We start from the raw sequence: 42561 nt of genomic DNA, 5'->3' as shown, positions 1-42561 counted from the left end.
TTCAGACTTCTAATTAAGGTTTTATATAGGTTTTTCTCTTCAATCCTGTCTTTTCTGTAGTCATTCCAATTATTAATGGAAAGAGCAATCAAAATCCCAATTACCACAAGCACAATCTCCCCAATAGCATACCTCATGTATTTTAGTGGCTTGTTATCGTCGGCTAGTTTCTTGCGAATACGTCTAAAGAAATTTATCATAGTCTTAGTCTTAATGCCCTCCCGCCGGCTGGCCCATTCACTAAAAACATTCACTGAATGTTTTTTTAACGCTCTGTCCTCTAAAAAAATTAATCATTCTTTCTGGATTAGAAACAAATCGATTTGTTCAAGGAGTCTTTCTATATTCTGCTGATACTCCCACAGGAATTGACTATGGGATTCAAGGTTCCGCTGCATCCCAAAAAGGTCTCCGAAAAGTACCTGATCGGTTTTAAAATCCTGGTCATCCGCTGAAGCGAATTCACTTTCCACTCTGAAGAACTTACGGATGTTCTCACGATTCATGAGTTTGGGGGTAATATTGTCCACGAAATTACGGGTAAGTTCTTTAACCCGTTCCTGTGTACCTTCCAGCAAACTTCTATGGGCATAGTAGGCAGAGAGCATGTTCCGTAAGGTATCCGTAGAAATAATGCCTATGTTTTCCGAAGACAACATGTTGTCAAAAGCGACACGGTTTTGTGTGAAGACACTGAATTGTGCCAGCAATGGCATATTACTGTTTATTGCCAGCATAGCCTCCCCGTCAGATTTTGCAAGTAGGATGGTATTCAGGCAGGCACCTATGGTGGAGTCCTTTTTACGATTGAAATCCAGGGAATACTTAATATTAGCAAAATCATCCTGCAGATTGGTCCGTATTTCATGAAGATACACATGCTCCTTTTTACGCAGAATTCGTTCTTCATTCCAAGTATTGATCTGTAAAGCAATCAAAATACCAACTACCACCAGTACAATCTCCCCAATAGCATAACGGGCATATTTCAGCGGCTTGTTGTCATCAGCAAGTTTCTTGCGTATGCGTCTGAAAAAATTAATCATTTCATTATTCCTTATTACTATTAGTTAGAAATATTATTCGATTTAACGCTTTTCTAATTTTATCTTCTTCATCCTCTACAACATTTAACAAAGATCTCGCATCTCCACTTCGATCAATAATTAAATTTTCAAATTCTATCGAATTCATAAAAGATAAATCTACCCGTTCATCATTAATACCTTCAATATAAGGCCGGGGTATTTTTTTTGCCAAATATGGAATTATAGTTTGCCGGGTATAATTTATTGCTTGCCCCTCTCTTTCGAAATAGTCAGCTATCAAATCATCCCATTGAATTAGTAAAGATCGAAGTTCCGTATTTGTAATAATTTCAAATGACGAGGTATTGATTAAAGCTGAAATAGATCCCATCGATAGATCGGCCGTAGGGAGGTTTCGAATCTGACTCAATGCTCTTGATAAAGAGTCTTTATCTATTTCACTTAGGATTATAGGTAGTGATTTTAATAAATAGTTGCACTGTTCTCGAATGTGAACATAAGCTCTGACAGTGCTTTCCAACTCTTCTTTATTGAATTTGAATTCAGTATTAATTTCTTTAAGCAATAGACTTTCCCTGGCGGAGGTGATTCTATTTTGATTCCAGTTATTGATCTGCAAAGCAATTAAAATACCTATAACCACTAACAAAATTTCCCCAATAGCATACCTCATGTATTTCAAAGGCTTGTTGTCATCAGCCAGTTTTTTGCGTATGCGTCTAAAGAAGTTGATCATGGGAAGGAAGTAGTTGGTTGTTCTTCCTAAGGTAAGGAATAATTAAATATTGTTAATTCGTTTTGGTTGAAATCGTAAGACTCCTTATATAAAACAAACAATATTCATTTTTCTATATCCCATTTCACCAAACACACATTAAATTAACATAAACAGGCTTAAATACTTTAAACCAATTATAAATCCTTGATACTGCTTGTCTATAGCATTAAAAATATAGCGGCCTTAGGACAAAAAATTATCCTTTTTTTCTATTTCTATTTCTATCTTGTGAAATAATCTTTAACTTGTTACCTTATTAATCAATTAAACCTAGATAGAATGAAGTTATTAGATAGCGAAATAGACCATTATTGGGTTCACTTTCAAGCCGGCGGAGCTGAAAAGAATCGTGTTTACCCGCGTGCCCTCATAAAATGTTATAATCATGATGATTTTGTTGTACAGATAAACTTCTATCCGGATAATAAAAGCGTACCTGAAAATAGCTACGACAAAAGGAATAAATTGGTGTACTTGCGCTACCCTATGTCAATGTATCCGAATATTATAGACATTTTAAGAAATGAAAAACCAATTTATTTCAGTTATTCCATAAACTTGAATATGGGTTACATCAGAACCGGAAAAGAGCCTATAGGAGAGGGAGATAATGATGCTGATTTCCAATAAAACTGATTTAAGGCATTTCACTTTTCAATTAATATCGGAGCATTGGAATGAATTTACAAAGACAGTGATATCCTCAATAGAAATTCATTAATTCCAATTCAATAGTGTCCTAAAAATGTATTAACCCGCCGGGATTTCCCGGCGGGTTTTTTTTAGTTTAAAACTAAATCACTTTCTACAAATATTCCCTGGGATTCCAGCCAGGTGTCGTTAATCGACAAAACGCACCCCTTATCCTATTCACAAGGTATTACAATTCGAAGTGTTTTTGAGCTAAGAGCTCATTTTGGTACAATTCAACCGGATTATCTTCAAATACGACTAAAATTCATGAATAAAAGTAAACGAGGTATGAGCTTTGCCGTCTAACTAACAACCACAAATCTTAGTTTATGAAAACAATACTACTTATTAAAGAAATATATAAAGAAGGTTTCAGGAACCTTGGCAATATTATTGTCAAGAAATATTTTAAAGCCTTTGCATGGTTTAGTTTTATCATGTTCTTTATAGTGCTATACGCGCTCATTTACAGGATATCAACCGGCTTTGCCTTTGATTAGTCTGTTTATAAAGTTTCCTCACCTATTAATGAATCATCATAAAGTCTTTTGATAAAGGCTTCAAACTGATGTATATAGTAAGGTCAACTATAATTAGCTATGAAGCCTTTTTTAAATTTAAATAAATACCTGGTTGAGAATTTTGGTAGACCAGGTAGATTATTGGCAAAATATCCGGCAGTACTCTTTGCCTGTTTGTGTTTTGTAATTTCGATTGTCATTCTGGTAATATATTCCTTCTAATCCTCCATTCTATTTTTTATTCCTGTCAATTACAACAGGCCCCTCAGGTTCTATAGTATGTAATTGTGGAGCTGCTTTCACTAGTAGCTTCCATCTATTATTAGTAATTAGGGTGAATACCAGGTGCCGTTAGTCGTTATGTTCTGTCTTTTTAGCCAAAGGAAGTAAAATTTCCATTCTCCATAATCTGCGATATTTTCCGTTCATAGGTATAAAATACGCATCTTATCAAATTAATGTGTTTTTAATCTATGATTTGAAATAGAAATTAATAAAATATGGAATTTGGCAGCATAATAATTTTTTAATATTTGGGATATGAAAACAGCTTTACTTATTAAAGAAATCTATTTAGAAGGTTTCAGGAATTTGGGAAATATTATTGTTAAGAAGTATTTTAAGGCCTTTGCCTGGTTTAGTTTTATAATGTATGCCATGGTCCTTTATGCCTTTATTTTTAGGGTGTTCACGGGATTCGCATTTGACTAATTATTAACTTAAAATAAAAGCCTATGGCTCATAGACATAAAGGATTCAGTATAATCGACTTTTTTGTGGCAGCCGGATGTCTGTTTATTTCTGTGATAATGTTTATGATAATAACAGCAGCGGGAGTCCAATAAAGAAGTCTAAAGTAACCACTTGGTTCTTAAGAACTCCGGTGGACTAAATAACCAACCTAAAATAATAATTAATCCCTGTAAGGTTTACACTTACAGAGATTTTTTGTTGCTACTCCCCACCCGTTCCTTAGAATCTCCAATTCCAGGGTTGCTGTTTAAAAATTGTGCATTTTATCTGGGAATTCTGTTCCCTTGGCTAAAAGAATGGCAAAAAACTAAACTTAGAACGGCTTTTGAAGTCTTATAAGTGAATTCTAAAATTAGTATTATGAAAACGATAGAATTACTTAGGGAGATTTATTTAGAAGGATTCAGGGATTTAGGAATCCTTATTGTTCGAAACTATTTTAAACTTTTTGCATGGTTTAGCTTTGCTATGTTTTTGATTGCACTCTATGCATTTATCTTTAGAGTATCTACGGGATTTGCATTCGACTAATATGAAATGCCCGGCTGCGAAAGTGATTTTTTTTCTTTTGACGTTTTACAAATAGAGGAATTAAACCGTGGGTTTAACTGCAATACCTGGATTTATATCTGCTTTTGCACCACTATTCAGCTTCAGTAGAAGCGTTAGAAGAATTCCATAAATAAAGTTGGAAATCCCCACTTCAAAGCCGTGGCCTAGCCTAACATAGGCAGGCATGAGTTCACTTGGCGGTATCAAAGGGGCTATGCCACCAAGGATCGCAAAAGTCAGGCCTATTAATATAGCCTTTTTTACCACCGAAATGTTCAGAGTCTGAAGCATTAATAGCGCTATACCAATAAATATAAATCCTCGTATAAATAGTTGCGTATTGATCAAAATATCAAAAGACGGGATTTTACCTTCATAAAACTGAAGCAATTGTGGGTATACAATGGTTAAAACAAATCCGGCAATAATATAAAGAAGGAGATATAAAATATCGGCTACAAGGATTCGCCAGAACCAGCCTATAAGAGACCTTTTCGAAAAAATCACCGCTTCCTTCACTATTTTATTTCTGAATATATAAACATAGAGGGGGGCGAATGTTACCGATATAAAAAGCCCTCTTATTATTTCCAGTGCAGTTTCCTGGCGGGAACTGACATTAAAAATATAGGCCTCTATTAGAAGATTAAAATGACCAATCAGGAAATAGATTAGAAAAACCGAAATACTTAACCGTATTCCACCCAGACTGGATGACATTATATAATATCCCAGTAGCAGGGCAACCATATAGTTGGGAAGGATGCCCCAAAAGAAATTATCAAAGCCTATGGTTTGGCCAAGTAGCATATTGAAGAGCATGTAGAGCACTGTGAGCAGCAGTGCTCCAAAAATTGATTTCACGAACAAGGTAGTTTTCATTTTTCTATTTTTTTTAAGGTTGAAATCGTTTTTACGCACCATTTTAAGGTAGTTGCGTAGGAGGCTATGCCATGTTCAAAAGCCAATCTGGCATTCAAAGGCAGGGTATTATATTCGCTTTTATGGTATTCTTTAAGCGATTTAATATATTTTTTCAGTACGTCTTGAAAAGAGCTTAGAAATTCTAGTTGTACTTCTCTTTTCAGTAAGTTTTCCATAAAAGCAAATCGAAGTAGGAGGTCATTCAGGTTTTTGGCTATATCCGTTACTTCTATAGGTTTTAGAAGCCATTCTTTAAGAATGGATTCCCCTTTTGTTGTGCAACGAAACATGCTTTTTTTGGCGTCGCCTTTAACCGAGTTTACCACCAGTCCCAGTTCTTGCAATCTTTTAAGAGCCGGATAAATGACTCCCGGGCTACTGCTATAATTCCCTAAAGCGGTAGTGTCAAATGCCTTTCGGATGCCATAGCCTGTTTGTGGCTGTTCGTGGACTAAGCCGAGAATGGCATAATCCAGGGATGTAGGTTTTCTTGTTGTTTTCATAATGATACGAATCGTACTATAAAAATAATACGTTTCGTATTAAATACCAAGTAATTTTAAAAAAAATTATTCTTTTTAAAATAATTCATAATTAATATGGAAAAAATCCATAAAAAAGGAAATAATCCATAACTTAGCGGTCCTTTTAGATAGTTATGCAAAAAACCATTCTTCATCTGGATCTGGATACCTTTTTTGTATCCGTAGAGCGGCTCATTAATTCCGAGTTGCAAAACAAACCCCTGCTGGTAGGTGGTACCAGCGATAGGGGAGTCGTAGCTGCCTGCAGCTACGAGACCCGGGGTTTTGGCATACATTCCGGGATGCCCATGAAAATGGCGCGGGAACTTTGCCCTGAAGCCGTTGTCATCCGCGGTAACGCAGGCACCTATAGCAAGCACTCCGATTTGGTTACCGAAATTATTAAAGAGCAGGTCCCCGTTTTTGAGAAATCGAGCATAGATGAGTTCTACGCAGACCTCTCCGGGATGGACCGCTTTTTTGGCTGCTACCACTACGCTTCTGAATTGCGGAAAATGATCATTAAAGAAACCGGGCTACCTATTTCCTTCGGGCTTTCTGTAAACAAAGTAGTCTCTAAAGTAGCTACTAATGAGGCCAAGCCCAACAACCAGTTGAAAGTAGATTTTGGCTATGAAAAACCCTTTCTGGCCCCGCTCTCTATCAAAAAGATCCCTATGGTGGGCGACAAAACCTACCAGACACTCAGAAATTTGGGACTCAGAAAAGTAAAAACCGTACAGGAAATGCCTATAGATCTTATGCGACGCGTACTGGGGGCTAACGGCGCTGTCATCTGGAAACGGGCCAATGGGGTAGACAACTCCCCCGTGATCCCTTTTTGCGACCGTAAGTCCATTTCTACAGAACGCACCTTTGACCGCGATACCATAGATGTTAGTAAACTAAAAGGCATCCTTATAGCCATGACAGAGAACCTGGCCTACCAGCTCCGCAGGGGGGAAAAGCTTACCGCCTGCATTGCCGTCAAGATCAGGTATTCAGATTTTAATACTTATTCCAAACAAGTCCGGATTCCCTACACCAGTGCAGACCATATTCTTATCCCCAAAATCCTGGAGCTGTTCAGAGTCCTTTATAACAGGCGCTTGCTGGTAAGACTTATAGGTATCCGCTTTAGCCATCTGGTGCCGGGTAATTACCAGATCAACCTGTTTGAAGATACCGAAGAAGCCCTGAGCCTCTATGCCGCAATGGATAACATACGGGAGCGCTTTGGTGATAAAAGCGTGCTAAGAGCCTCCGGCCTTGGTGCTAAAACTATTGGCAGAATGCACAACCCCTTCAATGGCCAACCGCCTATAGTGCTGGCACATAGAAAGCAATAAACTCCGCCTCCGCTCTTGCGAGCTACGGTGGATGAAGAAACACTAAGATGAAACAAAAAACATTATAAAAAACTTTCTTTTTCCGCGAATAGATTGTGGAAGCTTCGATTGGCACACACAAATGGCACTGTCATTTGTGGCGAAGTTTCACAATCGGTTTCAGCCAAAGTCTGAAAATTCATACGGAAAAGCGCCCTTTTCTTTGTTTCATTTCTTTTGGGCGAACAAAAGAAATGAAAGACTAAAAATAACAACATCCGCTTCTGCTTATACAAACTACGGTGGATATAGAAATAATACAACTTATGTACCTTAACTGCCACAGCTACTACAGCCTCCGATACGGGACTTTTTCCGAAGTAGCCCTCTTAGAACTCGCCCGGGAAAACCAGGTGACTCAACTGGTACTTACAGATATCAACAATACCTCTGCAGGCCTGAACTTTGTCCGTAAAGCTGCGGAATACGACATAAAACCTATTTTGGGGATCGATTTCAGAAACGGGGCAGACCAATGCTTTGTAGGCATTGCCAAAAACAATGAAGGCTACCAGGAACTAAACAGCTTCCTCTCAACCCACCTTCACAAGGAAAAAGATATCCCCCAAAGAGCCCCGAAGTTTAAACACGCCTACGTAATCTACCCCTTTGAAAAGGTGCTCCTCAATGACCAAAGCGATTTCCGGGAGCATGAGTTTATAGGAATTTCAATAAGGGACCTAAGAAGGCTGCCCTTCTCCAGCTTGGTGGAAAAAAAACACAAGCTGCTGGTGCTGCAACCCGTTACCTTTAGGAATAAGCGCGACTTTAATGCGCACCGATTGCTGCGGGCCATAGATAAGAACGTGCTGTTAAGCAAGCTCTCCAAGGAAGAAGAGGCCAGCGAAGAGGAAAAAATGTTTCCTATTCAAAACCTGGCCGCGGCCTTTGCAGAGTTCCCCTTTATTCTTGAAAATACAGAATGGCTGATGAATTCCTGCAGCATCCATTTTGATTTTTCCAAAAACCGCACTCCCCAGAACCTGCAGACTTATCTGGGCAGCAGGGAAGAGGACGAAAAATTGCTCCAGCAATTATGCCACGACGGCCTCCCTTACCGCTATCCCGTAGTGGACAAGCCTATCCGGGAGCGACTCCAAAAGGAGTTGGGCCTCATTAAAGAAAAGAACTTTGTCTCCTATTTTTTAATCAATTGGGACATTGTTTCCAAGGCTCGTGAAAAAGGGTTTTTTTATGTGGGACGCGGCAGTGGCGCCAACAGCATTGTGGCCTATTTGCTTCGTATTACCGATGTAGACCCCATAGAGCTCGACCTGTATTTTGAGCGCTTTATTAACCTCTACCGGGCCAACCCGCCCGATTTTGATATCGATTTTTCATGGAGAGACCGGGAAGAGATTACCCAGTATATTTTTGACCGTTTTGATCATGTTACCCTTTTAGGCACCTATGTCACCTTTAAACATAAGGGCATTGTACGCGAGCTAGGGAAAGTCTTTGGCTTGCCAAAGGCAGAGATTGATGTTCTAAGCGATGGACACTATCAGCTATCGCAATTAGATGAGGTATCCCTGCTGGTATTAAAATACGGACAGTTAATAAAAGGCTTTCCCAACTACCTGAGCATCCATGCAGGGGGGATCTTAATTACCCAAAGGCCTATCCACTATTTTTCGGCTACGCATTTGCCGCCAAAGGGCTTTGCCACGGTTATGTTTGATATGGTCATTGCCGAAGACGTAGGCCTCTATAAATTTGATATTTTGGGCCAGCGCGGCCTGGCAAAGATCAAGGAAACCCTGCAGATCCTGCAACTTAATAACCCAGAGGAGTTTCAAAAGATTGACATCCATAATATCAAAAGATTTAAGGAAGATGCCCGTATTAACCAGTTGATAAAAACCGCCCAGTGCATGGGGTGTTTTTACGTAGAATCTCCCGCCATGCGGATGCTCCTAAAAAAGTTGGAGGTAGATAATTATTTGGGTCTGGTGGCGGCGAGTTCCATTATCCGTCCCGGGGTGGCCAAGAGCGGGATGATGCGCGAATACATCCTGCGGCATCGCGAAGAGGGCAGGGCAGAGGAGAAGGGTCACCCGGTAATGCTTAATATTATGCCTGAGACTTATGGCATTATGGTCTACCAGGAAGACGTAATAAAAGTAGCTCACTATTTTGCCGGACTTACCCTTGGTGAGGCCGATGTGCTAAGAAGGGGCATGAGTGGAAAATTTCGTTCCCGGGAGGAGTTCCAAAAGGTACAGGACAAGTTTATGGACAACTGCCGCAAAAAAGGTTATGAAGAAGGGCTGATCTCCGAGATCTGGCACCAGGTAGCCAGTTTTGCCGGTTATGCTTTTGCCAAAGGGCACTCTGCTTCCTATGCCGTGGAGAGTTACCAGACCCTGTTTTTAAGGGCCTATTACCCTCTGGAATACCTGGTAGCGGTGCTTAACAATGGGGGTGGTTTTTACCGTTCCGAGTTTTATGTACACGAGGCCCGGATGATGGGTGCGAGCATACATGCGCCCTGTATAAACAAAAGTTTTGCGGTAAACTGTATTTATGGTACAGACATTTATTTGGGTTATATGTATCTGAAAGAACTGGAGAGTCGGGTGATGGAGCGTATTCTTAAGGAGCGGCAGTTGCATGGGGTCTTTACTTCTTTGGAAGATTTTTTAGACCGGGTACCTATTTCCATAGAGCAGCTGAGTATCCTTATTCGCATTAACGCGTTTAGGTTTACAAAAATTAATAAGCACAAACTCTTGTGGGAGGCGCATTTGTTTCTTTCCAAAGGCACTATAGTTGATCATCCAAAATTGTTCCCGCCTACCCACCAAAAATTTAAGATCCCACGCCTTCATACCACAGACCTGGAGATGGCCTTTACCCAATTAGAGCTACTGGGGTTTTGTCTGTGCTCCCCTTTTCATTTGTTAAAGGAGCCCCCTAAAAACGAAAATGGCAGTAGGGATTTGGAGCGGCATTTAAACAGGAATATAGATATCTATGGCTATCTGGTTACCGTAAAGAATACGAATACGCATACGGGTAAGCGCATGCATTTTGCCACCTGTGTAGACCAGCATGGAGAGGTGTTTGATACGGTGCTTTTCCCTCCGGTGGCGGCCAAATACTTTTTTAGGGGCAAGGGTATTTATAGATTTTATGGCAGGGTAGTAAGTGAGTTTGGTTTTTTAAGTATAGAGACCATAAAGATGCAAAAGCAGGAGGTGATCCAGGACCCCAGGTATGCCGATATGAAGACCGCTAATAAAAGACGGTTGACAGCACCCAAAAAATAGAGATAGCATTTTTTGAGGATAGGAAATATTATGTAATTTTAAAAAAAACTAGGGATGCTTAATAAAATTACTCCTTTCAGATATATCTATGCAGTAGCGGTAATCTTTACCCTAATAAATGCTGTTTTCTTTATTGGTTCGGGGGTTGCCAAAAGTATAAAGGGCTATAAAGGATTTTTCAGATCAGATTTTTTAGTAACCGAAGGTCATCATCCGGGATTACATTTACTGGAGGCATTGGATGCCTTTATGATCTCTTTGGTATTTATGATTTTTGGTTTGGGAATAGCCCGGCTGTTTATTTTTGATAAGACTGAAGGGAAGACAATACCTAAATGGCTCAATGTTTATAGTTTGGAAGAGCTAAAAGTGCTGTTATGGCGTACCATTTTGTTTGCCCTGGTCACTTTTTCCGTCACGGACTTTTTAAAGGATAACGCTCTTACCTGGGAGGACCTTATACTTCCACTAATAATTCTAATCCTTGCGGCGTCTTTGTTTTTAGTTCATAAACGGGAATAGTAAGGCCATTAACCCCGGTGGTAGATTCAAAAAAAGTGAAACAATAAGGTATCCTATTTTAGATCCAATAAATGATTTTAACTATAAATCAAAAAGACCAAAAAATAGCTGAAACCATCCGCTCCGTTTTTCAGGCCTCTTATACTATAGAAGCCAAACTTTTAAAAGCTACAGATTTTCCACCATTAAAAAGAAGGTTAGAGGAATTTATTGAAAGCAGGAACGCATTTTACGGCTATTACATGGAAGATACTTTAGCTGGGGTGGTGGAGGTAAAAGCAGAAGAAAGCAACACCCATATCCAAAGCCTGGTAGTGCACCCCAACTTTTTCAGGAATGGTATAGGGAGTGCTCTGGTGCAATTTGTACTTGAGAATTACCCCACCAATACTTTTACTGTAGAAACTGGCCTGGCCAATGAACCAGCCAAAGATTTGTACTATGGTTTTCATTTTAGAAAAGTAAGGGAATATGATACTACTCACGGGATCCGCAAAATAGCTTTTTTGTTGCGAAGAGCTTAATTTTTTTGTGGTTTGTACTTAAAAGCATAAAGTTTAACTGTAACATTTTTAGGGAGTTGCTATCTTTTATAAAAACAATAACCTATGGAAACCAAAAAACCCCTTCCTTTTTTTAAAAGACTGAACCTCTTACTCATCCTTACCAGTTTGACCTTTGCCACCAGCTGGCTCCCTTTTATCCGTGGAATTGCCGACGGGGAATCTTACCATTGGGGAACCAGCCTCTTTGGAAATGTCTTTTACGGCAAGGGCACGGGGGGTGACTTTTATTATGTAGCAATAAATGTATTTTTATGTCTGCTGCTTATGTACTTTTTTTACTGGATAAAAAACAGGAAAGTATTCTATTCTTTATTGGTATTGTGGTATGGCAGTATGATTGGAAACTCGTTTTTTGAGGTCTTTGCAGGAGACGGGTATATGTTTCATGGTGACACCCTTAATGTTCATTTAGATCTTTCCTTTATTATCATTCCATTTATGATTGTTTTGGGTGCTTTGGTGGTAAAGGTGATCCTGGAAGACCTTAATCATAGTTTTGTAGCTAAGGGAACTAAAAAAAATAAATTCTGGGCAATACTTTTATTGGCACCTATCCCGGTGCAGATAGTACTCTTTTATATGGGCGAATCTCATGGTATTACAGATAAGATAGGGGTAATCATAGCCTTGTTACAAGTAGCCCTGGCCTGGACAGCCTTTAAGGGGTATAATATTATAGAAGAGGACTAAGTCTTTGTATAATGGTTCTGATTTTAGTTGGTTTAGTTATCGGAATTATCTTTTCTCAGGTCTGGGTACAATACCCGTTCGTTTTCCCCATTCTAGCCACATCGCTGCCATTTTATTAACCAATTCGGGGTGCGTGGCAGCTAAATCATGTATTTCTGTACGGTCTTTTTCCATATCAAACAGTTCCCAATTTGCTAATTCCAACTCATCTGTTTTATCCCAGATATAAGAGTTCTTTTTACGTGCTTTGGAAATCAATTTCCACTTGTCCATACGAATCGCCCGGTTACCTTCGTGTTCCCAATAAATGGCATCTCTTTCCAGGTCTCTTCCTTCTATAATGGGCACTAAACTTTTGCCCTCCATAGGCCTAATTATATTTCCATTATAGTTTACGGGATATGCCTTGCCACCCAGGTCAACACAGGTGGCCATAATATCTATTAAATGGGTTGGGGTTTTTCTTAATTCCCAGCCTTTTTTAATTTTTGCCGGCCAATGAACAATTAAAGGAGTAGCAATCCCTCCTTCATGTACCCAATGTTTGTACTCCCTAAACGGAGTATTGCTGGCATTTGCCCAGTTGAGGCCATAGGCCGTGTACCCGTCCGCAGGACCCGGCCAACCCTCTTTCATTATTTTTACAGACTTCCCGTTCCGGCTGGTAAAAGGAATCATCTCGGTTTGTACTTCATCCGGAGCCAGAGCCACCACCTCTTTTTCATCCGGTCTATTATTTATCCAATCCAGTTCTTCAGCACAGGCGCCGTTGTCCTGCAAATAAAAAATTATTGTATTCTCCAGTTGCCCTTTGGCCTTAAGTGCATCCACTACCTGGCCAATACCTTCATCCATAAGCGTTGTCATAGCTGCATAGGTTTCCATATTGGCAAGTTCCCACTCTTTATCAGGGAGTTCATCAGACCAGGCTTGTACAAAAGAATCCCGGGCAGTTAATTCCCAATCTTCATCGGCCAACCCCATTTTTTTCATCCGTTCAAAACGAGCCTCTCGCATTTCATCCCAACCCTTATCATACTGACCTTTGTATTTGGAGATAGCATCTGCCGGAGCCTGCATTGGCCAATGTGCAGCAGTATACGATAAATAAAGAAAAAAAGGATTCTCCCCCTTATGATCTTCAATACTTTTTACCGCATAATCCGTAAAGTCTGTGGTGCTATAAAAACCCTCCCTCGGCGGAACATATTCATTGTCTTCTGCTAAAGAACGAGGGTCGTAATGACTGCCTGCTCCTGATATGATACCAAAAAACTTATCAAAACCCCTTTGCCTGGGCCAATTACTTTTATCCGGATTATCAATAACGTATGGTGTAATATGCCATTTACCAGACATATAGGTGGAATATCCGGCTCCTTTCAGAGCCTCCGCGATGGTTACTGCATTACTACTTAAATCTCCCCTGAATGGAGGCGTTCCTCTATCATACACCATATGTCCTATCCCTGCCTGTTGAGGATACAAGCCTGTAAGTAAAGAGGCACGGCTGGGACAACAACGAGCCCCGTTATAAAATTGGGTAAACCGCAAACCATTTTTGGCCAGTTCGTCCAGCCTTGGGGTATTTATTTCCCCGCCATAACAACCAATATCGGAATACCCCATATCATCTCCCAGTATGAGGATAATATTTGGAGGAAGTTCCTTTTTGGGCAATTCCTTTGGCGATTCACAGCTTTGAAAAATGATTAGAAAAACTGGTAGTAAGAGAAAGACTGTCCTTTTCATTGGGCAGGAGTTTCATTTATCCAAACTGCCATTTCACCATTTCCACGATGCGCCCAGGCATAATAGGGGATGGCGGTGAGGGTAGGACTTTCAATTTTACCAAGGCCACCGAGTAAATCTGTTTCAAAAGAATAGGTGAATTTTTCATCTGCTGGTAACAGGATATTCAGGACACCTTTGGGGTTATCTACTTCCTCGGCGCAATAGACTATTGGTCCTCGTTCTAAGGCCATTTTACCTTTGTTGGCCACTACAAGATCATGACTTGCTACTTTGCGGACAGGCATTTCAAATGAGATGTTTATTTTATCGTTCTGCTGCCAGTGGTGTTTCTCAAGAGTTATATAGCCATTTTCCAGTACCGGTTCCACATTTTCACCATTTACCGTCAGGTGTATTGAAGGGGTTTGATTGTCTGTATATTTATAAAGGTCACCATCCATGACTTCATTTCGCACCCATCCCGGAACCCTTAATTTAAAATTGGCAGCTATTGTTTCACTATTCAACACTTCCAGTTCAATCTTACCATCCCGGGGATAATTTGTGGTCTGAATAAGCTGCAGCATTTGATCTCCCATGGGAATCTCGGCCTTATTACCCATATACAGGTTTACATATACTTCTTTCCCTTTGGTAGCGTAGATATAGCCTGGAAGCGAAGGTAAAATACGGACAACGTTTACCGGACAGCATGAACAATCAAACCATGGGGATCTGCCACAGACCCCCTGGTTAAATTTTGTAAACCCATCGGCTTCCAGAGGGTTTGGATAGAAGAAGGTATTGCCTTCAAAAGAAACTCCGGCAAGAAAGCCATTATAAAGGGTTCTCTCAAAAACGTCCATATATTTTACCTTACCGCTTTTAAGGAACATGCGTTCATTCCACAGCATTAATGCAATGGCTGCACAGGTTTCGGTATAAGCCGTCGCATTTGGAAGCTCATAATCAGGACCAAAGCCTTCATACTTGGGTTCGGCGCCAATGCCCCCGGTAATGTAAATCTTTTGGTGTACAATATCATTCCAAATTTTATCAAGTGCTTCATCATAAGCGGTTTCACCTGTCAGGGCTGCCAGATCAGTAGCTGCAGCGTAGAAATATCCGGCCCTTACGGCATGCCCAACTGCCTCTTCCTGTTCTGCAAGCGGCATATGATCTTGTTGATATTTTCCGGCATATTTCCCCTCCGTAGTATTATGTCCCTCGGCATTGCCGCGCTCATCTATAAAAAACTTGGCGAGATCCAAATATCTTTTTTCTCCTGTTACACGATAGAGTTTCACTAACCCAAGTTCTATTTCCTGATGTCCGGGCACGCCCATGTTTTTCCCGGGTCCGAATACCTCATCCACGAGGTCCGCATTTTTAAGGGCCACGTCGAGCAGGGTTCTTTCTCCTGTTGCCTGATAATGCGCCACGGCGGCTTCATACAGATGCCCCACATTATACAATTCGTGGTAGGTTTGAAGATTCGTCCATCTTTCAGTCCCTCCACCGTCCGCGGCCTTTTCGGGATCTATAGTGCGGTTGGTATATAAATAGCCATCGGCTTCCTGAGCCGCAGCGATCTTGACAATTAAGTCGTCCAGAAAGGATTTGAGCTCGGGATCGTCGTGTACCTGCAGCGAATAACTGGCTCCTTCTATTACTTTAAATACATCGGAATCATTAAAAAAAATCCCCTCAAACTCTCCTTCTTCCAGCCCTCCGGCAATGGCAAAATTTCTAAGTCTTCCTGTTTCCTCACACTTTTTAAAATTATAGGGCAGGGTTACTTGTCGGTTGGTTTCTAAACGAGGGGCCCAGAAATCATCCTGGATATGTACCGACGTAAAGGGCACGGGCTGAATAGGATAGTCTAAAATGGCCGGCGGGGCAACAGCAAGATCGTTTTTAACTTCTTTTTCCTGACAGGAAACCGTTAGTAATAACCCTGTGACTAAAATACATTTTAAAAATATGGCTGATAAGTAACATCGACAACTTTCCGCCTTAGGGGAGGCCTTAAAGACCATGGACGACCAATCGGCAAAAAGATGAAGACTTCTTTTTTTCATATTTCAGGACGATAATGGGAGTAACTTAAATCATTGATTTTATACCCTGCTTTTGTTTTTGACGAATATTAATTTATGTTTGCTTTTTGGGTTTTCTCTCTGCTCGATCTCAAATTTTCCAATAGATTTAATCAATGGAGTTAATTTCTGAAAACCGTAGTTCCTGGGATCAAAATTCGTTTGTTTCTTTTGCAACAAACTGCCAACATCCCCTAAAAATGCCCATCCATCGTCGTCGGATGTGTCGTCTATAGTTGTGGCAATCAACTTAATTTCCTTTAAAGTTATTTTATCGACACTATCTTTGGTTGCAGTTTTTTCACTCTCAGATACTGCCCCTTTAGATTGGTTTTTCAAAATTTCAATATATATAAATTTGTCACATGCAACAATAAACGGGTTGGGCGTCTTTTTTTCTCCAATTCCTATTACCTGCATTCCAGCTTCCCTTAGACGGGTGGCCAGACGGGTAAAATCACTGTCACTGGATACCAAACAGAAGCCATGAACTTTTTCCGAATACAAAATATCCATAGCATCAATTATCATTGCTGAATCTGTAGCATTCTTTCCAGTGGTATATCCATATTGCTGAATTGGAGTTATTGCATTTTCAAGTAACAGGTTTTTCCATTTTGACAAATGAGGTCTGGTCCAGTCACCATAAATCCTTTTTATCGTTGGGTTGCCGTATTTGGCAATTTCTTCCATCATCTCTTTTATATAGGCTGACGGGATATTATCACCGTCGATTAACACGGCTAAATTGAAATTCATATTATTTTATTTTGATTCAAATTTACTCAATTTGAGATTTCTAATTTTGTTTTCTCACTGATGCTAATTACCCGAACAACTAAATAAACACTTTAGAAATTTATAGGGATTTCTGGCTCTAAGATACGGAATCCTTTACACCCATGGGAAAGTTTAATTGGTTGTCATCTACCAGAATAATTTTTCAAAAAATTTCATAATGTAATCCTCTGAATTTTGCGAAGGTACCTGTTTAATTACAAGAGAATTCTAATCATCAACTGCGATCAATTCGGGTCTCTGGCCTAAATGATTAGTGATCTGTTCATATGCCAGGGCAAACTCCAATACCCTTTTATCATCTCCAAATTTACCCATGACCTGCATACCCATTGGCCTGCCTTTTGCATCGAATCCCACAGGGACATTAACTACCGGAATGCCACCCAAACTTCCTAAAATAACTACTTCCATCCAACGATGATAAGTATCCATCTCCCGCCCATTAATTTGTTTGGGCCAGTGGATCTCTTTTGGAAACGGAAACACTTGTGCGGTGGGTAAAACCAGGAAGTCATATTCACCAAACATCCTGTCTAACTCGGCGTACCAATTGGTGCGAATCATATTTGCCCTATCTACATCTTTCTCATTAAAACGCAGACCCTGTTCAATTTCCCATATCAACTCTGGTTTTAGCAAACCCCGGGTGTCTGGATCCTCATAGTAATCCAGCATGTTCATACGCCCATAATGACGCAGGATGGTCCAGCTTTGCCATAAATCTGACATATTAAAATTGGACTGCATAGATTCTACTTTTGCACCAGCACTCGCTATTTCCCCCAGGCTGGCCTCACACAATTCAAGGATTCCGGGCTCCATCGCCAAATAATTATTGAGATTGCCCATCCAGCCTATCTTTATTTTATTGAGGCTTAGGGGATTTAAGTTATCAAAATCGGGGCTACGTGCGATCGTCTGTAATAGTTTAATAGTATCACGGGTATTTCGCCCCATAGGTCCGGAGGTCGAAAGAAGCCTGTTTTCAGCATCCCCTTCATCCATCACCACATTTGTACTCGGTCTGAAACCTATTACATTATTAAATGCTCCTGGATTTCTAAGGGATCCCATCATATCGCCACCATCTGCGACAGGAAGCATACGAGTGCCTAAACCGCAGGCCGCACCTCCACTACTGCCACCACAGGTCAATTTCGGATTGTAAGCACTTCCCGTGGCCCCGAATACCGGATTGTAGCATTGGGAACCCAAGCCAAATTCCGGCGTATTTGTTTTGCCAATAAAGATGGCGCCTTGGTTTCGAATTTTTGCCACCAAAGCACTGTCTTCTTCAGCTATGCGCTTAGCAAACATGGGCGATCCACTTGTGTAAGGCAATCCAGCCACCGGAGCCAAATCCTTAATTGCGTGGGGCATGCCGTGCATCCATCCCCAATATTCATTTCTGGCTAAGGCCTGATCTGCTTGGCGTGCTAAGCCTAATAATTCATCGTCATTAACCATACTCACAATGGCATTATACACCGGATTGTAGCGGTGGATATGATTCAGATAGACCTGCATCACCTCTACACAACTGGCCTGCTTTGTTCTTATTGCGACTGAAAGATCGGATGCGCTGAAATCTGTCAGATCCGAAGAAAGATTGGCTGCAAAAAGAGTATTCGAAAAAGGAAAGGGTACGGAAAGTACAGCACCATAAGCTGCGGTATTTTTTATAAATTTTCTTCGATCCATAGTGGTTTTTAAGTATTTTAATTCCTTTATTCCGGGGCAAAAGCAACGAGAGCATCATTAGATGGAGTACCCATCTTACCCCCGCTACAAGTGATAACAATATATTGTTCTCTGTTCAAAGTTGATCTAAATCAGGTACAGTAAGCTCATCAATATTCCATTTTGCCCTTTTTGCACCTGCCTGGTAGGTGCTTTCCAAGAAATCGAGTACAGCTTTTCGCGGGTTCGTTGAATTCTTAACATCTTCGTATCGCAACAGGGCCATAGGGCTACCATTGCTATCCTGCCAGAATGCCCCTTTTGGTTGAAGGGGTTCCTCATCTATCCCATCAGGGGAAGGGTAGGTATAGGAGTAATACATTGGCTCTGGCACATTATTGTCGCCCACCCAAAATCCAAAGCTAATTTGTTCATGGGAATAGGTTTCTTTTTCCAAAATCCTCGCAGATTTATCCATAGGAGGAAGCTTTTTCCCGGAGAATCTGGTAACCACTAAATCGAGGTGATGCCAGTAGATGTGAACGGGACAGGTTTTTCCGTAAAAACGACCGCTAAATTCCTGAAAAACGTTGTTATTCCACAACATCAGTTTCCAGAAGGTATTAATATACTTCCAGTCGTAATGGTGGTACTCTGTAATCTCGTTGAAGCTTTTATCGATGCCTACATCAAATGGTTTGTCAATAAATTTTGGAAATACACCAATGCCATTTATTTCGGCCATAAACCGTGTGTAAAAATCTGCTATGGTAGGATTATCTTCAAGGGACAACACAATTTCCTCTGCTGAACTTTGGGAGATGATGACCGCTTTCCTTTTTATATTAAACTCTATTTCAAAGCTGTCCAACCCGTCATTTATGGGGATGCTATAGGTCCCAAAGCCTCTTGGGGTAACATAGATTGTAATGTACCACCAATGGTTTTTTCTGGTGGTTGATTTCAATCTTGTCTTACCCAATATTTGGAGTAGTAAATGAACGGTTATCCTGATTTCTGTCCATTCATCAAAAGGTAATGCTGGTAGTTTTTCGGTTTCCATACTAATATTTTTATAAACTAATGTAGCGAGGAAGCTGGTTCATTATTGCTATTTGTTTGTGCTTCTCTCCTTTCTTTGGCATCATTCAAAATGTAATTTTTAATATCACCAATGTCTTCTTTAGATAAGCGGTCACCAAAATTGGGCATTCCTTTTTCAAGAAAAACACCTTCCCCGGCAATCTGTGTTATCATGTTTAAGGTTTCGGGTTGGGAATAAGCTAAGTTAGGAATGCTTCCGCCACCCGTGGGAAGATTACCGCCTCCATGGCAGCGGGTACAATACTTGAGGTACAATTTTTGGCCATGGTCTATTTGAGCTGTGGTGGCTTCAAAATCAAGGTCTACCAGTTGCTGAGCTGGCTTTTTTTCAAAAAAGGGCATGGGTTCATTCCTGCCCAGGGCAAAGGTATAAATGGTACCGGGATTTATCTGTTCTGTAAACTTTGTCCAGAGTCCCATTACGCCACCCCAACCTACAGGGATAGTGATATATTGTACATTATCTATTTCATAGGTAATGGGAGGTGCAATAATTCCGGTTGCTAATGGATAGGACCAAACTTTTTCTCCTGTAACGGCATCGTAAGCTACAAAGTCGCCTTCTGAAGTTCCCTGAAAAACAAAATCGCGCGTGGAAAGAACTCCTGCATTCCATGGGGTGAGTTGTTTTACATTCCAGACTTCCTTTTGCTTTATAGGGTCCCAGGCTATCAGTTTACCAAAACCTCTTCTGGCCATCAGATCTTCATGGACTTTTTTTTCCGGGTCAAAATCTGAACCCGTGTTCCAGCTTCTTCCGTCCTCTTCATATTTCCAGTTGGCAGGTTGCCCGTAAAACATACCATTTTCACGTGCGGGGATATAAACTAATCCGGTAACAGGATTAAAAGCCATAGGTTGCCAGTTATGTCCGCCTAAGGCCGATGGCGATATTTCTGAATTCATATTTGGATACCTGCTAAAACTACTTTCTACGGGCCGTCCGGTTTCTTTATCGATGCTCTTTGCCCAATTCGTATAAACATAGGGTTCAGCAGAAATAAATTCCCCGTTAGTACGGTCTATCACATAGAAAAACCCGTTTTTAGGAGCCTGCATCAGCACTTTCCGGCTTGTACCTTTTATTTCGAGATCAGCTAAAATAATATGTTGGGTTGCGGTATAATCCCAGGTGTCTCCGGGGGTAGTCTGATAATGCCATTGATATGTTCCATCATCCGGGTCTAAAGCTACAATGGAGGATAAATATAGGTTATCGCCTCCCCCCGGACTTCTAATATCCCTATTCCATGGAGAACCATTCCCAACGCCAATGTACAAAAGGTTTAAATCAGGATCATAGGCCATGGCATCCCATGCCGTACCTCCACCACCAAATTTCCACCATTCTCCGGTCCAGGTTTTTGCAGCGTCTTCCATGGCTTTGGACTCAAATCCATCTGCAGGATTACCAGGTACGGTATAAAACCGCCATAGTTGCTCACCGCTTAGGGCATCGTAGGCAGAAATGTAGCCTCTTACTCCATATTCTGCCCCTCCATTTCCTATGATTACTTTTCCGTCAATTACTCTTGGAGCTCCTGTTATGGTATATCCTCTACTCTGATCAACGGTGAGCACCTCCCAGTATTGTTCACCTGTAGTTGCGTTTATAGCAATTAAGCGGCCATCAAGAGAGGCTACATACACCATACCTTTATAGATGGCGACCCCTCTGTTCACCACATCACAACAAGCCTTTTCGCCATGTCCTTTGGGAACTTTAGGATCATAGGTCCAGATAAGTTCACCCTTTCTGGCATCAATGGCATATACCACACTCCAGGGCCCCGAAACATACATAATACCATCTACCACAATTGGTGTTGCTTCAATACCACGTTTGGTTCCCAGGTTTATGCTCCACGCCAATCCTAAACTATCTATATTAGATTTGGTGATCTGACCTAAGGAACTAAACCTGTCTTCTTTGTAATTTTTCCCATAACTGAGCCAATCTCCAGGGCTTTCATCGGCAGTCAGAAGCCTATTCTCATCTATCTGATTTGTAACTGTAGTAATATGTTCTTTTGAGCCCGGTTCCGGATCTGTGCCGCAGCTAGTTATTGATATAAGTAAGACAATACCAAATAGAAACCTAAAAAGGTTGTTCATGGTTGGTTTTTTTGTTAAGTTAAATCCCATTTTTTCCTGGGCTTTCTGGAGAGCAGTGCATTAGCTTCCTTATCCCCAATAAATTTTTCTTTTTCAGCATTCCATGCCAGTTTTCTGTTCAGCTGCCAGGATATTAATCCCAAATGCATGGGCAGGGTCATCTCTCTGGCATAGGCCAGGTTAGACTCCGAGGGCTTACGCGATTTTACCGCATCAACGAAATTCTGCTGGTGACCGGGAGAGCGCGTCAGGGTTTTTGGAATTTCCGGAATATCGGTAACCGTCTCACCGTTGATGGTGATTTCCCGGGTTTCATAATCACAAATAAGGGTGCCCTTTTCACCTTCAAAATAAGCGCCAATGCCTCTTTTCGCCGCACCGGGAACATCGGGTGGGGTGGAAGTCCAGAACAGTTTTAAATCCTGAAATTCATAATCCACGTCTATCCATTTAGGTGTATTGGCTATTCCATCGGCTTCTTCCCCTCTGGCTGAGATACTCTTCAGGCCTTTTGGCTGAATTGCCCAGTATACCACATCAGCAATATGGCACCAGAAATCGGCAAATACCCCACCGGAATAATCCATAAAATACCTATAGGTAAAATGGCATTTTGCAGGAATATAATCTACATATGGTGCTGGCCCCAGCCACATATCCCAATCCAGGGTTTTGGGAATAGGTTTTATTACAGTCTCGGTCAAATCCGGAGGTCCACCAGTTTTCCAAAGCCTTACGGTATGGACTTTTCCAATGGCCCCGGCCTGAATCAATTCAACTACTCTGTGGTAATTATCTGTGGCATGAATCTGCGTTCCCAATTGAAAAATACGGTTGTATTTCTGTTGGTTTTTAAGTAATAATTGTCCTTCTTTTACGTCGTATGAAAGTGGTTTTTCACCATAGACATCTTTCCCTGCCTGGAAGGCGAGTGATGCAATCTGGCTGTGCCAATGATCCGGAGTAGCGCAGGTTATGGCGTCAATATCCTTTCGATCCAAAATTTTTCGAAAATCTTTATACCCGCTGACTTTAGATCCCGGTTGAAGACTTTCCAAAGTTTTTAAGCTATCGGCCAGATGCAATTCATCTACATCACAAAGGGCAACCACTTCTACATCATCTAAACCGGCGAACCATTTCATATGGTTATTTCCCATGCCACCAACCCCAATATGAGCCACGCGAAGCCGGTCACTTGCCGCTACTTTAGTTGTTAGCGACGGCAGGAGGGTTAATCCCATAAGGCCCAGGCTACTTTTTTTTACAAATTCCCGACGATTGTGTTTAGGTGCTTTCATAGTACTATTTTTTACACTTTTAAAGTACAAAAAAAAGTGTCACTATTTTAGCCCGAAGTTATAGGAGGGTAGTCCCGGCACTGGGATGCCCTTCAAAAGAAGTCAGTTTAATATTAAATTCCTTTTCATACGCTTCACATGCCGATTGAATAAATGCATCGGCTACATCTTCATGAACCAAATTGATGGTACATCCGCCAAAGCCACCACCCATTAACCGGGCACCTAAAACCTCCTCCATATTTGTTGTAAAATCCACTAAGAAGTCTAATTCCCGGCAACTTACTTCATATAAAGTTCGGAGGCCCTCGTGTGTTTGGTACATCAAAGCTCCAAGGGTTTTTAAATCTCCCTTTTTTAAAGCTTTTACAGCATTCAAAACCCTGTTGTTTTCTTCCACCACATAGGTACATCTATCCAACACTTTCGGACTCAAAGCCGTTTTACAGGTCTCGATCATCTTGAGATTGGCATCCCTTAGCGATGCTACATAGGAGTAATTTTTTTGCAGGATGGCTACTCCTTCTTCGCACTCTTTTCTTCTGGTGTTGTACTCACTACTGGCCAGGCTGTGAGAAATATTGCTATTTAATAAAACAAGTTTGTAGGGGGCTATGGCAAATGGCACATAGGTATGCTCCATACTTTTGCAATCCAGTAAGATCACATGATCTTTTTTACTCATTACTGAGGCAAACTGGTCCATTATGCCACATTTGGTACCTACATAATTGTGTTCTGCATCCCGGGATAGCGCCACGATCTCATGTTTAGACAATCCAAGATCAAAAAGTTCATTGAGTCCAAAGGCCAGACCGCATTCCAGGGCTGCTGACGAACTGACTCCTGAGCCAACCGGCAGATCACTTTCTATAGTGCATTGAAACCCTTTTAGTTCCTGATTTCTTTTATAGATTTCATACAACACTCCCAGGATGTAATTTTCCCATTGAATGTTGCTCGGGGCAATATGTTTAAGATCTACAACAAGTGCTTTTTCATATCCCCTGCTTCTAATTTCACATTGGGTATCTGTATTATTTCTCTCAAGTGTAAAGCGAATTCTCTTGTCTATGGCAGTGGGTAATACATATCCCAGATTATAGTCGGTATGTTCCCCAATGATATTGATCCTCCCGGGAGAATCTACAATCACTTTATCCAAAACCATATCAGCCATTATTTGTGAATTGAGAACTTTTGCTTTTAATCTTAAAATTTTCTGTCGGGGTTAAATGGCGCAATATCCATTGCTGTTTTTTTATTGTCAATTATTTCTGAAACGAGTTTCCCTGTGGCCGGACCAAGACTCCAGCCCATCATGGCGTGCCCGGTGGCATAAACAAGGTTGCTATAGGCTATACTCCTGCCAATATACGGCAGGCCGTCCGGACTTACCGGCCGAAGCCCGCTTTTGGCATTTGCCTTGTCCTCCATACTTATTTCAATTTCCGGATAATAACTTTTTGCCGCCTTGGCAATTGCCTCAACCCGCTCTTTTCTTATGTTATTGTTAATACCTGAGAATTCCATGGTTCCGGCAAAACGTGTAAAGCCTTGCATAGGGGTAACCGCAGCTTTGGCTTCCAAAAGTACGGCCGGAATGCTGATCCCGGTAGGCTTTTTTACATTAATTGAATATCCTTTCCCTGCTTGCAAGGGAAGGCTAACAGCCAATTGTTTTGATATCTTGCCACTCCAGGAACCGGCTGCCAAAACTACTTCGTCGGCATTGTAAGATCCTTTGGAGGTTGTTATTTCAGTAATTAGACCCGCTGAAGTGGAAATCTCCAGTACTTCTTCATTAGTTTTTAGATTCACCCCGGCATCCTTGAGATGTTTTACCATTTTAGGCATAAATTCAGTAGGGGTTGTATGGCGGTCACATTCATAATGGATGGCCCCTTTTACATCTAATTTTACATCAGGCTCCAGTTTCTTCAATTCTTCAAGGTCCAGGGCTTTTACTTCGAGTCCAAGAAAACGTGCTTTCTGTGCCACTTCTAATTCACCTTCACCTGCTTTATCTGTTTTGTACAGCATTAGCAGACCTTTTCGTTCCAGTTGAAATTCACCTAGATCACCAGATGCATAGATGTCTTCAAACAAACCACGACTTAAAATATTAATATCCTTGATCACCGGAATTGCCTTTGTCACTTTGGCTTGGGTGGAAGACTTGTGAAAATACCAGGACCATCTAAAAAAATCCGGGTCCCACCGCGGTTTCATATAAAACGGACTTGCCGAATTGAACATCCATTTAATGCCCTTAACAATCATTCCCGGAGATGCCAGTGGAATGATATGGCTGGGAGTAATATAACCAGCGTTCACAAAAGAAGCCCCGGCAGTTATGTCTGATTTATCTATAACGGTCACCTGGTGACCTGACTTATATAAATAATAGGCAGAACTCAAACCAGCAATTCCACCGCCAATGATAACTATGCGTTTACTCATATTAAATTACCTGAAAGCCCTGTGCAAAAGGGTCATCATCATCAATGTTTATTTTATTATATCCATAAACCCTAGCCCATCCTTTAATGCTGGGGATAATGGCCGTTTTATTGTCTAAAGTAGTAACTTCTTCAATACGACCTATAAACTGAGACCCGATAAAACTCTCGTGGATAAAATCTTCAGCTGATTTCAGGAGGCCTTTAGCATGCCATTGTGCCATCCGGGCTGAGGTGCCTGTGCCACAGGGTGAACGATCTATGGCATTGTCCCCATAAAAAACAGCATTCCGGGCGGTGGCATTTGGCGCTATGGTGCTGCCGGTCCACAGAATGTGGCTCACATCTCTGATGGTCTCATTTTCAGGATGTATAAATTGATTGGGGTATTTTGCGTTAATAGCCTTACGTATTTCCCGACTAAACTGAATGAGTTCCGTGGCGGTGTAATCCTGCAGCCCGCTGAAGTTTTTCTGGGGATCTACAATCGCGTAAAAATTCCCTCCATAGGAAACATCAAAAACTAAAGTACCCAAATGAGCGCTTTCAATATTTAATTCCTCAGCTGCAAGAAAGGACTTTACATTGTTGAATTTGACCCAATCTACTTTTTTAGCTGTTTGCTGATATTCAACTTCAACCAAACCTGCAGGGGTCTCCAAACGAATTTTTCCGGGAATTTTAGGGTGTATTAGCCCTTCTTCAATTCCAATGGTTATGGAACCAATAGTGCCATGTCCGCACATAGGCAAACAACCGCTGGTTTCAATAAATAGGATACCCAGGTCGTTTACAGGATCTGCCGGAGGGTAAAAAATACTACCGCTCATCATATCATGACCGCGAGGTTCAAACATAAGACCTTTACGAATCCAGTCATAAGACTCCAAAAAGTGTTGCCGCATTTCGCTCATGTTCCGGCCCTTCAAATCGGGGCCACCCTCTGCCACTACCCGTACAGGATTACCGCAAGTATGAGCATCAATACAATTAAAGGTAGTTATAGCCATTGGCCTATGGTCTGTTAAATCGCTGCATCCGTATAAACCCCATTTACCAATCGTAAAATTTGACGCGGATTCTCATCTTTAAGCTCATCCGGGAGAAGATCCTGGGGCCAGCTTTGATAGGCCACGGGCCTTACCCAACGTTTTATTGCATACGGGCCCACTGCGGTAAACCTGCTATCTGTTGAAGCAGGGAAAGGTCCGCCATGTACCATAGAGGGGCAAACTTCCACCCCGGTAGGAACGCCGTTAAAAATAATCCGGCCAACCCGACTTCCGAGGGCGGACACCACATTTACATGTCCACCTACTTCCTGTACGCTTCCTAAAATGGTACCGGTAAGCTGTCCTTCCAAATTATTGAGGATACTGATGAGTTCCTTGATATTCTCGCATTGAACAACTATTGAAAAGGGGCCAAATACTTCCTGGTGTAGTTTGGGGTTCTCCAGAAAATTTTTCCCTTCGGTTGTAAGCACAAGTTGTTGGGCAAAATAGGGCTGTGGGTCTTTTCCAAAATTTGCTATTGGGCTGGTACCGGACTGGGCAGCAGCTGTTTGCTTACCTCTTTCGTAATTGCCATAAATGTTGGGATGCAACATACAACTGGGTTCCAGCTTCGCAATTTCTTTCCCCAGGGAACTGATAAAAGTATCCAGGGCTTCACTTTTCAGGCCTAAAATAAGTCCGGGATTGGTACAAAACTGCCCAGCACCCAACATAATAGATCCGGCGTATTGTTCCGCCCAAGAACTTGCCTTTTCTCGAAGGGCAGAAGGCAATACCACTACGGGATTAATACTGCCCATTTCAGCGAAAACAGGAATTGGTTCCGGACGCTCATTGGCCAATTTTTGCAAGGCTGTTCCACCCCGGATACTTCCCGTAAATCCAACTGCCTTTATCACTGGGTGTTTAACAAGTTGCTGACCCACTTCAATGCCACTACTGTTCAGGTTGGAAAACACCCCATTGGGCATATCTGTTTTTTTTGCTGCTTTTTGAATGGCTGAAGCTACCAGTTCCCCTGTTCCGGCATGCATGGGATGACTCTTCACAATAACCGGACAACCGGCTGCAAGTGCACTGGCAGTATCCCCACCCGCAGTGGAATAGGCTAGTGGAAAATTACTGGAGCCAAATACGGCAACAGGCCCCATAGGGAAAAGCATCTTTCTTATATCGGGTTTTGGTACAGGAGTCCTGTCTGGCAGCGCAGTATCAATACTGGCCTCTACCCAGGAACCATCTTCCAAAGTGTTGGCAAAGGTTCTTAACTGACCGACGGTGCGCCCCCGTTCTCCTTTAGCCCTGCCTTCGGGGAGACCGCTTTCCAGGCAATAGGTATCGATAAGCAAATCACCCAGGGCTTCGATTTCATCAGCAATAACTCTTAAAAAGCCGGCCTTACGTTCTGCTGTGAAGTTTCTATAACTTTCAAAAGCTTCTGAGGCTAGTTTTGCGGCTTCATTCAGTTCCTCTCCTGTGGCTTCATAAAAAGTCCATTCGTTCTCCAGATTTAATTTGGGGTTAAAAGTTTTATAAGTCTTACTGCCATTGGCAGAGTGTTTATTTCCAATATAATTTTTTCCTGTGATCATAGTGTTGTTAGTTAGGCCGTATGATAAGATGTTTTGTTCAAATCTTTATAATCCGGTAATGTTGGTCTGGATTTCATTCCTTCTTCTATAATTTTTAAAACCCTTTGGCGTTCGTCTCCCTGTAGCGCGAGTCTGGGTGCCCTCACATTTTCTGAGCCTATTCCTGTGGCAACTTCAGCCAATTTAATATTCTGCACCAGTTGTGGGCTTATATCCAGTTCCAATAGCGGTAAAAACCAGCGGTAAATTTGTAAAGCCTCGGCAGTTCTGCCGGCTTTTGCCAGTTCGTAAATAGCAACGGTTTCCTGTGGAAAGGCACAGACGAGGCCGGCTACCCAGCCATCGGCCCCCATTAATATACTTTCAAGCCCAAGGGTATCTACCCCTGTAAGTACTTTTAACCGATCTCCAAATCTGTTTTTTATTCGGGTGATATTAGAAATATCACGGGTAGATTCCTTTACCGCCTGTATGTTGGCGCATTGTAATATTTCCTCAAACATGTCCAGCGTAACTTCAATTCCATAATCTACCGGATTATTGTAAATCATGATTGGCAGGTCTGTACTTTGGGCAATAGCCTTAAAATAGGTAACCGTTTCATAATCATTTGCTTTATAGCGCATCGGAGGTAGCATCATAAGTCCACTTGCACCATACTTTAATGCATTATTTGCAGCCATAATAGCTCCTTTGGTGGATTGTTCTGCAATGTTTATGATAACAGGAATTTTCCCATCTACGATGCCTACAGTGGTCTCAATAAGAATCCTCTTTTCATCATCTGAAAGTGTACTGGCTTCGCCCAGGGTGCCTCCCAGTATAATTCCGCTAACACCCGCCTCGACCTGAGCATTTATGTTTTGCTCAAACATCTTTAAATCCAGAGTATCGGCCTCTGTGAATTTGGTGGTTACAGCGGGCATAACACCCTTCCATTGTACTTGCATAATTATCAGGAATTAGTTGTAAAATGTAAAATTACTTATTTTACTATATCAAATTTATAAACGGTCATTGATTTATAGGTTTCTCCCGGTTCTAACAAGGTGCTTGGGAAGTTTGGCTGGTTTGGAGAATCCGGGAAATGTTGTGTTTCCAGGCAAAAAGCGTTTCTTTTCATATAAGGCTTTCCACTTTTACCAATACTGCTCCCATTCAAAAAGTTACCACCGTAAAGTTGAACACCCGGTTCGGAGGTGTATACCTCCATTATTCTTCCACTTGTGGGTTCTGTGACCCTGGCGGCCAGAACAAGTCCTTCACTATTTTTAGGAGATTCATTCAGCACAAAATTATGATCATAACCTCCTCCTATAACCATCTGTGCATGATTACTATCCAGGTCTCTGCGAATTGTTTTCGGCGTGGTAAAATCAAAGGGAGTGCCTTCAACACTCTCAATGGCGCCAATAGGGATAAGTCCGTTATCCACCGGGGTATATGAAGAGGCGTTGATCATCATTACATGATCATTAATATCCCCCATACCTTCACCTTTAAGGTTAAAATAGGAGTGGTTGGTTAAATTAATAATAGTGGTATTATCTGTGTTGGCTTCATAGATAATTTTTAGTTCATTGTTATCTGAAAGAACATAGGTAACCTTTACATCGAGGTTACCGGGATAACCTTCCTCCATATCGGGAGAAACGCGGGTAAATTCAATTTGGTTGGCTGCGGTTTGCCTGGCTTTCCAGATTACGCTTTCAAAACCAATATTACCACCGTGCAAATGGTTTTCACCATTATTTTTTGCCAGCGTATACTTAGTATTTTTAATGGAAAATTCTCCTTTGGCAATTCGGTTTCCATATCGGCCAATTACAGCCCCGAAGTTGTTTTTGGGCCCATTCATATATTCGTCAAGTGTTGGTAAGCCCAGAACAACATCGCCCATTGCTCCATTTTTATCAGGTACATGTAAGGCAATTAATCGTTGTCCGTAATTTGTGAAGTCGGCTCTTAGTCCGTTTTTATTAGTAAGGGTATATAAGTTAATACTATCACCATCAATAACGGCTTCAAAATCATCAGGATTTACTGTGTTGGAATATGAAAACCTTTTTTCTATTTTCTGAGGTTGATCTTTGGTGCTATTATCCTTACAGCCTATAACAATTAAGGCCAAAAGGATTATGGAATTTATCTTCATAGTGTTCTAAAATTTAGACCAATAAATGTAGGGAAAAGTAAGCATCTAAAGGAGGTGGAACACAAAATATTAATACAAATAATCGATTAATTATATTCAGATGTCCTTTAATTTAAACGGGAGATACTCTTTTTCGTAATATATTCTTATTTTAGGTTGATGAGATCACCTATCACAAGTATTTTAGTGATGCTTCTTTTTGTTCAATTTTCAATGAGAAGTCAGATAGAGGAAGATAAGGCCCTTCATTTTGCTGCCGGCGCATTTTCAGGGGCAGCCGGTGCGTTAATAGCTTCAAAAATAAGTAAAAGAAATCGTTTCTGGACGGTTACCGGCTCTGTGGCAGCCAGCCTAATGGCGGGCTTAGCCAAGGAGGCTATCGATAAAGGCAATGGAGGTAAATGGGATAATGGCGATTTGGCGGCAACGGTCTTAGGTGGTGTTACTGTTGGGGTAAGTATTGAATTATTTTCCAAAAAGGAAGGGAAATACTATGTAAAAAGAAAAAAATCTGCCAAAAAAAAGAAAAAGAATGATAAGTTAATGGCACTCTATTGATTGAATAATTTATTAGAATAGTAGCAGCATTCTAAAGCCACTCTCTACGTTTAAAGTAGTAGAGCATACCTAAAAATACCACAACCATTACACCCCAGAGCACAAAATATCCGTATTGAAATTTAAGCTCCGGAATATTTTCGAAATTCATTCCATAGACTCCGGCTATAAAGGTAAGCGGGATAAAGATGGTAGCCATAATGGTAAGCACTTTCATAACTTCATTCATCCGGTTGCTGATAGTCGTCATGTACATATCCATCAAACTCCAGATCAATTCTCTCTGAATATCTATACTTTCCGAGACCTGAATAACGTGATCATACAAATCCCTTAAGTACAATTGAGTTTTTTCAGAAACCAGTGAGGTCTCAACTTTATCCATGCGGTTTACCACTTCTCTAAGTGGATAAACAGCGCGGCGTATTCTTAGTATTTCCCTTTTTAGGTTGTGGATTTCCTGAATAAGATCATTATTTGATTTTTCTTCAAATAAATTTTCCTCCAATTCTTCTATTTTTTCACCCATCACCTCCATGAGATTAAAATAATTATCCACTATGGCATCCATGAGTACATAAAGCAGGTAGTCTGCACTCTGGCTCCTAACCCGGCCTTTGCTGTTGCGCAATCGCTCCCTGACCGAATCAAAAACATCACCATCCGCTTCCTGAAAAGACAATACATAATTGGAACCCTGAATGAAACTTATATTTTCAAATTTTAGATTCTGTTCCTGATCAAAATAAAGCATTTTTAACACTACAAAAATATATTCCTCATGCTCCTCCAGTTTGGGCCTTTGCTTGGTATTGGCAATATCTTCTAAGATTAGCGGATGCAGCTCAAAATCTTTCCCCAATTTTTCAATTTCATTGACGTGATTAAGCCCGTTGACATTTATCCATGTTATGGTCTCCTTATTTTCATAGGTAAAGGCTTCTTCAATATTTTTGAGTTGCTTTTCGTCCAGATATTCCTTGTTATAGTCAAAGACATCTATAAACAAATCTTTTTTGGCTTTATTCCCAACATAAACGATAGTACCAGGGGCTAATCCTGTTTTATTTGCTGCTCTTGATGAAGTTGCTTTTTGCATGTCCTGATTTTATAGTATTACAATGTAGTTTATTTAGGAGTGTCCTACAAACGTTTTCCTAATGCTATTAGGTGGATTGTTGATTGAAAACAGGTATCTAATCCTAATTTAAATAGCAAACTTCACCGGAACAATAATCCTTTCTCCAATTTAGAGGTTGGAATTATATGTAATTTAATCTGTTTTTTGTTCACAGAAGAACATATATTTAGTATACATTTATTCAAAATAGAAGTGTTTTAAAATGGATCTGAAAGACGGGGTCAAAACCGCTGAAAATAAAGTCTCTGCGGAGACCAGTAACTTAAGTTTATATGTCCGGAACAAGGAGAATGCTCTGATAGACAGGTTGGAAAGTTATGAGGATATCACGAATATTGAAGTTGGGGATACAGGGCTGTACAGAGCCAAGACGTTGGAACGGGAGTTTAATATTCGGCAACTGTATACAAAATATGAAGGCGACAATCCCACCGGAACCCAAAAGGACCGTATAGCTTTTGCCCAGATTTACGATGCATTGCGCAGGGAGTTCGATGTAGTTTCCCTTGCAACTTGCGGCAACTACGGAGTAGCAATGGCTCTGGCGGCCAATTTAGCCGGAATTAAGTGTAAAATATTCATTCCTGAAGCATATCATACAGAACGCATTAAGGAAATGGAAATATTGAATGCAGAAATTATTCGGCTCCCTGCCAGCTATGAGGAAGTAGTTATTAAGAGTAGTGAACTGGCCAGGCAAAACGAGTGGTATGATGCGAATCCCGGGGGAGCCAACACCCCCTTGCAAATTTCTGCCTATTCCAAAATTGCCAACGAAATTGTTGAAGACCTTGGAGACGCCCCTAAATATTGTGCGGCTCCGGTATCTAACGGAACGCTATTTGCCGGAATTTACCGCGGTTTTGTGAGTTTGTATAAAAGAGGGAAAACCTCGAGAATTCCAAAGATGATAGCTGCTTCATCAAGCAGAAAGAATCCAATAGTGCAGTCATTTAAACTAGGCTTAGATGTTTGTAAAGATTTGAGTCCGGAAGTTATTAAGGAAACACAATACAATGAACCTCTTATTAACTGGCACAGTTTTGACGGAGACGAAGCACTGTATGCCATAAGGGAATCCGGGGGCGACGCATTTAATATAAGCGATAAAAAGTTGAAGGATATGAGTTCGCTTTTGCTTAAAAAAGAGGGGCTAAGAATTCTGCCTGCAGCTACAGCCGGCCTTATAGCATTATTGGAACTTGATGCAAAACTTGATTTTGAACCCGACCGGTTTGTGGCTGTTTTAACAGCCAGGTACTAAGTATTAAAATTTAGAAAATGAAAAAAAGTATAGACGGAAAAGCCCTGGTATATTGTGAGGGCGCATTTAACACCCCTAATGGGAAAACAGCCCATGGATTGGTTCGATTTACAGAACGTTATGAAGTTGTGGGAGTTATCGATAGTAAATACGCAGGGAAAGATGCAGGCGAGGTTTTGGACGGCAAGACCTGTGAAATACCCATATTTAGATCGGTTGCTGCTGCCACCAAAGCTCTGACAGAAACAAAAAACTTGCCCAAATATTTTGTTATAGGGCTCGCGCCAGATGGAGGCCGATTAACAGCTTTGGCGAAATCTTCGGTCAAAGAAGCTTTGGAAATGGGGTGGAATGTGGATAGTGGTCTGCATGATTTTTTATCTAAGGATAAAGCAATTGCACGGTTAGCTGATGAATGTGGATGTAAAATCAGGGATGTGCGAATGACGCCTGAAAGAGATAAACTTCATTTTTTTACTGGTGAAATAGAAAAAGTAGATTGCCTTAAATTGGCTGTTTTGGGAACAGACTCCGCTTTGGGTAAAAGAACAACGGCGTGGATCCTTGTTCATGGTTTCAGGAGAGCCGGACTTAAGGCTGAGATGATTGGAACGGGACAAACTGCCTGGATGCAAGGCGCCAAATATAGCATGATTCTGGACAGTTGTATTAACGATTTTGTTTCAGGTGAAATAGAACACGCCATAGTAAGTGCATGGAAAAATGAAAACCCTGATGTGGTCATCATTGAGGGTCAGGGAAGTCTGATGAATCCCGCCTATCCAGGAGGATTTGAAATTCTTGCGGCCGGAAGACCAGATTATGTTATTATGCAGCACGCCCCCAAACGACTGGAGTATGACGGATTTCCCGGATATAAACTTCATTCTTTAAAAGAACAGATTAATGCGGTTGAGGTAATATCGGGGAAAGAAGTAATTGCTATTACCGTGAATCATGAGTTGATGACCGAAGAGGAAATTTTACCTTCCTGTGAGGCAATAACGAAAGAAACCGGCTTACCTGCTTTTGATGTTTTAGCCCATGGAGCAGATGAACTTATTAGCCTATTGAAGGCAAAAATAAAATGATAGACATTAGATCACTTGTTGTTTTTCCTTTACTCAGGGTACATAATTTAAGCGTTGAGCCCAAACGGGTAAAAGCGGTGTATACAATTGTGAAAAATGACGAAAGTGAAGAGAAAAATGAGCTGATCTATTCCTACGATAACACCTACTTTGACCGGAAAAATCCTGAAGATGTCAACCTTGCTTCAATGATGGTGGTTCAGGTAGCCTTAAATTACGGACTTTTTTTTGAAAGCATTGAGTTTGATGGTCTTTTTGATCAGACTGATAAACGATTTCTCCTCGATATGCTGGAAAACACTTCCAGGGAAATTTTAGTCAACAAATTCCTGACCAAAAATGAATTTTTAAAACCACCATTTGATGCAATTACATCTGAAAAAATAGATCATTATACGGCTGCGAAATTAAATTTCACGAATACGCAATTTTATCATCTGGAACTCAAAAAGCGCAAGTCGGAAACAGACAAATCACAATACGCGATTTTGAGTAGCGGAGGTAAAGACAGTTTGCTGACGTATGGGTTAATCAAAGAAATTGGAGAACCACACCCGGTCTTTATCAATGAATCCGGACGGCATTGGTTTACAGCTGTCAATGCCTTTAAATACTTTCAAAAAACGGAACCCAATACGGTCAAACCCTGGTGCAATAGTGATCGCATCTTTAATTGGATGGTGCGACAAATGCCTTTTATTAAAGAAAACTTTCAGAATATCAGGGCTGACATCTATCCTATAAGATTATGGACAGTGGCTGTATTTCTTTTCGGGGTATTGCCTGTTGCACGTAAGCGAAATATTGGAAATATTCTGATAGGGAATGAGTATGATACTACTTTAAAAGGCAACCACAACGGGATAACACATTATAAGGGCCTATATGACCAGAGCGCTTATTTCGATAATGCCCTGAGCCGATACTATCATAAAAAAGGGTGGAATATTTATCAATATTCTATTTTGCGAAGCCTGGGGGAACTCCTGATATTAAAAGTGCTGGTAAAACGATACCCTGAACTGCAAAAACAGCAGGTGTCCTGTCATGCTGCACACGAGCACCATGGACGAATGCTGCCCTGTGGGAATTGTGAAAAATGCAGGCGAATTGTAGGTATGTTAAAGGCGTTGGATGAGGATCCAAAAAGGTGTGGCTATTCAGATGAACAAATAGAAAAAGGACTGGATGCCCTCACAAAACAGAGTATTAAACAGCTTGGGTCTGATGCGGCACAACTATTCCATATATTGCTGAATAAGAAACTTATCGATGAGAACGAACATACCCTTAAACTGGCGAAGGAACATCCTGAAATTGTACAACTTCGCTTTGACAGGGAACGAAGTCATTTGGACGATATACCCAAATACATCAGAGAACCACTGTTCCGTATTTTCGCACAATATTCGGAGGGAGCGGTACAATTAAAAGATCGAAAATGGCATACCTTCGTATTTGATGAGGAGCAACTTAATATTCCTTATTTTTTAACTAAAGAAAATGAAAACAACAACTAAAAAAACAGGTTTCCTTTGGGAGCAAATGACCTGGCCGGAAATAGAAGCATACCTTAAAACGGTAGATACCGCCATTCTGCCATGCGGAGCCATAGAGCAGCATGGACCTCACCTGCCGGTGGATGTGGATTATTATGATGCCAAATACCTTGCGTACAAGGTAGCTGAAGGCTGTAAAGACCCAAAGCCATTAGTGTTGCCTTCGATTCCTTTCGGGGTGTCATTTCACCACGATGATTTTAAAGGCACGCTTAGTGTTACAAATGATGCGCTTTCTAAATTTGTATATGATCTGGGAATGAGCCTTGCCAAGAATGGGATAAAAAAGCTGATAATTCTCAATGGGCATGGAGATAATGCACCTACCCTGAGCTATGCGGCGCAGATGATCACCAGGGATACAAATATTTTTGTTTGTGTAGACACCGGGGAGACCAGTGATGCCCTCCTTTATAAACTAATTGATACTCCAAATGATATTCATGCTGGTGAAATTGAAACCAGTACCACCCTTGCACTTCGTCCGGAATTGGTTCAAATGGACAAGGCTGTTAATGAGACAATGATGTTTGACAATAAATACCTGGACTATGACAGCGAATCTAGTGTCAACTGGTATGTACATACCCATAAAATATCAGAAAGCGGAATTATGGGAGATGCTACCAAGGCTACTGCTGAAAAAGGTAAAAAAATGTGGGAACTGATGATCCTGCATATGATTCGGTTTGTTGAATCTATTAAAAATGCCCCTTTAAAAGATTTATATCAAAAGCGGTATTAATGAAAATCACAAAGATATCTTATGAGCGACTTCATTTAAAACTTGTGGAGCCCTATACCATTGCTTATGAGACCATTGAAGAAACGACAAACTTTATTCTAAAGCTGGAGACAGAAGGTAAATGGACGGCTTATGGTTGTTCAGCACCCGATCTCACTGTAACTGGGGAAGGCCCGGAGCAGGTTGAAGAAGCTATAAAAGATATTATTATTCCTTATTTAAAAGGTAAAAATCCATTTACCTATAATAAGATTTTGGCAGAACTAAAGGAATTGCTCGGGAAGAAATCATCTGCTCTGGCTATGGTCGATATTGCCCTGCACGACCTTATAGCAAAAAAGGCAGAAGTGCCTTTGTATCAATTTCTTGGGGGATATCGGAATTGCATTTCCACCAGCATTACAATTGGAATATTACCACTGGAGGATACCCTCCAACGTGCCTCTGAATTTGTAAAGCAGGGATTTACCATCCTTAAAATAAAAGGAGGACATAATTTGCAGGAAGATATTGAAAAAATGATGCGGGTGCATGAAAAATACCCCCAACTCATACTGCGGTTTGATGGAAATCAGGGATATAATGTTGCAGAATCTGTTGCCTTTGTGGAAGCAACCAAAAAAATTGGGATCCAGATATTTGAACAACCCACAAAAGTTAAACGTGAAAAGAAATTGGGTAAGGTAACAGATCAGGTGCATATACCTGTAATGGCCGATGAGAGTATAAAAACTCTGGCCGATGCTTTTCGGCTTGCTCAGAATGAGCGCATTGATATGATTAATATTAAGTTGATGAAAGTGGGAGGTATTTCCGAGGCAAAGCATATCAATTCAGTGGCAAAATCAGCCAATCTGGAAGTTATGGTTGGTTGTATAGATGAATGTAGTTTAGGAATATCGGCCGGCCTTCATTTTGCTTTATCACGCCCCAATATCCAGTATGCAGATCTTGATGGGCATTTGGATATGGAAAACGATCCGTTCAAAGGTATTTTCAAACTGAAAAATGGTATACTCTATCCTTCTGAAAGTCCTGGTTTGGGATGGATTGATAGCTAATAAAAAACTTCCAACTTTCGATGAAGGACTTTTGTTTTGCGTAAATAACCCTGTACTGTGATCCCAAATTTAAAGCATAGGACCTAACTTCGTTATTACTATATGGTTGAACTTGTGGACCTATATTTCAACCACTATTTTTCCCTTTGCTAAATTACTTTCCATATAGGTATGCGCTTCAACAATTTTGTCAAGGCTAAAAATCTTGTCGATATTAAGGGTAATCTCCCCATCCGCAACTGCATCAATAAAATCTTGTAATAAGTCTTTCTTTAAATTAGCCGCGTCTCCCATGTATACTGTCAATCTTCCCAAAGAAGGAATGTCACCCATGGGCGTGAATTCCCTGAGTGTCCATTCGCCGCCAAGTATTCCTGTCATGCAAACTATCCCCCTTCGTTTTATACATTTTAAAGAATCCTTCAAAGTTTTTATACCGATTAATTCCAACACCTTGTTTACGCCATCGGGGAACAATTCTTTAAGTTCCTCTGCAACCGTTCCATTATCAATAAGGACATGATCCGCCCCATTTTCTATTAAGAACTCCTTCTTCGACTCGTTCCTGGTGGTAGATATAACGGTCAACCCCAAATGTTTTGCCAATTGGCAGGAGAGCATTCCTATGGAAGATGTTCCACCTCTGATAAGTAAGGTTTCGCCAGACCTGACCTCTAATGCCTGAGTTAAAGATCCTGAAACAGTTTGAAACATTTCCGGTATGGCTCCAAGGGTACTCCATGGTAAATTGCTTTCAAAAGGAAATACTATTTTTAAGGGCACCAGAGTATACTCCGCATAACCTCCATCAAAATCCCTTCCCATACCGCCCATGATAGCAGCGACTTTCTGACCTTTATAATAGGCGCCGGATGGGTCTTCCTCTACAGTTCCCACGCATTCTATCCCCTGGATTCTTGGAAACTGAACATCCGGAGAATGGCCCTGACGTGTAAATAATTCAGATCTGTTTAATCCAAAAGCTTTGATTTTTAGTAGAACCCACCCCTTTTTTGGCTCCGGGATAGCTCTTTCTTGTATCTCAATTACTTCAGGTGCACCCGATTGTAAAGTTACCGCTGCTTTCATAAGTTTCTTTTAATAAACTTAGCGATATAAATTCAATTTAAACATTGAGCGCATTCCAAAAGAGAATTTTTATGGTAATTAATTATCCATAACTTTAATATGCTCATTACGCCGGTTATTAAATATCTGCCGGATCACCTGACTCAGGCTTAGCAGGCAGGTTAATAACTGCTTCTCTCTTTACTTGGAAATTCTTATTTTTAGAAAAATTGATCAGGTTGTGGAAAATGCATAAAGAATTTCGTCCTATCTAATCATGGTCCAAACCTTAGCTGTAATTTGAAAAATGAATAGTAAAGAAAATAAAATAGAGATAGAATTTTTAGACCACGTTGCAATTCGCGTTAAGGATTTAAAAATATCTGCGGATTGGTACGATAAAGTTTTGGGGCTAAAAAAATATCAAATGTCAGAATGGGGAGACTTTCCTGTTTTTATGCTTGCAAATAAATCTGGAATAGCTCTTTTCCCCGCAAATACTTCTGACACAGAGCTTGATTTAAAATCAAAAAACATAAAAATTGACCATTTTGCTTTCAATGTAACCAAAGAAAATTTTGACATAGCAAAAAAGCGTTACATGGATCTGAATTTGGAATATAACATCCAGGACCATTATTATTTCCAATCAATTTACACAAAAGATCCAGACGGACATACAGTTGAATTGACAACAATTGTGGTAGATGAAAATTCATTTTACAAACAAAGCGAATAATAAAAAGCACTTACCAATTGAATGATTAATAAGTGTTTAATAATTTTACATTGTGCGCCGGAGGAGATTGCTTTCTCTCCACTTTCGTTAAAACTTCAGTGGATCAAAAGCGGCCTGAGGGGGTGGGCCTGCCACAGAGTAACCCACTGCCGGTATATCCTTCGCTCCTGGAGCAAGCTCCAAGCTTGGAACAAAAAAACCCCTCATACTATGTATGAAGGGTTTACTTTGTGGCGGTCTGGACGGGACTTGAAATATTCGATCCAGATCCATATCTTACCCCCTGTAAAAATTGATATTATCACTGATTAGCTAGTTGTAATTGGTTTTACGACTATACAATTAGATTGAACTAAATGGACCTAAAAGGAAAATTCATGGGGAAATTGTGGGGAACATTATTTATGTGAGATAATTAGCAATGGTCAAAAGGCCTTTCATTTGAATTACAGCTTGCAATACAAGGATAGTTTACTTCGGACTGATATCCAAAAAAAGCTTCCTATACTCATGGTATCAGGTAAATACTCCTAAACAAAGATAATGGATACTATTTTCTGAAAGTGGTCACAAATTAAGATCCAAGGAAATATCGTTATTCACCAAATTACTCATGGAATGGTAAATTTGGTTTTCATCATACTATAACATCAATTTTACTGCCTGATAATTTTGTCTCTAAGCAGAGTCTGATCATTAGAACTGACCTCAATTATATACATTCCCGGAGACCAATTATGAATCTCTTGGATTCTAATTGAATCTCGATCTTCAAAATAGTCTACATAAACAATCTTACCTGTGACATCAAAAATAGTTACCTTAACATTGGCTAGTTGTGTGTCTAGCTGAACAGTGATACTATGGAGAAATGGATTTGGAAATACCACTACTTTAACCTTATTCGCAATACTTTCTGTAAAATCATAGGCATTTACACCAAGTCGGTCATCGTCGTTTAGATCAAATGGGATTTTATTGGGGACTATATCTTCAGTTTCTTCTTCTTTAAGTAAAATTAAAGGAGCCATGGTTCCCTGATCAATTTCGGCCACAAAAGAGGATCCTGCTATGGCTTCAAAACCTGGTATCAATTCTATCTCATTGACAGATTCTATATGGCACCTCGCACCTGATGGTACTGTAAAATTATTTCCTACACGTATTAGATACTGATAATAAAAGCTTTCCGTGTGCTCGTTAAAGGCCTGCCTTATATCTGTCACATTGCCAAAAATACTGGTAGTGTAATCACTAAGTTCCGCTAATTGATTTTGAGCATAAAATACTCCTAAAACCTTATTATCAGCTATAAAATCAGGATCTACCTGAGGAAGTATCTCGCCATCAAAATTGTAGGTGCCATCATATCGAAGCATAGTAGTAGATGTTATATGAAACGACCCTTGCCCAGGAAGTTGTGCCTTTTCCCATTCATCCCAAAGTCGGTCTACATTACCATGGTGCAGATAAAAAATCGGATCCCTGGGTGAACTTCTCGAACGCATAGCCCCTTCTACCCAGACATGGGCTCCTACATGAACAGAGCCTCTTTCCATATTATTGGCATAGCTGTAAAAACCTATATTTCCAGATGTAGGTGGTGGCCAGTTCGAACCAGGTATAGCTTGCAAGGCAGTTACTTGTGCTGGAGAGGGTAAGTTTGAACTACCCAAGACCCTGTCCAATGACCAGTTGGCGTCAAAACTACCCATAAAATTTTGATCCCATAAAGAGGAGGTAGTAGATTGATCTATCGAAGAATCCCAATACGGAATGCTGATATTGGGATCAATCTCTTGCATGGCCTGCTCCATTTCAAAAATTTGCATCCGATGCCAAGCAAAGAAAATCTGGTCTTCTGGCTCATCCATTAAGTTATTGTGAATATCTCTATTTGGAGAAATACCAAAACTGAAGAAATCCCTATGAAATACTGCCAGATCATTTACAATATCCGGACCGTTGCGTAACGCATAGAAGGCATTAACCAAGGCCGTCTTTTCAGAATCGGTCATTTCTGTATAGTTCTTTCGAATACTTTGTCCTTCGACCGAGTACACTAAAAAAAAGATCGCTACCAATGAAAAAAGCCTGCTCACAATAACCGGTTTACCTAAAAATTTATACTATTTCTGTTCTAATTTTCTCTCAAGGACTTCCAGGCGTTCTATTAAAACTTGAATCTTTTTGTTTTCCTCTTTCAGCGCTTTCAATGCCATTTCCTGTTTTATGGTATACAGGGTTAATTCTTCGATTTTCTGAAGCAATTTGGCATTCATGTCTCCTAGGTCAATTCCGGTCTGTCTTACTTTTTGCGCACTAGGAATACCTTTCAAATGGCCCTTATCCTCAATAAACTGTGCTACCTCTTCCAAACTCGGCAGATCATAGGCGGTGTCAAAAACAAAATCGGGCCAACTGCCCTGTAGCTCAACCTTAACCGATTCTGCAATAACACTTCCTGCGACAGCCAATCGATACCCTTGTGTATTTGATGTTCCAATTCCTAAATTTTGGTTTACTATTAAATCTCTGGCCTGCCAGTCTATCGTTGCTAAATTGGCGTTTTGGGTTGTATAATGTATAGCCGAAGTATTTATGTTTACCAAATTACTTACTTGGGAAACATTCCCTTCTGAGTCCCTGGCATATACGGTAAAAGTATAAGGAGTTTGAGAGATCAACCCAGTAACATTAAAAGTGGTCGCTCCCCCTGTAAGACCTAAACTGTTAGCGCCATCCTGAAACACCTCATAATCCGTTACACCAACATTGTCGAACGGTTCGCTCCAAATCAGTTCTAGTGTAGTATCCGTGATATTAAAGGCAGATAGATCTGTAATGGCGTCAGGCGCCTGGGTATCCGTAGTTTGATATAGAATACTGAACTGCGTCGCAGCTGTATTGCCATTGCCCGCGGTATCGGTAGCTACTCCTGCAGCTATATCTACGGTGACTGTACCCTCAGTGGTTGGAGTAATATCAACTGTATAAGTGGTGCCTGTTCCTGAAAAATTCCCCGCATTGCCATTGCCAAGGGT

General features: G+C 40.8%; 38 protein-coding genes. 16 read left to right on the top strand and 22 right to left on the bottom strand.

Annotated features, from left to right (window positions below; genetic code table 11):
- From Q0874_RS17300 to Q0874_RS17290, 3 genes are all read right to left on the bottom strand, one after another.
- Positions 1–200: DUF6090 family protein (locus Q0874_RS17300; protein WP_299164811.1), on the bottom strand; the 200-nt coding region annotated here is incomplete at its 3' end.
- Positions 201–293: 93 nt separating this feature from the next.
- On the bottom strand, positions 294–1046 hold the full coding sequence (locus Q0874_RS17295) for a DUF6090 family protein (RefSeq protein ID WP_299164810.1): 753 nt from the start codon (positions 1044–1046) through the stop codon (positions 294–296).
- Between the two features lie 4 nt (positions 1047–1050).
- Positions 1051–1785 (bottom strand): hypothetical protein, encoded by a 735-nt coding sequence (locus Q0874_RS17290; protein WP_299164809.1) that lies wholly within the window; start codon positions 1783–1785, stop codon positions 1051–1053.
- Positions 1786–2106: 321 nt separating this feature from the next.
- Between Q0874_RS17290 and Q0874_RS17285 the strand changes: the two genes are divergently transcribed.
- The 4 genes from Q0874_RS17285 (at position 2107) to Q0874_RS17270 (ending at position 4325) form a co-directional block, all read left to right on the top strand.
- A complete protein-coding gene (locus Q0874_RS17285) occupies positions 2107–2457 on the top strand; it encodes a hypothetical protein (RefSeq protein WP_299164807.1) in 351 nt (116 codons plus the stop codon).
- Positions 2458–2849: 392 nt separating this feature from the next.
- A complete protein-coding gene (locus Q0874_RS17280; protein ID WP_299164806.1) occupies positions 2850–3020 on the top strand; it encodes a DUF6747 family protein in 171 nt (56 codons plus the stop codon).
- A 561-nt stretch (positions 3021–3581) separates the two neighbouring features.
- The gene (locus Q0874_RS17275) at positions 3582–3752 is read left to right on the top strand and encodes a DUF6747 family protein (RefSeq protein ID WP_299164805.1); all 171 of its coding nucleotides are present in this window, start codon (positions 3582–3584) and stop codon (positions 3750–3752) included.
- A 402-nt stretch (positions 3753–4154) separates the two neighbouring features.
- Positions 4155–4325: a DUF6747 family protein gene (locus tag Q0874_RS17270; protein ID WP_299164804.1), complete on the top strand. Its 171-nt coding sequence runs from the start codon at positions 4155–4157 to the stop codon at positions 4323–4325.
- 60 nt (positions 4326–4385) lie between these two features.
- Here the strand turns inward: Q0874_RS17270 and Q0874_RS17265 are convergent, their stop codons facing one another.
- Complete coding sequence (locus Q0874_RS17265; protein ID WP_299164803.1) at positions 4386–5228, bottom strand: hypothetical protein; 843 nt, start codon at positions 5226–5228, stop codon at positions 4386–4388.
- Positions 5225–5773, bottom strand: coding sequence for a PadR family transcriptional regulator (locus Q0874_RS17260; RefSeq protein WP_299164802.1), 549 nt, complete (start codon positions 5771–5773; stop codon positions 5225–5227). Before Q0874_RS17260 ends, Q0874_RS17265 begins: the two co-directional genes overlap by 4 nt.
- Positions 5774–5928: 155 nt before the next feature.
- On the opposite strand from Q0874_RS17260, the gene Q0874_RS17255 reads away from it, so the two are divergent.
- The 5 genes from Q0874_RS17255 (at position 5929) to Q0874_RS17235 (ending at position 12232) form a co-directional block, all read left to right on the top strand.
- Positions 5929–7143, top strand: coding sequence for a DNA polymerase IV (locus Q0874_RS17255; protein WP_299164800.1), 1215 nt, complete (start codon positions 5929–5931; stop codon positions 7141–7143).
- Positions 7144–7448: 305 nt separating this feature from the next.
- Positions 7449–10454, top strand: coding sequence for a DNA polymerase III subunit alpha (locus tag Q0874_RS17250; RefSeq protein WP_299164812.1), 3006 nt, complete (start codon positions 7449–7451; stop codon positions 10452–10454).
- A 54-nt stretch (positions 10455–10508) separates the two neighbouring features.
- Entirely contained in the window at positions 10509–10976 is a 468-nt protein-coding gene (locus Q0874_RS17245) for a YqhA family protein (protein WP_299164798.1), read from the top strand.
- Between the two features lie 71 nt (positions 10977–11047).
- The gene (locus Q0874_RS17240; protein ID WP_299164797.1) at positions 11048–11500 is read left to right on the top strand and encodes a GNAT family N-acetyltransferase; all 453 of its coding nucleotides are present in this window, start codon (positions 11048–11050) and stop codon (positions 11498–11500) included.
- 84 nt (positions 11501–11584) lie between these two features.
- Positions 11585–12232, top strand: a complete 648-nt coding sequence (locus Q0874_RS17235) for a hypothetical protein (protein ID WP_299164796.1) — start codon at positions 11585–11587, stop codon at positions 12230–12232.
- Between the two features lie 45 nt (positions 12233–12277).
- Here the strand turns inward: Q0874_RS17235 and Q0874_RS17230 are convergent, their stop codons facing one another.
- The 13 genes from Q0874_RS17230 to Q0874_RS17170 form a co-directional block, all read right to left on the bottom strand.
- Positions 12278–13984, bottom strand: a complete 1707-nt coding sequence (locus Q0874_RS17230) for an arylsulfatase (protein WP_299164795.1) — start codon at positions 13982–13984, stop codon at positions 12278–12280.
- Positions 13981–16047, bottom strand: coding sequence for a beta-L-arabinofuranosidase domain-containing protein (locus Q0874_RS17225; protein WP_299164794.1), 2067 nt, complete (start codon positions 16045–16047; stop codon positions 13981–13983). The genes Q0874_RS17230 and Q0874_RS17225 overlap by 4 nt, the downstream gene beginning before the upstream one ends.
- Before the next feature lie 39 nt (positions 16048–16086).
- Positions 16087–16824, bottom strand: a complete 738-nt coding sequence (locus Q0874_RS17220) for an NYN domain-containing protein (RefSeq protein WP_299164793.1) — start codon at positions 16822–16824, stop codon at positions 16087–16089.
- 249 nt (positions 16825–17073) lie between these two features.
- Positions 17074–18567: an amidase gene (locus Q0874_RS17215; protein WP_299164792.1), complete on the bottom strand. Its 1494-nt coding sequence runs from the start codon at positions 18565–18567 to the stop codon at positions 17074–17076.
- Between the two features lie 115 nt (positions 18568–18682).
- Positions 18683–19609, bottom strand: a complete 927-nt coding sequence (locus Q0874_RS17210; RefSeq protein ID WP_299164791.1) for a DUF5996 family protein — start codon at positions 19607–19609, stop codon at positions 18683–18685.
- 17 nt (positions 19610–19626) lie between these two features.
- The gene (locus tag Q0874_RS17205) at positions 19627–21765 is read right to left on the bottom strand and encodes a PQQ-dependent dehydrogenase, methanol/ethanol family (protein ID WP_299164790.1); all 2139 of its coding nucleotides are present in this window, start codon (positions 21763–21765) and stop codon (positions 19627–19629) included.
- Positions 21766–21779: 14 nt separating this feature from the next.
- On the bottom strand, positions 21780–23066 hold the full coding sequence (locus Q0874_RS17200) for a Gfo/Idh/MocA family oxidoreductase (RefSeq protein WP_299164789.1): 1287 nt from the start codon (positions 23064–23066) through the stop codon (positions 21780–21782).
- Positions 23067–23124: 58 nt separating this feature from the next.
- Complete coding sequence (gene galK, locus Q0874_RS17195) at positions 23125–24237, bottom strand: galactokinase (RefSeq protein WP_367275464.1); 1113 nt, start codon at positions 24235–24237, stop codon at positions 23125–23127.
- Positions 24238–24278: 41 nt separating this feature from the next.
- A complete protein-coding gene (locus Q0874_RS17190) occupies positions 24279–25529 on the bottom strand; it encodes an FAD-binding oxidoreductase (RefSeq protein ID WP_299164787.1) in 1251 nt (416 codons plus the stop codon).
- Between the two features lies 1 nt (position 25530).
- Positions 25531–26538 carry a 4-hydroxyproline epimerase gene (locus Q0874_RS17185; RefSeq protein WP_299164786.1) on the bottom strand — a complete coding sequence of 336 codons (1008 nt, stop codon included), beginning with the start codon at positions 26536–26538 and terminating at the stop codon, positions 25531–25533.
- Between the two features lie 14 nt (positions 26539–26552).
- On the bottom strand, positions 26553–28136 hold the full coding sequence (locus Q0874_RS17180) for an aldehyde dehydrogenase (NADP(+)) (RefSeq protein WP_299164785.1): 1584 nt from the start codon (positions 28134–28136) through the stop codon (positions 26553–26555).
- An 11-nt stretch (positions 28137–28147) separates the two neighbouring features.
- Positions 28148–29086 (bottom strand): dihydrodipicolinate synthase family protein, encoded by a 939-nt coding sequence (locus Q0874_RS17175; RefSeq protein ID WP_299164784.1) that lies wholly within the window; start codon positions 29084–29086, stop codon positions 28148–28150.
- Positions 29087–29121: 35 nt separating this feature from the next.
- Positions 29122–30291: an aldose epimerase family protein gene (locus Q0874_RS17170; protein ID WP_299164783.1), complete on the bottom strand. Its 1170-nt coding sequence runs from the start codon at positions 30289–30291 to the stop codon at positions 29122–29124.
- A gap of 159 nt (positions 30292–30450) precedes the next feature.
- Between Q0874_RS17170 and Q0874_RS17165 the strand changes: the two genes are divergently transcribed.
- Entirely contained in the window at positions 30451–30849 is a 399-nt protein-coding gene (locus Q0874_RS17165; protein ID WP_299164782.1) for a hypothetical protein, read from the top strand.
- Between the two features lie 31 nt (positions 30850–30880).
- On the opposite strand, the gene corA is transcribed toward Q0874_RS17165, so the two are convergent.
- Positions 30881–31948, bottom strand: coding sequence for a magnesium/cobalt transporter CorA (gene corA / locus Q0874_RS17160; protein WP_299164781.1), 1068 nt, complete (start codon positions 31946–31948; stop codon positions 30881–30883).
- A gap of 244 nt (positions 31949–32192) precedes the next feature.
- On the opposite strand from corA, the gene Q0874_RS17155 reads away from it, so the two are divergent.
- The 5 genes from Q0874_RS17155 to Q0874_RS17135 are packed head-to-tail and all read left to right on the top strand — an operon-like array spanning position 32193 to position 37710.
- On the top strand, positions 32193–33254 hold the full coding sequence (locus tag Q0874_RS17155; RefSeq protein WP_299164780.1) for a pyridoxal-phosphate dependent enzyme: 1062 nt from the start codon (positions 32193–32195) through the stop codon (positions 33252–33254).
- Positions 33255–33271: 17 nt separating this feature from the next.
- Positions 33272–34345, top strand: coding sequence for a DUF1611 domain-containing protein (locus Q0874_RS17150; protein WP_299164779.1), 1074 nt, complete (start codon positions 33272–33274; stop codon positions 34343–34345).
- A complete protein-coding gene (locus Q0874_RS17145; protein WP_299164778.1) occupies positions 34342–35865 on the top strand; it encodes a hypothetical protein in 1524 nt (507 codons plus the stop codon). Before Q0874_RS17150 ends, Q0874_RS17145 begins: the two co-directional genes overlap by 4 nt.
- A complete protein-coding gene (locus Q0874_RS17140) occupies positions 35849–36649 on the top strand; it encodes a creatininase family protein (RefSeq protein ID WP_299164777.1) in 801 nt (266 codons plus the stop codon). Before Q0874_RS17145 ends, Q0874_RS17140 begins: the two co-directional genes overlap by 17 nt.
- A complete protein-coding gene (locus Q0874_RS17135; RefSeq protein WP_299164776.1) occupies positions 36649–37710 on the top strand; it encodes a mandelate racemase/muconate lactonizing enzyme family protein in 1062 nt (353 codons plus the stop codon). Before Q0874_RS17140 ends, Q0874_RS17135 begins: the two co-directional genes overlap by 1 nt.
- 120 nt (positions 37711–37830) lie before the next feature.
- On the opposite strand, the gene Q0874_RS17130 is transcribed toward Q0874_RS17135, so the two are convergent.
- The gene (locus tag Q0874_RS17130; protein WP_299164775.1) at positions 37831–38799 is read right to left on the bottom strand and encodes a zinc-binding alcohol dehydrogenase family protein; all 969 of its coding nucleotides are present in this window, start codon (positions 38797–38799) and stop codon (positions 37831–37833) included.
- A 286-nt stretch (positions 38800–39085) separates the two neighbouring features.
- On the opposite strand from Q0874_RS17130, the gene Q0874_RS17125 reads away from it, so the two are divergent.
- A complete protein-coding gene (locus Q0874_RS17125) occupies positions 39086–39517 on the top strand; it encodes a VOC family protein (RefSeq protein WP_299164774.1) in 432 nt (143 codons plus the stop codon).
- A 656-nt stretch (positions 39518–40173) separates the two neighbouring features.
- On the opposite strand, the gene Q0874_RS17120 is transcribed toward Q0874_RS17125, so the two are convergent.
- Together Q0874_RS17120 and Q0874_RS17115 are read right to left on the bottom strand one after the other, a co-directional pair.
- The gene (locus Q0874_RS17120; protein WP_299164773.1) at positions 40174–41619 is read right to left on the bottom strand and encodes a tyrosinase family protein; all 1446 of its coding nucleotides are present in this window, start codon (positions 41617–41619) and stop codon (positions 40174–40176) included.
- 27 nt (positions 41620–41646) lie between these two features.
- Positions 41647–42561, bottom strand: a 915-nt coding sequence (locus Q0874_RS17115; RefSeq protein WP_299164772.1) for a fibronectin type III domain-containing protein, incomplete at its 5' end; no start/stop codon positions are given.

This window comes from uncultured Eudoraea sp., from assembly GCF_947490415.1.
In the GTDB taxonomy this organism is placed as follows: Bacteria; Bacteroidota; Bacteroidia; order Flavobacteriales; family Flavobacteriaceae; genus Eudoraea.
This window is presented reverse-complemented; position numbering and strand designations above follow the sequence as displayed.

What these genes read in the sequence shown, in the direction of transcription:
- Q0874_RS17295 (WP_299164810.1), bottom strand. Translation starts at nt 1,046, where the DNA reads ATGATTAATTTTTTCAGACGCATACGCAAGAAACTTGCTGATGACAAC.
- Q0874_RS17290 (WP_299164809.1), bottom strand. Translation starts at nt 1,785, where the DNA reads ATGATCAACTTCTTTAGACGCATACGCAAAAAACTGGCTGATGACAAC.
- Q0874_RS17285 (WP_299164807.1), top strand. Translation starts at nt 2,107, where the DNA reads ATGAAGTTATTAGATAGCGAAATAGACCATTATTGGGTTCACTTTCAA.
- Q0874_RS17280 (WP_299164806.1), top strand. Translation starts at nt 2,850, where the DNA reads ATGAAAACAATACTACTTATTAAAGAAATATATAAAGAAGGTTTCAGG.
- Q0874_RS17275 (WP_299164805.1), top strand. Translation starts at nt 3,582, where the DNA reads ATGAAAACAGCTTTACTTATTAAAGAAATCTATTTAGAAGGTTTCAGG.
- Q0874_RS17270 (WP_299164804.1), top strand. Translation starts at nt 4,155, where the DNA reads ATGAAAACGATAGAATTACTTAGGGAGATTTATTTAGAAGGATTCAGG.
- Q0874_RS17265 (WP_299164803.1), bottom strand. Translation starts at nt 5,228, where the DNA reads ATGAAAACTACCTTGTTCGTGAAATCAATTTTTGGAGCACTGCTGCTC.
- Q0874_RS17260 (WP_299164802.1), bottom strand. Translation starts at nt 5,773, where the DNA reads ATGAAAACAACAAGAAAACCTACATCCCTGGATTATGCCATTCTCGGC.
- Q0874_RS17255 (WP_299164800.1), top strand. Translation starts at nt 5,929, where the DNA reads ATGCAAAAAACCATTCTTCATCTGGATCTGGATACCTTTTTTGTATCC.
- Q0874_RS17250 (WP_299164812.1), top strand. Translation starts at nt 7,449, where the DNA reads ATGTACCTTAACTGCCACAGCTACTACAGCCTCCGATACGGGACTTTT.
- Q0874_RS17245 (WP_299164798.1), top strand. Translation starts at nt 10,509, where the DNA reads ATGCTTAATAAAATTACTCCTTTCAGATATATCTATGCAGTAGCGGTA.
- Q0874_RS17240 (WP_299164797.1), top strand. Translation starts at nt 11,048, where the DNA reads ATGATTTTAACTATAAATCAAAAAGACCAAAAAATAGCTGAAACCATC.
- Q0874_RS17235 (WP_299164796.1), top strand. Translation starts at nt 11,585, where the DNA reads ATGGAAACCAAAAAACCCCTTCCTTTTTTTAAAAGACTGAACCTCTTA.
- Q0874_RS17230 (WP_299164795.1), bottom strand. Translation starts at nt 13,984, where the DNA reads ATGAAAAGGACAGTCTTTCTCTTACTACCAGTTTTTCTAATCATTTTT.
- Q0874_RS17225 (WP_299164794.1), bottom strand. Translation starts at nt 16,047, where the DNA reads ATGAAAAAAAGAAGTCTTCATCTTTTTGCCGATTGGTCGTCCATGGTC.
- Q0874_RS17220 (WP_299164793.1), bottom strand. Translation starts at nt 16,824, where the DNA reads ATGAATTTCAATTTAGCCGTGTTAATCGACGGTGATAATATCCCGTCA.
- Q0874_RS17215 (WP_299164792.1), bottom strand. Translation starts at nt 18,567, where the DNA reads ATGGATCGAAGAAAATTTATAAAAAATACCGCAGCTTATGGTGCTGTA.
- Q0874_RS17210 (WP_299164791.1), bottom strand. Translation starts at nt 19,609, where the DNA reads ATGGAAACCGAAAAACTACCAGCATTACCTTTTGATGAATGGACAGAA.
- Q0874_RS17205 (WP_299164790.1), bottom strand. Translation starts at nt 21,765, where the DNA reads ATGAACAACCTTTTTAGGTTTCTATTTGGTATTGTCTTACTTATATCA.
- Q0874_RS17200 (WP_299164789.1), bottom strand. Translation starts at nt 23,066, where the DNA reads ATGAAAGCACCTAAACACAATCGTCGGGAATTTGTAAAAAAAAGTAGC.
- galK (WP_367275464.1), bottom strand. Translation starts at nt 24,237, where the DNA reads ATGGTTTTGGATAAAGTGATTGTAGATTCTCCCGGGAGGATCAATATC.
- Q0874_RS17190 (WP_299164787.1), bottom strand. Translation starts at nt 25,529, where the DNA reads ATGAGTAAACGCATAGTTATCATTGGCGGTGGAATTGCTGGTTTGAGT.
- Q0874_RS17185 (WP_299164786.1), bottom strand. Translation starts at nt 26,538, where the DNA reads ATGGCTATAACTACCTTTAATTGTATTGATGCTCATACTTGCGGTAAT.
- Q0874_RS17180 (WP_299164785.1), bottom strand. Translation starts at nt 28,136, where the DNA reads ATGATCACAGGAAAAAATTATATTGGAAATAAACACTCTGCCAATGGC.
- Q0874_RS17175 (WP_299164784.1), bottom strand. Translation starts at nt 29,086, where the DNA reads ATGCAAGTACAATGGAAGGGTGTTATGCCCGCTGTAACCACCAAATTC.
- Q0874_RS17170 (WP_299164783.1), bottom strand. Translation starts at nt 30,291, where the DNA reads ATGAAGATAAATTCCATAATCCTTTTGGCCTTAATTGTTATAGGCTGT.
- Q0874_RS17165 (WP_299164782.1), top strand. Translation starts at nt 30,451, where the DNA reads ATGAGATCACCTATCACAAGTATTTTAGTGATGCTTCTTTTTGTTCAA.
- corA (WP_299164781.1), bottom strand. Translation starts at nt 31,948, where the DNA reads ATGCAAAAAGCAACTTCATCAAGAGCAGCAAATAAAACAGGATTAGCC.
- Q0874_RS17155 (WP_299164780.1), top strand. Translation starts at nt 32,193, where the DNA reads ATGGATCTGAAAGACGGGGTCAAAACCGCTGAAAATAAAGTCTCTGCG.
- Q0874_RS17150 (WP_299164779.1), top strand. Translation starts at nt 33,272, where the DNA reads ATGAAAAAAAGTATAGACGGAAAAGCCCTGGTATATTGTGAGGGCGCA.
- Q0874_RS17145 (WP_299164778.1), top strand. Translation starts at nt 34,342, where the DNA reads ATGATAGACATTAGATCACTTGTTGTTTTTCCTTTACTCAGGGTACAT.
- Q0874_RS17140 (WP_299164777.1), top strand. Translation starts at nt 35,849, where the DNA reads ATGAAAACAACAACTAAAAAAACAGGTTTCCTTTGGGAGCAAATGACC.
- Q0874_RS17135 (WP_299164776.1), top strand. Translation starts at nt 36,649, where the DNA reads ATGAAAATCACAAAGATATCTTATGAGCGACTTCATTTAAAACTTGTG.
- Q0874_RS17130 (WP_299164775.1), bottom strand. Translation starts at nt 38,799, where the DNA reads ATGAAAGCAGCGGTAACTTTACAATCGGGTGCACCTGAAGTAATTGAG.
- Q0874_RS17125 (WP_299164774.1), top strand. Translation starts at nt 39,086, where the DNA reads ATGAATAGTAAAGAAAATAAAATAGAGATAGAATTTTTAGACCACGTT.